The sequence below is a fragment of the Desulfofundulus thermosubterraneus DSM 16057 genome, from assembly GCF_900142025.1.
Lineage (GTDB): Bacteria > Bacillota > Desulfotomaculia > Desulfotomaculales > Desulfovirgulaceae > Desulfofundulus > Desulfofundulus thermosubterraneus.
This window is the reverse complement of sequence record NZ_FQZM01000022.1, coordinates 1-57671: the sequence shown is the minus strand read 5'-3', so window position 1 is coordinate 57671 and position 57671 is coordinate 1. Positions and strand designations below refer to the sequence as shown.

Genomic DNA, 57671 nt, shown 5'->3' with positions numbered 1-57671 from the left:
TAGTGTCCCACGTCGGCTTCCACGTAGATTTCCTCCCCGGAATCGCTGACATAAGCAGCATCAGGAATCTCAATGCCGCCGCTCCCTTTGTAATACTCCCTTTCCACCTCGATTACGTCACCAATCCTGAAAGTGTCTCTCTCTGTTGGACTCAAACGGTAATAGATTTCATTTGTCCTGACCTGGTGCAAAATTTCGTCCCACTTGCCCGGGTGAGTGAAAACCTTCTTGCTGTCGAACCCACCCTCCGGGCCTGTAGCCCATTCCTTACCCTGGTGGCCTAAACAAAAAACCCTTACCCAAATGCCCGGTTTTTCTCCAGGAACTGTTTCGCTCTGAATGTAGCCCGCCTTTTCAAGCCTCTGCAGCCTCTCCAGGCAGGTCCTCTCTTTTGCCGTGGGCCAGTAGGCGTTTTTGATTTGTTCCAGGGAAAGCACTCTACATCTGGCCAGATCCGTAAGGATGGCCTTGTCGCGCTCAGTCAACTGCTTTGCTTTAGTGATTTTCGCGATAGTTAAACACCTCCCGTAAAATAACAGCCCCGCCAAAAACCGGCGGAGCGTTTTATGGGGGTCCGGGGGGTTGTACCCCCCGGCGGGGGTTGGGGGTTTGAAAGGGGGTAGGGGGCGGAGCCCCCGGCCCCCTTTTGCGGCCCGAAGCGCAGCCGGCAGGCAGTGAAGTGTTGCCCCCGGCTGCCGGTGCAAGCGTTGCCGGCGGAGCGCAGGGCCGCCGGAGCTCGGCCGGGTGAGCGCGGAGCGCGAACCCCGGAGGGCCGAGGGTGGCAGGGGCGAAGCCCCCTTGCCCCCGCGAAGCGGGGGTGCCGCCGAAGGCCCGGAGCCCGGCTTACTGCGCTCCGGCCCGTCAGGGCCGGGAGCAATACCGAGCGGCAGCGAGGTATTTTTGACAGCGGCCTGCCGCTCAGCCACGCCCTGACCACGGTAATGGGGTGGTGCCAGTACCAGGACACCGATTCGAAAGCATGGGCTGCTGCAGCCTTCTCCGCCGGAGTGGCAAATAGGGGTTGCCCCTTTAGCCAGGTTCCGAAACCATGCAGCCAGGCCGCGGCGGTCCCCAGGATCCAGACGTCCAGGATGAACAGGGTTATTAAGCCCAGAGTCTTTTCTTTCATGCTTTGCCACCCCCAATAAAAAAAGCGGCCGGCACGATAGCCCACCGCTGATTGTTGCTCCTAATTACAGGATATGGTATACTGGACAACAAGGTACAGTTCAATGGTAGTTCGTTTAAACGGCCTGGTATCACCGGAAGAAATAAAGCTAAAGGCGCAGGCCAAAATGTCAGCAGCCGCCCGACCTTCAGGAGACCGACGTCCTGCGGACTAAAACTTACCTGCAGGAAATCATCGATTGTAGTGGTAACGGCAAAGATGACCTGACCATTTTTTACCGGTTGTGAAATCTGGAAAGCAACGGTGATCCATGTGTACATATCTCAATTAGTCTGGAATAAGGAAGAAATTCCCTTACTATGCCCTGGACCGGACTGAATCCGGGCGATACCTCTTCATCGTATTTATTCGATTCAAACACGGCCGGGCGATGGTTGTTACCGCTCGGGATATGGATCAGGCCGAAAGGAAATACTACCAAAGGAGAGTTGGAAAATGACCCCGAAAAACAAAATCCCCGACTTTAAAACAATAGAAGAAGCCCGGGAATTCTGGGAAACTCACTCTTTGGCGGATTTTACCGACGACCTTGAAGAGGCCGACGAAATCCAGTTTGTCAAACGAAACAACCTGGTAATATCAATTGACCTGGAAAAAGAAGATCTAAAGCGCCTGCGCCTACTCGCCCAAAAGAAAGGGGTCCGGTTAAACGACCTGGTAACCACCTGGATCAAAGAACGCCTGCACTCTGTAATAACCCAGCCAAGTTGTGAATATGTGGCATTAGGCTTACCGATGCTCAGGTGCAGGCTCTGTGGGTTATTTTATCGTCCTTACCCCTGCCTTTTAGTTCCCGTCCTGTCCCTGCTGTCGCACGAAAAAAAGAACCCCCTTGCCCGCGTCCCTTTTTTTTTGGGACTTGCGGCAGGGGGTTTCCGTCCCTCCATCCCCGCGATAATTGCTAACGAGTTGCAAACCGGTTGCAAACCAGTTGCAAACAGATTGTCCAGAAACCCAGTAAAATCAAGGGTTCTATTTTGGACTGTTCTGGATTGCCAGTTTATGTCAAACACTCGGAAGCCTTGAAAATCAAGGGTTTTACAGGTCCGATGGTTCCTTTAATTAATTTCCTCTACTTCAATGACAACAGCCAAATATGTCCCCCCAGTTCAAAAAGGCGTAGCCCTACGGCCACGGACAGTATGAAAGCCCCCCAGGCCAGATCCCATCCTCCTGGAGGAGGAAGGGCCTTTTTGTGGTTCTCCCCCGAATATCCCCTGGCTAGCATGGCGTGGTATATACGCTCCCCCCGCTCCCAGGAGCGCATAAACAGGACGGCTACTGTCTGCCCCAGGGTGCGAAAGGTGTGCCGGTGGAAAAGATGCCTGCCCGGCACAAACCCCCGGGCCGCGCGGGCCGTATTCATCCGCCGCAACTCATCGCCTACCACGTAGATATAGCGGATGGTAAACTCTATCAACTGGATGAACACAGCCGGTACTCGAAAGAAGGACAGCGCTTCCAGCACACGGCGCAGGCCGGTTGTGGCTATCAGGAAGTTTAAGGCTAAAACCGCAGCAAAAACCCGCAGGGAAAGCATAAGGGCGTGCTGCCACCCTTCCTGTGTAGCGGTTAAGGTTAGTATTCCCCACTCCCAACGCCAGAAGGGGTCACCCGGGATGATGAAGGGGAACAGGAGAATCATTACACCGGCAAAGGGCAGCAACCACAACAGGCGACCGATCAGATGACGCAGGTTAACCCGCGCCGCTGCCGTAAGCACCAGCAGAAAACCCACCGCCAGAACCAGACCTGTCCGGGAGGTAAGCATAGTCGACAGGGCAACAAAGCCCCCTATCGCCACCACCTTGACCCGGGGCTCCAGCCTGTGCATGAACGACCCAGAGTGCCCGCCGGGTTGAAGAAAATGGTCCATCACCCGTGACACGTCAACACTTCCTCACAGAAAAAGACCATGTGGTAACACGCCTGTCTTTCCGGGCAGGCTGTTGCCTCCATGGCCTTTCTTCATCTTTGTTCGATTTTATAAAAAAGTTCAAAAACCATGGGATCTCCATGACCCCGTTTAACTGATTATACCATCAGCAACCCCTTGAATTCAAGTATTCTTATCTCAGCCAGCCACGGTGAAATAAGGTCCTGCGGGCGTCAGGAACGCCCCTTCCCGGCATTTCCCTTCGGCCGGACAAAAACCCGGCTCAGAAGATACATGGCCGCAAATACCAGCAGTGTGCCCACCAGGCCGGCCAGGGAAGTGGCCAGGCCCTCGCTGGCAATGCCGGGAAAAACGTAGTCGGGCATCAGGGCGTGGATCAGTTCTTTCCCCTCGGCAAGGTGCAGGAATCCTTTGTCCTCGGCCACCCGCTCCAACCCGTCCGGGCTGGGAGAAGCAAAGGGAGAAAGAATGGCGGCAATGGCCAGGGCAACCAGAAGGCCCCAGATTAAATTCTTCCTGTTCATAACTGCTCACCTCCCGCATAACTCTTCTGCCCGGGCTGCTCCAGCCCCCATAACCGGGAAACAAAGGAAACCACCACCACGGTAATCAGACCCTCGCCGATACCGATCAGGGCATGCCACCCCAGCATGGCCGGCAGGACCACGGCCAGGGGTACAGTACCGGAGAAGGCAATTTCCAGGCTGCATGCCAGTGCCGCAGCCATTACCGACAGCCAGGCCGCCAGGAAGGTAGCTACAGTGCGGCCGGCATTACCCCTGAACAGGCCGCCCAGTAGCCGGTAAGTACCATAAGCCACCCACGGGGCGATTACCGCCATATTCAATACGTTCGCCCCCAGGGCGGTCAAACCGCCGTCATAAAAGAAAAGCATTTGAATAACCAGTACCGTGGTCAAAATCAAGCCGGCACTCCAGGGGCCCAGCAGAATTGCCGCCAGGGCTCCTCCCAAAAGGTGGCCCGAGGTGCCGCCGGCCACCGGGAAATTAATCATCTGGGCGGCAAAGATAAAGGCCGCCATCACCCCCAGGGCCGGCACCTGTCGGTCCTCCAGCACTTTCCTGGTGTTCGAAACCGCCGCAGCCAAAGCCCCGGCGCTAACCGCACTGGCCCCCACCCAGATCTTGGGGTCCAAAAATCCGTCGGGAATATGCATTAGACCGCCTCCTCCTGTTTCGATAATTTCAACCTTCGCAGCCTTATAATCACCAGGGGAACAAAAATGACCACGCTGGCCTTCCCCTGGAAGAGACCTCCGTGGTCACCATTGTACCGTAATGCCGTTGTCCTTTTGGGCTGGCTGTAACGGGCACCTCCTTGATGCCCATTTTTCAAAAAGCCGTTACTTTATGTAGTATTCTGCAGGCCGGGTTGAAATCCTGCCGGCCAATAAAAATTTTCCCCTCCACCTCAAGCGGCGGCACTTCATCTGTCCACTCCAGAATCTTTTTTCCCGTTGGAGCCGGGCTTAGCAGCAAAAAACTTTGCCGGTAGAAAAACATGTTCCAACATGATACAGAGCAACATGCCGGTTAAAAAACCGTTGCCCAGAAGATACCGGGCCAGGGCCGGTATACCGGCCAGCGCCTGGGGCGGCAGCATCATGGCCCCCGTACCAAAAAGCAAGGTGAGGCCAATAATGTAGAAATCGCGGTTATCCAATTGCAAACGGAGGTAATCCCGCAAACCAAACCCTACCATCCGGCAGAAAGAAACCAGCAAGACTGAATAACCCACGGGAATGGGTATGGAGGACAAAAAGGCTCCTACGAGGGGAATAAGACCCAAAATCGACATAATGATGGCAAACAAAATAAAGGGCACCCGGGATGCCACCCGGGTCATGCTCACCAAAGCGGCGCCGGCCGAAAAAGGCACAAACCCCACGGTGGCCCCCATCCCGGCCATAATGTCGGCCACCCCGGTCAGGGCCACCCCTCTGTTATACGCCTGCCGGGGCACCTCTTGCCCTATGGTTTTTTCCATGGCCAGAATGCTGGCCACCAGGTTGCTCAAAACCAGAAGGCCGGTTATGACCGAAGTGATTATAATGCCAGCGTCAAAGGTAGGAGTACCCCAGGCAAAAAGTCGGGGTAGCTCAAAGGCACCGGAAACCGACCAGGGCACGCCGGGAGCCAGGCCCAGGGGGAGGGATACCAGCCAGCCCACCCCGATACCGATGAGCACCGCTATGCTGCGGGTAAAAGGCCGCCCTCTCAGGCTGGCCCAGAGAACCACCGCTACAACAATTATTGAAAGCAGGGCCGCCCGGGGATTTGCCCCTCCCCCATTCATGCCCGCACCCAGCATGCCCCGCACAAAGGTGCCGCTGAGCTGCAGTCCCAGCAAGATCAGCACGGAACCGGTCACCGCGGGGGTGAACAGGCTCAAGGCACTGCCTACCAGACGGCTGGAACCTGCCAGCACCAGCACTGCCCCGGCCACCACCATTCCCAATTCCAGGTCGCTGCGCAATACCGCCAGCGGTTTTTCCAGCCCCGGCGCCAGAGCGGCCAGGGTGATGAACACACCCCACCACATACCCGATGGCCCTTCCATAATCGGCAATTTATGGCCGAAGAGGACTTGCAAAAGGGAGGCCAGGCCGGAGAAAAACAGGGTACGCTGGGCCAGAGCCGCAATATCCGGCTGGTCCAGCCCCAGCGCCCGGCCTACTACCAGGGGCACTACTGCCATATTGGCCAGCGTAAAGATCAACCACTGCAGGGCGTATACCACGGTGCGCGAAACTGGTGGGGTTTCGTGCAGATCGTATAAGAGTTGTTGATCTGCCGAATTTGACATTGATTCTATGAGAGCCCCCTTAAAGGACAGCTATTTAAAATTTTATTTCAAACCGTCCTGAAAATACTTACTTACCTGCCGGTTGCGTCGCTTCGTACAAAACGGTGGTCATTCTCAATCCTCTGTTGGCAGCACTAAGAACGTCATGGGTGTGTAATTGGAATTTACGCCAGTTCCAGGCGGACCCGGCTGCCCGGGCCGCCGGGACGAGCCGGTTCGACAATCAGGCGGCGGGGCAGGCGGCTTTTCAACTGGGGCAGGTGGCTGATCAATCCGATGGCCACCCGCTCCAGGGGCAGGCGCTCCAGGGTATCCATCACCGCCTCCAGGCACTGCTCGTCCAGGGAACCGAAACCCTCATCCAGGAAAAAGAACTCCAGGGGAGCCCGGCCCCGCCGCTGAATCTGGTCCGACAAGGCCAGGGCCAGGGCCAGGGAAACCAGGAAGGTTTCCCCGCCGGAAAGGGTTGAAACAGGCCGTTTAAGGCCGCCGTTACCCTCGTCCCGGAGAATGAACCCTCCCTGCCCGTCCAGCTCCAGGGCGTAACGGTAACCGGTGAGCCGGCCCAACCGCTCCGTGGCCAGGGCAACCAGGTTCTCCAGCCGCCGGCGGGCCAGAAACTCCACCAGCGCCTTACCCCGCAGCAGTCCCTCCAGCTCCCGCAGGAGCTCGGAACGCCGGGCCAACTGCCGCCGCTCCTCCTCCAGGGTGGCCCACCGCTGCTGGTTTTCCATTAGCCTTTGCAGCAGCACCCCCGCCGCCCCTTCCTGCTGCTGGGCCATACCCAGGGCTTCTTCTGCGGCCTGTAATTCTTCCTGCAGCCGCAGCCAGTCTCCCTCGTCCAGGCGCATGCCTTTCAGGCGAGCCTCCACTTCCTGCAACCCTTTCAGCAGCACCTGTTCCTCCTGGCGGTGTTTCTTCACCTGATCGGTTAATTCCTCCCGCTCCTGCGGGTCCAGCAGGGCGTCTTTAGCCTCGGCGGGACCGGCGAAATGGTTCTCCCGGGCCGACCGCTCCAGACGCCGGCACAGGTCCTCCAGCCGCCCCTGCAGGGCGGCACAGGTCTGTTCTTCGCCCTTCAGTTCCAGCCGGACCCGCTGAAAGGCCTCCGTTGCCTTCTGGCTTTCTTCCCCGGCCCGTACCACCGCTTCCTGCAGAAAGGATAGCTCTTTCTGTACCTGCTCCAGGGCTTCCTGCACCCGCAAACCGCCGGTAAGCTGGTACAACTCCGCCTGGAGCCGCCGGATCTGTTCTGCCCTGCCCGCCAGGGTGGCTTTCAGGGCGCCCTTTTGAACCACCAGGTCCCGCAGGTCATCTTTAAGCTGCTGAAGCCGCCCGGCCAGATCTTTCAACTCCGCCTCCAGCCCTGTTATCTCGTCCTGGCAACGCCGGTGCTTTTGCTGCTTTTCCTTTAAAGCATCCCAGTACTCCGGGACCTGGTCCGGGTCCGCCAGGCCCAGCACCTCCAGAAACAGCCGGAGTTTTTCCCTGACCGCCTGCTGCTCCGCCCCTTTTTCCCCCAGGTGCCGGCAGAGGACATCGATCTGCCGGGCCAGGCCTGCCTGATCGGATTGCAGGCGGGCGAGGGCAAGCCTCTGCTCATCCAGCTGGCGGCGCACTTCCTCCTTCCGGTCCAGGACTTCTTTTAAGTGCTGCTGCCAGTCGCGCCAGGCCCGCTGCTGCTCCTGATATGCCTGTTCCGCCCTTTGCAGCCGGGCGGGGAGATCCTGCACCGGCACCCCCTGCCATTCTGCCGGCAACTCGCCTCGCAAACGTTTGCCCTCCGCCCCAACCTGCTCCTTTTCTTCCGCCAGTTGTCTCTCCCGGAGCTTTAAGGCCGCGATCTCCGTTTCCAGCTGGACGATTTTCTTTTCACACTCCTGCCATTCATCCCGCCGCCGCGCCTGCTCCTCTTCTGCGGCTTCCACCGCCTTCTCATAGGGGGTGAGTTCCGTCCCCGCAGGGGAGGCGGGCGAGGGATGATGGGGCGAACCGCAGACCGGACAGGCCCGCCCCACCTCCAGTGTCCGGGCCAGGGCGGCGGCCATATTCCGGTGCCGGGCTTCCTCCAGTTCCCGCCGGGCCCGTTCCAGAGCCTTACCTGCCTCATCCAGAGCCTGCTGCAGGATTGCCGCCTTCTGCCTCCAGGCTTCCCGCTGGCGCTCGAGCGACTGCCGCTGCTCCCCGACCTGCCGGTGTTCCCCCTGGAGCCTGTTGTACCGGGCGGCCAGTTCCTGGAGCGCCTGGATCCGGTGCCTGAGGTCCTGTATTTCACCGGCCCGTTTTTCCAGGTATCCATCCGGTACGGGCGGGTTTCCCTGCAGGTGCTCCAAATCCTCTTTATACCGCTTCAGCTCCCATTCCAGTTCCTGCACTTGCCGGGCCAGTTCCGTCTCCTGCTGCTGCAGCGCGGCAAGTTCACGGCCCGCCTCATCCCGCTCCCCTTCCACCTTTTTTATTTCCTGGCCCAACCGGGACAGCTCGCGGTACAGATCCAGGGCAGACCGGGCCTGCTCCGCATCCTCCGGCGTAACCTGAAGCTGCTCCCGCAGCCTGTAAAGCTCTGCCAGACGCCGCTCCCCTCCGTCAAGCTGGGAAGAGAGTTTTGCCTGTTGTCTTTCCAGAACCTGAGCGGCCCGTTCCCATTCTTCCAGCTGTTCCCGTTCCCTATCCTGCTGGGCAAGCCAGGTATCCAGCTCCTTTTCCTGCTCCCGGGCCTGTTCCAGCCACGCCTGCTGCTTTAAAAGAACCGGCCCCTTTTCATCCCACTGCTGCCGCACACGGGCGGACTCCTCCTCCGCCACCCGGGCAGCCTCCTCCCGCCGTGCCAGTTCTTCCTGCAAAGAGCGCAGCCCCTCCCGGCGTCTTTCCAGATCTTCTTCCAGGCGCCCGCACTCTTCCAGCAATCCGCGCATGGTTTCGGCCCGGGCCGCCCGTTCCAGGCGTTCCTCGGCCCAGCGCACCTGCGCTTCCGCCGCCTGGAGTTCCTGCAGCCGGCGCTGCAGGTTGACCCGCTGCTCCTGAGCCTGACGGATCTCGCGGGCCTCCTCCAGGCGCCTGCGGATCACCTGCAGGTTCTGTTCCGCTTCCCGGCGGGCCGCCCGGTTCTTTTCCAGAGCCTGACGGGCCCTCTCCAAAGCCTGGGGTGAACAGTCGCCCAGACCCTTTTGCTCCGCCTCTACCCTGTCCAGGCCTGCCTGCACTTTAGCCCCGGCATCGCTAACCCGTTTCTTTAACTGCTCGCCGAACCGGTCGAGTTCAAAAATGCGCTCCAGCATTTGATTCCGGTCGGCCGGCCGCAGGGCCAGAAACTCGGCAAAGCGGCCCTGGGGGAGGACCACCGCCCGGGTGAAATCGTCCGCTGTGAGCCCCAGCAGCCTTTGAACTTCTGTTTTTACCTGGTCGGCTCCATCCGCCAGTACCCTTTCCCCATCCGGGTCGATGCGCACCAGCCGGCACTCCCGGGTATGGGCGCCAAAATCGCTGCTTTTGCGCAGCACCCGCTCCACCCGGTAGCGGAACCGCTCCTCCCCCCGGCCCACTTCAAAGGTGAAGGCTACCCGGGCCTGTTCGCTCTGCTGATTGATGATTCCCTCCCTCCCCCGGCTGGCCCGCTTCACCTCCCCAAACAGGGCCAGGGTAACCGCATCCAGGATGGTGGACTTGCCGCTCCCGGTGGGACCGAAAATGCCGAAAATTCCTCGCTCGCACAGGGCTTTGAAGTCCACCACCTCTTCCTGGCGGTAACTGTGCAACCCGGCCAGGCGCAGCTCAACCGGCCTCAACTTCGTCTCCCCTTTCCTCTGCCGCAGGTTCCAACAGTTCCAGGAAAATACGCACCAGATCGGTTGGCGGCTCGCCGCCCCCGGTCTGCTGGCGGTAAAAAAGCTTAAAAAGCTCGTCCAGGGGCAGAGCGCCCACATCCGGGGTTCCGGCAGCCTCCCCTTCCTGCTCCGGCAGGACCGTCCTGATGTCGATGATCCCCGGCCGCATCTCCCGCAGCTGCTCCACCTGCTCCCGGGTAAGGGGAGCTGCCGCGTGAACTTCCAGATCAATCCAGGCCCGCTCATCCCGCCCGGCCCGGCACCAGGCCAGTACTTCTTCGTACCCCCCGGTGGCCCGCCAGCGCACCAGGGGCCGGCCGGAGTTCAGGGTTATTTCCCGGAAATGCACCGGCCGGCCAGGGAAGGCCTCCACCAGGACGACGCCCTTGGCCTGGCCGGCCTCGGAAAAGCTGTAGGCCAGGGGCGAACCGCTGTACCGGCAGGGGACGGGTGCACCAACCACTTCCTGGGGCCGGTGCAGGTGCCCCAGGGCCACGTACTGTACCTCGCGCGGAAAGGCACCCGGGTCCACGCTGTAGGCCCCACCCAGGGACAGGGTGCGCTCGGAGTCACTGATCTGTCCGCCGTACATATAAAGGTGACTGACGGCCAGGTTTACCGCCCCCGGGCGACAAAAACCGGCCAGTTGCTTTAAGAAGGCCGCCACCCGCCGGGAATAGGCCGCCTGGCGCTCCGCCGCTTCTTCCAGGGATGGGGTGAGCAACTCACCCAGCCGGGCCTCGGACGGGTAGGGCAAGGCCAGAATCACCGCCGGGCAGGGCCAGCCGGGCCCCTGGAGCACCAGGTAGGAGGGACCTGACTTGAGCACCCCCGGCCCCGGCGGCAACACGTCCCCCGGGCGTCCCAGGATGTGCACCCCCTGGCGCACCGCCAGGGGAGCCGGAGCGGCCAGGCGCTCGGGCTGGTCGTGATTGCCCGCGATCACCACCACCTGTCGCCCGTCCACTGCCAGGCGGGAAAGGGCGTCAAAGTACAGTTCCTCGGCCCTGGCCGGGGGGTTTTCGGTGTCGAAGACGTCCCCGGCCAGCAAAACCAGGTGCACCCCCTCGTCCCTGGCCAGAAGGGCAATCTCCTCGATAAACTGCTCCTGCTCATCCCAGCGCCGGTGGCCGCCAATGGTTTTCCCCAGGTGCCAGTCCGAGGTATGTAATATGCGCAGGGCCTTGTCCAAGTTAAATCCCCCTTCAAACCGCCACCGCCCGGTTGAGGACGAAGAAGTAGATGTACTTTTCCAGAACCGGCCTGGCCAGGATTTTTACCGCCGCCCGGCTGTAGAGGTCGAGTTGAATGCGGTAGCGGCGCACCGCGTCCCCCAGGCCTTCTTCCGTCAACCGGTCAGTCTTGTAGTCGATGATCACCAGGCCGTTTTCTTCCACCAGCAGGCAGTCGATGACCCCCTGGAGGAGGATGAACTCTCCCGGCGGCACTTTATCGCTTAACTCCGGGTAAAGCTCCGGCACCTCCAGGCCCAGGGTAAAGGGCACCTCCCGCCAGAGGCGGTTATCTTTAGCGGCAGCCAGCACCCGCCTCCCCAGGTCAGTCCGCCAGAAGCGGGCGATCTCCGCCGGGCGGACCAGCTGCAGTTCTTCCGGGCGCAGGATTTCCCGCTCCACCAGCCGGTCCAGGTGCCGGCGCACCCCCGCCTCATCCGGGAGATCTTCCAGCTCCAGGCTCTGCATTACCAGGTGCACCACCCGGCCCCGTTCGGCTCCACTCATGTGCTCTCCCGTGTAAAAAGCAGGCAGGTCAAACCCGGGGGGGAATTCCTGCAAAGTCACCGCCTGCTCCGGGGGTGGTGCCAGCCTTTCAGCCGGTACCTTCCCCGTCCAAATTTCCCCGGGCACCTCCTCACCGGTCCACTCCTCCAGCTCCTCGTGCCGGTGCCGCCATTCGGTAACCGTGACTTTGGAAGGCAGGCGGGCCAGCTCCCGGTGGGGGCTGATCCAGAACAGGCGCCGGCGCAGTTCGCCGGGGCTCACCAGTTCAGCCCCGCCGCCCGGCCAGCTTTCCTCCTGCTGCCGGAGCCAGTCCTCGGGCAGCGGTTCCAGCCGCTCAAGCCACCGGGTCCAGGAGGGACCCCCTTCTTTCGCGCCCGAACCGGCTTCCGCCCACAGCCCCTGGAGAGCCGCCGCCGGCCACAGGTGCACCTGCCAGCACCCTGTCCCGGCCGCCACCGGCTCCCCGCCCGGGGAAAACCCGGCCAGGGCCGGATGGCTCCACAGGGCCGGGCCCAGCCAGTCCAGGGCACACCTGGCCCCCGCCTGCAGGGAGACGCCCAGGGACCCTTCCGGCGGCACCGCCGCCACCCGGCTCCGCCAGCCCTCCACCTGCCGGTCCAGATTGCGCACGGCGGCGGCCAGGATCAGGCGCTCCCGGGCCCTGGTCAGGGCTACATATAAAAGGCGCATTTCTTCGGCCAGGGTTTCCAGGCGCAGGCGCTGCCGGATCACCCGGTGGAGAACGGTAGGGTAACGCACCCCCTTCTCCAGATCCACCACCACAGGCCCGCAGCCCAACCGGCGGTGAAAAAGAAAGTTGCCGCTAAGATCCCGCAGGTTGAACCGACGGCCCAGGCCGGTTACCACCACTACCGGAAATTCCAGGCCCTTGGCCTTGTGGACGCTCATGATCCGCACCACGTTTTCGTTTTCGCCCAGGGAGCGGGCGGCATCCATGTCCCCGCCTTCATCCCGGATCTGTTCTATAAAACGCAGGAAGCGGAAGAGCCCCCGGTAGATGGTCCCCTCAAAACGCCGGGCCCGGTCCACCAGCGCCCGCAGGTTGGCCTGGCGAACCACCCCGCCGGGCATGGCCCCCACCAGGTCGTAGTAGCCGGTCTGGCGGTAAAGTTCCTCCAGCAGTTCGGCGGGCGGCAGCCGCCGGGCCAGGTCCCGCCACTGGTCCAGCCTTTTCAGGAAACGGCGCAGCCGTTCCGCCAGCTCCGGGTCCACCCCCGGCGGCTGGTGCGCGGCCTTTTCCACCGCAGTGTAAAAGTCGCCTTCCGGGCAGGCCAGGCGAATCTCCGCCAGCCGTGGGGCATCCAGCCCCACCAGGGGTGAACGGAGCACCGCCGCAAGGGGGATGTCCCGGCGGGGGTTGTCGATCACCTGGAGGGCGGAGAGTATCGTTTCCACCTCCGGGGCGTCGAAGTAACCCCCCGTGCCGTCCGCGTAGGCCGGAATATCCAGGCGGCGGAACTCCTCCAGAAACACTCCCACCCGGCCCCTTAAGGAGCGCATCAACACCACCACATCCCGCCAGGTGACGGGCCGGTATTCCCTTTTCTCCCGGTCGTAGATGTGCAAATTCTCCTGGAGCACCAGCCGGTGCACCCGCTCCGCCACCCACCGGGCCTCCAGGCGGACCAGGTCCAGTTCCTCCATGTCCGGCTGCCCGTTTTCTTCCCGGCCTTTTGTGCCGGTGTCCTGATCCGCTTCCGGAGCGCGGAAATCCAGCAGGTGGATCTCCACCGGGCCGCCCGCCGTCCCTGCCGTACTTTCCGGAAAACTGGCCCCGGGGCAAAGGCGGGCTTCTTCGTCGTAATCCAGCTCCCCCACCCGCCGGGTCATCAGCCGCCCGAAGAGGTAGTTGACAGTCTCCAGGATCTCAGGCCGGCTGCGGAAGTTGGCGCGCAGCGTCAGGCGCCAGCCCGGCCCGGGCTCCTGCCCCGGGGCAAGAGGCCTGAACCGGTGGTAGCGGTTTAAAAAGACCGTGGGATCCGCCAGCCGGAAGCGGTAAATGCTTTGCTTGACGTCACCCACTAAAAAGCGGTTATCTCCCCGGGAGACCAGCTCCAGGATGGCCTCCTGCACGCCGTTTATATCCTGGTACTCGTCCACCAGCACCTCTACAAAGTGCTCCCGGTATTCCGCGGCCACGGGGGAAGGAAGGAGGGGTGCCCGGGGATCCGCCGGCGCTTCCTCCCCCCAGGGGGAACCCTCCCCGTTTTGGGCCAGAATGGCCAGGGCGTAGTGCTCCAGGTCGGCAAAATCGGCCACGGCCCGCTCCAGCTTGGTCTGCCGGTAGGCCTCCCCAAACCGCAGTACCACCGCCACCAGCTCCTGCACCAGGGGGGCAACCCGGGCCAAATCGCCAATCATATCCCCCGGCGAACGGGAGAAATATTCATTAAACAGCCCCTGCGCCCGCTTTTTGATATGGTCCCGCAGTTTTTTCACCCGCTCTTTAATTTCATCCAGCGCCTCTCCCCTGGCCGTCCTGGGCAGGGCCGGCCACTTTTGACCCTCTTTCAGGGCCAGCTGCAAGTCCTGAAAGGGTTTATCTACCAGTTTCAACCAGCTCCGTACCCTTTCCAGGTCTTTTTCCAGTACCGGTGCGTACTGCTGCGGCCCGCCGGGACCGGCGGCCAGGCGCTGTGCCTCTTCCAGGACGCCCAGCCAGTCCTCCAGTTCCAGGCGCATCATTTCCTGCCACTGTTCGTGCCAGGGCTGCTCTTCCCAGGAACGGGCCGCCGCCCCGGCCAGGGATTCTGCCACCCAGTTCAGCCAGGCCCGGGGCCGGGGCAGGCTCAGGGCATAATCGTACAGGCGCAAAACCAGCTCCACCAGCTCCCGGTCGTAGCCGTGGCGGCCCGCCAGGACCCGGGCCAGGTAGAGGAAAGGTGCATCGGGCGGCGATTCCCGGTGCTCCTCGTAATATTCCTCCAGAACCTCTTCCAGTACCTCTAAGCGTAAAAGGGACGCTTCGTTTTCATCCATCACCCGGAAGCCCGGATCCAGTCCCAGCAGGTAGAAGTGGCGCCGCACCACCTCGCCGCAAAAAGAGTGCAGGGTACCGATGGAAGCCCGGGGTACCAGGAAAAGCTGGCGCAGAACCAGAGGGTGTGCCGGGTGTTCCTGCAGGGACCGGTTCAGGGCCGCACCCACCCGCTGGCGCATCTCCCCCGCCGCTGCGTCGGTAAAGGTAACCACCAGCAGGCGGTCGAGATCCACCGGATTTTTTTCGTCCAGCAGGCGCCGGATAATCCGCTCCACCAGCACCGCAGTCTTGCCCGAACCGGCAGCAGCCGAGACCAGCAGGTTCCCTCGCCGGGTGGTAATGGCTTTTTGCTGCTCTTCAGTCCAGCGAGTAGAGGTCAAGGCCCTCTCCCTCCTCTTGAGCGGCCCCCTTCCGGAGGCGCTCGCGCAGCTCTCTGGCATCTGCAACCAGGCTCCGGTAGCGGTTTTCGGGCAGCCACAGGTCGAAACGGCACACGGGACGGTACAGGCAGGCATTACAAGCGCTGCTGCTGCCCGCTTTCAAAGGGGCGATGTCCACCCGTCCCTCGATAATGCCGCCGGCGATTTTCCTGAGCAGCCCGCCCAGGACATCCAGGAGAATCCGGAACTCCCCGGGTGTAAATACGGACGCCTCATGGCGCCTGGAAAGGCCGCCGCCGGCATTCAATCCAGCAGGCACCAGCAGGGATGTGACCCCGGCTGCAAGGGCCCGGTCCAGCAGGGAGTACAAACCAGCGCCCTGATCCACCAGCCAGCCGGATAACCTGAACGCCTTCAGCCACTCCCGCTCCAGTTCCTCCGGCGGCAGGTCCGGCTGGACCAGATTCAGGATGGGCCGCTGCACCTGGAAGTAAAAGGCGCCCGCCGGCAACAGGGACTGCTGGTAGCGGCGGCAAAGAACCGCAAAGTGCTCCAGGGCCACCCACAGGTAGACCAGAAGCTGGAGCTGTACCCCCGCCAGCACCCCGGGAAGGCTGAGCCCGCTGGGACCGGATTTGTAGTCGATAACCCGCAGGTAAAGGGCATCAGCGCCCCGCCCCAGGTCCACCCGGTCGATGCGTCCCCCAAGGCTTAAAACAACCTCCTCGCCCAGGTCCAGCTCCAGGGGCGGCAGAACCAGCCGGGGCCAGAACGGCAAGGTATTTGTTCCCGTACCCGGAACCCGGGGCGGTACCTCCCTCCCTTGGGGACCAAAATATACCTCCAGGGCTGCGGGACGAAAACCGCTCCTTTGCATCTGCCTTACCAGCGCCCGGGCGGAATCCTTTACCCGCTCGAAGAGCCGCGCCTTTTGCTGGCGCAAGCGGGCGCTGGAGAGCAGAATGCGGTTTTGCAGGCGGGAAGCCAGGTTGTCCACCAGTTCCGTGCATATGCGGTGTACGTCCTCTTCCCCCAGCTCTTCCCAGGGGAGGCCGTCCCCTTGCACCCGTTCCACAAAGAGCCGCAGGGCTTCGTGGTACAGCTGGCCCGTGTCGGGCGGCGCCAGCCGGTATACCGCCCGCTCCTCCAGCCCCAGGCCATAGTCCAGGAAATGGGCGAAGGGGCACTGTACGAACCGCTCCAGGCGGGAGACGCTGCTAAAGAGCTTGTACTTTTGCCCTTCCCGCCTGCCCCAGAGTCTCAGACCCAGTTCGCGCCCCAGGGGGGGTTCCACATTGCGCCCCGTCAGCCCGGCTATTAAAATGGATAATTTTTCCCGCCAGCTTTCCTTTTCCAGCAGCAGGTTATGTACCCGCCACCACAGGGGGTGAACGGGGAGCCCCCAGGATGCTTCCCGCCAGCGCAGGGCCAGGCGGGGAAGCAGCCCCGCCGGGTGCTCCACGTAATCCACGTCCGCCGCGCCGCCCGGCGGCTCCACCGGCAGGAACCGGGGCCTTAAATCCGGCAGCAACTCCCGCACCCGGCGAATCACCGGTGAGGGAGTGACGGCCCGCCCCTCCCCATCCCCCAGGGGGTAGCTCAAGAACAGCTTGCCGCCCGTACGGGTCAGGACCTGGTAAATCAGAAATTGCTCCTGGTGCAACCGGTCAACGGTACCGGCGGGCAGCTCCCGGTCCCGGTCCCGCAGCAGCAGGGTGAGCTGCTCCCGTTCCCGTTCGGTGAACACCCCGCCGGTGCGAATGCTGGCGGGCAGCGCCCTTTCGGTGAGGCCGGGCAGGAAGAGGGCCCGCACATCCCGGGGCGGGCGAGAGCGGTCCAGGCTGCCCACGGTCACCGCATCCAAGGCCGGGGGAATCAGGGAAAGGCGCATGGCCTCAAGGCCCGCATCCAGCACACCGGACAGCTCCGCTACGGTAAGCTCTACGTTCCCCAGCACTTCCACCAGCTCATCCAGCAGGCCGCTCACCAGCCGCCAGACCTGGCGGTGTTCCCGGGCCAGGTCGGGATGCCCTGCCTCCTGGGCGGCCCGGCTCCAATCATCCAGCTTCCGGGGCACTTCCAGGTCCAGGCACAGCTCCAGCAGGATCCGGGCCCACTGCCGGCCGGAAAGGCGCACGGCGCGACCCGGTGCACTCTCCCGCGCCTTTAGGTGGGCGGACCGCAATTCCCTGATCGCCTGCCAGCGCATGCGGTTGATCTCTTCCAGTTCCGGCGGCGGGGGCTCCTGCCGCTCCCCGTCCCCGCCCCAGGTTCGGCCGGGCAGGTAGTTCCAGGGCTGCGGGTTGTACCAGCAGCTGCCCCGGATGCCGGCCGCCAGGACGTAGTTCTCCAGCCGGTCCACTTCCCCGGCATTCAACCGGGCCAGTCCCGTCTTTAAAAAGCGGAACACGGGCTCGTAGGCCCAGTTTTTCTGCCACACCTCCAGGGCCGCACGCAGCAACTCCACCAGGGGGTGGTGGATCACCGGCTGCTGGTGGTCGATAAAAAAGGGGATCTCATAATCCGCCAGCATCCTCCGGAACAGGGGGAAATAGGTATCCACGTCCCGCACGGCCACCATGATCTGCCGGGGGCGCAGGCCCTCTTCCCGCAGCAGCCGCCGGATGGCCCGGGTTACTCCCTCCACCTCGGCCCGCAGGTTCACCCCGGCCAGCAGGCATACCTTTTTTACGCTCCCGGTATAGGGAACGGTGGGATAGCGGAAAAAGTGGCGCTCCAGGTGGGCCAGTTCCGGCGCCCGGGCCAGGCGCCAGGTGCCACCGGGCACCAGATACTCCTCCCGCACCGCCACATTAGCCTCCCGGGCCAAACGCTTAAGGCGCTCCCTGGTTTGCCAAGGTTTGACAAAGGGATCGTGCTCCTGGGGGCGCCCGGTGACAGCCGGATCAAGGCATAGGGTTATGGTTATTTCCCTGGCTTTGGAAAAAAGCGCCCCCAATACCGCGTATTCCTGCGGGGTAAAGGAGGAGAAGCCGTCCACCCATACCCGGCAGTTATTTAAAAAAGGGGCGCTGGAAAGGCGCTGGGCTAAAAGGTCCAGGTAATCATCGGGATCGGTGAACCGTCCGGCCAGCTTTTCCCCCAGCCGCCGGTAAACCAGGCACAAATCCTGAAGCTTCTGCCCCAGCTGGCTATCCCTGCCGGACACCAGTTCCTTCAGGTCTTCCGGGGCAATCCGGTGCATTTTCAGCTCGCTGATTAAATCAGATAAAGAAGCAAGAAAACCCGGCCGGTTGGCCAGAGAACCCATCAGGCCAAGGTTTTCCCTTTCTTCCATCAGGATTTTTTTAAGCATCATCCGCCGCCCCAGCTCGCTAACTGGGAGGCGGGCCGCGCCGCCCGACTCCCGCAGCACCCGGTGAGCCAGGCGGCGAAAGCTGTACACCTGGGCCCGCAGGCTCCCTCCCCGGGCGGCCAGTTCCCGCTCCATATTAAAAGTGGCCTGGGCCGGAACAATCAGGAGCAGCGGGGGACCCAGGGGTTCCCTTTCCAGTTCCGCGCAAACTTCCAGCAGGCAGCGGTGGGTCTTGCCCGTCCCCGCCCGCCCGATTAAAAGACGTAAGCTCATCCCCTATCCCTTCTCCGGCGCGTAACTGATACTTATTCCTTACCCAATTCTACCCGAAAAAAGAATTCCTGGCAATTTTTCTTTCTGAGGCATCTGCCCGGGCTCAACGTCGCTCGCTTCCGTGCAAACGGTGGCCTTTTTTCATCCTCTGTTGGTGGCGCTGAAAGCGTCATGGGTGACTACTTTCCTTTCTTGTCATCACAATTCCCGAAAAAATTTTACCTGCGTTTAGAAAACTTGTGCTTGATTTCACGCAGCTCTTGTGCTATGATGGGAGTGACAAAAGTAACCTGAATTGTCAACACACACTTGTTCGAAAGGCAGTACCTGGGCCTTAAAGGTAACGAAAGGACAGGTGGCTTTTTTTAACCGCACCTTAGTGCACTCATTCACAACTATATGTGTCTTATCTCACATTCCACTCTTGAATATAAAGCAAGCCTTTCCGTTGTTCCACCTTTAACAACTCCAGACAAGACAACTGTTGGCATTTAACTGATTAAACAAAGATTGGGGGGTGCTTATCCAGCTATGCACTTTCGGTTACATGGCCTTTTTATACCCAGGATAGTACATAAGTTCACAATTTGCCGGGAATCTGATGCAAAGGGGGTGGCGGGAGCTCTATCCAGCTACATCACGGTCCAGTGACAATGAAAAAGGCAAGGAGGGGTTTTTATGGCCAAAACTTTAGAAGATATCACCGGGCGCGCCCGGTCCCAAACCGCCGCCAGACCTTCAGAGGCACCCAAACCACTTGAGTTGCAAAAGGAATTTAAGTGGGACTTGAAGCGCACCGTATTCATCTCCCTTGGCCTGGGACTGTTTTTCCTGCTCTACTTCTTACCCCCGCTGCCGGTAGCCGTGGATCCGGCGGGCAAAGAGTTCGCCCTTTCCCGGCAAGGCCAGCTGGCCATCGGGCTGTTCCTTTTAGCCGGCATCTGGTGGGTGTTCGAGGTTATTCCCATCGGGGCTACCGCCCTGGCCATCGGTATCTTCCAGGCTTTATTCGGCATCCGGCCGGCCGACGTTGCCTTCAGGGATTTCATGGATCCGTCGGTATTATTCATCCTCGGTTCTTTAATGGTCGGCCTGGCTTTTACCAAAGTGGGCCTGACCAGGCGGCTGGCCTTTAAGATGCTGCAGATCACCGGTGAAAACACGAGAATGATCCTTCTGGGAGTTTTCGTGGTTACCGTTATCCTGACCCTTTTCATGGCCCACACGGCCGTAGCCGCCACCATGTTCCCCATTTTAATGGCCATTCTGGGGCTCTACGGCACCAGAGAAGGTGAAACCAGCCGGTTCGGCAAGGCCCTGTTCATCGGCATGGCCTTCACCGCCGGAGCGGGCAGCCTGATTACCTTGCTGGGAGCCGCCCGGGGTGTAGTGGCCCTGGGGTTCTACAAGCAGATTACGGGCCAGGAAATCAGCTTTGCCCGTTATACTGAGGTCATGGTCCTTTACGGCTTCGCCATGATGCTCTTAATCTGGCTTTTGATGATCATCTGGTTCAGGCCGGAAAAAGACCGCATTGCCGGTCTAAAGGAAAAGGTGAGAGAACTCTCCGCCGGCCTCGGCCCCCTGACCAAACAGGAAATCTTTGTCGGTGTAGCAGTGGCGGTAGTGGTAGCTCTCCTGGCTTCGCAAAACTTCATCCCGGCGCTGAAAAGCCTGAACAAGAGCGCCATTATGCTCACGCTGGGGTTACTGTTCTTCCTGACCCGCTTATTTACGGTGGAGGATCTGGAAAAGCGGATTCCCTGGAATATCGTCCTTCTATTCGGCGGAGCCATGTCCATCGGCTTCTGCCTGTGGCAGACCGGGGCCGCCCAGTGGATGGCCGTACACTGGCTGGGCATGTTTAAGCAGGCTCCCTGGTTGATCTTCGTGCTGGCCATCTTCTTCCTGGTAATGGTTATGACCAACTTCATCATGAACGTGGCCGCCATTGCCATCACCCTGCCCGTGGCCCTGATCATCGCCAAATACCTTGGGGTCAACCCGGAACTGATCCTGTGGACCTCCCTGGCCGCGGCAGGATTGCCCTTCTGCCTGCTGGTGGGGGCTGCACCCAACGCCATCGCCTACGAGTCCAAACAGTTCACTGCCGGTGAGTTCTTCGTTGCCGGCATCCCTGCCAGTATTATGGCCCTTGTCCTGCTGGCCGTGTTTGCCCTGACCATCTGGCCGCTTCTGGGTGTGCCGGCACTGCTTAAATAAAGTTTTAAGAACCGGAAGCGGGGCAGCACCTGTGCTGCCCCGCTTCCGGCAAAAAGGGGGAAAATATGGTGTTGCAGCAGGCCCCTGCGGTCAGCTGGAAACCCGGGGGGTTCCCCGTGGTAAGCGCGAATGCATTTGTCCATGAAACGGCGGTTATAATTGGAGACGTGGTTATTAAAGATGGGGTTGCCGTATATCCGTTAGCGGTTCTTCGGGCCGATGAAGGATTTCCCATTGTCATTGGCGAATACAGCAACGTACAGGATGGTGTGATCGTCCATTGTCTTAAAAGGGGCAGCGTAACCATAGGCAAAAGGTGCAGCCTGGCCCACGGGGCCATCGTCCACGGACCGTGCGAAATCGGGGATGATACTTTTGTGGGGTTCAGGGCCATGGTTATGCGGAGCCGCCTGGGTAGCAGGTGTTTCGTCGGCCACGGGGCATTGATAGACGGAGTAGAAATACCCGACGGCAGGTATATCCCCAGTCTTGCCGTGGTGACGGCACCGGAGCATGTAGCATCCCTGCCGGAGGTCTCTCCCCGACAGTTGGAGTTTGCCGGGGAAGTGCTTGCGGTCAACCGGGAGCTGTGCGATGCCTACTTGAATTTTTACAGGAGGGGTGAACTTTGTCCGAACAAACCCAGGTAATCTTGGCCACGGCCGTTTTTTTGCTTACCTACGCCGTGATTGTTTCGGAAAAAATCCACCGGGCGGTGGCCGCCCTGGTGGGAGCAGCAATACTGGCTCTAACCGGGATTTTAAACCCCGAGGAGGCAACTCACGCCATTGACTTTAACACCATCGGCCTTCTGGTGGGCATGATGATCATCGTGGGCATCACCCGCCAGACGGGTGTCTTTGAATACCTGGCCGTCAAGGCGGCCCGCCAGGCCAGAGGCGAACCCCTGCGCATCATGGCCGCCCTTTCCCTAGTGACGGCAGTCCTCTCGGCTTTTCTGGACAACGTGACCACGGTGCTGCTGATTGTTCCGGTTACCTTCGCCATCGCCGGCCAGCTGCAGATCAGCCCCATACCCTTCCTCATTGCGGAAATCATCGCTTCCAACATTGGCGGGACGGCCACATTGATCGGCGACCCGCCCAACATCATGATCGGCAGCCAGACCCACCTGGGATTCATGGATTTCGTGATCAACCTGACGCCGGTAATTGCAGTAATCTATATTTTAACAATTTTCTTCCTGCGCCTGATTTACCGCCGCCAGCTGGTGGCCCGCCCGGAACTGCAAGAAAAAATTATGCTCCTGAATGAAAGGGATGAAATTAAGGATCCCGTCTTGTTGAAGAAGTGCCTGCTGGTACTGTTTCTGACCATTACCGGATTTGTCCTGCACCAGTACCTGCACCTGGAGTCCAGTGTCATCGCCCTTTCCGGAGCCAGCCTGCTGTTGCTGATCACCCGGGAAGACCCGGAACATGCCCTGCACGCGGTGGAATGGCCGGTAATCTTTTTCTTCGTCGGCCTCTTCGTAGTGGTGGGAGCGCTGGAAAAGGTGGGGGTCATCGAGGCGGTAGCCCGCTTTTCCCTGGAGGTCACCCAGGGGCAGCTGGTGCCCGCGGCCATGCTCATCCTGTGGATCTCCGCCCTGGCCTCGGCTTTTGTTGACAACATCCCCTTCGTGGCTACCATGATCCCCCTCATTCATGACATGGGGCGCCTGGGCGGGATGACAAACCTGGACCTGCTCTGGTGGGCGTTGTCGCTGGGTGCCTGCCTGGGAGGCAACGGTACTATCATCGGCGCCTCGGCCAACGTAGTGGTCATCGGTATGGCGGAAAAGAGGGGCCATCCCATTTCCTTCCTCGGCTACATGAAGGTGGCCTTCCCGCTAATGATCATGTCCATTGTAGTATCCACGGTCTACCTGCTCTTCTGGCACCACTACCACGGGCTGGTATCCCTGGTGGGAACCCTGGCGGTGGCAGCCGTACTGGGGCTGGTGACAACTCTCTTGAATAACTATCTCTTCCGCCCGCAAGACCGGTCCTCAGCCAAAGTGCTGTCCAAGTACAAGGAGGCCTAGAAAGTATAGTTAAACACAACACCCGCCTGAAATGGCGGGTTATTTTTATCCGGTCCTTTATTGTGTATCATCCGCCGGTAACGATTCTGCTCAATTCAAGAAACAGTTCCTTGTCGCGCAAAAGACCCACCACCCGGTTCTTTTCCTCCACCGGCAGGATTTCAAAACCGCTGTGAGATAAGAGATAGGCCGCCCGGCTCAAGGGGTCCTGGGGCTGCAACGTTGCCGGAAAGGGATGCATGGTTTCCCGCACTTTTCTTTTGGCCATTTCCTGGACGCGTGAGGTAAAAAGGCCGTTATAAGAAGGGGGTTCTTCTGTGGGGAAGGAAATTGACCATCCGGCATAGGACTCCCTCTGGGGGAAGGGTAAATGGGCCAGGGCCAGCAGGTGGTCAGCTTTTAAAAGCCCAATGGGAACTCTGGCTTCAAGCACTACGAGGGGTGGAATAGCCCCCGCCCGCGACTGCAGGGCAACCCTTTTCATCAAAGATAGGGCATCCTTTAGACTGCTATCCGCGGGAATAGTCCGGCAGGCTTCCAGGGAAACCATTAAATCCCCCACGGTTTTTTCCCGTTTAAATGACATGGCCAAGACATCGCCAGCGGATTGTACCAACGCAGGCATCTCAAATCCCCCCTTACCCTGCTGCTGGTGATGATCCAGATAACTACATTCTACCACTCGGGCGGCTGTCTGGCAACGTAGCTTTATTATTATTATAATCACTGTTTTGGTTGTTCTTCCTGTCAATGTTATCTTTTAACTTTTTGTTGTTGTGAAGGTCTTGATCACGATCTGTAGTGCTGGGAAGGTCTTTGTTGTCACGAAGGACTTCATTATCATTATCATACAGGCCTTTACCATCTGGTTCCTCGGTCTTAATGTTACGTTCCTTGATGCCATTATGTTCCTGATCATTGCCATGCGGGGGAACTCCCTGGACGCGCAGGCCGGGCAGTCCCCGGGCATCGTCAGGTACTACCCGTTTAACAGGGATACTTGTTTTTTGCACCGGGGTACTGGTGCCGGAGTGCGTCCGGGAGACTTTATCCTCCGTTATGGAAACCCGCTTAAGACCTTTGTTATTTACCAATCCGGGTGAACGATGATTACTTCTGGCTTCAGGACCCGGTCGGGAGACCGATTTGGGCAGATCCACCCACCCGGTGTAGCCGTTTTTGCCCAGCACTTCCCCGATCACTATGCCCTTCTTTTTCTCCAGGCTGGCCATACCTTCCCGTCTTAATTCTTCCAAATCGATATCCAGACCCTTTTTACTCCCCTCCACATGGATTAGATAACGGCCCGTGGATAAACCAAGCTTGCGGGCCTGCCGGCGGATTTCCGGTGTAGCGGTTTCCACTACCACCTCGGCCGGCACTCCCGTCGATTGCAGGGACTTAACGATAGTTTGGTATATCTCCCCCGGCTGCAGCGCCGGCTCCCGTCCATTTTTCGGGGTAATGGTAGTCAGCACGACGTTGTTTTGAGACGGGAGAAGATAGTTGGACTGGACCGCCCGGATAAGTATGGTGGCAATGGCCTCTTCCACGGGACGGCCAAGCACGGCGGCCCGGGACAGCAGGATTTCTCCTGCGGCATTCAAGCCTTTAGCCTCACACACGTACTCCCGCCGGTCCAGGGCCATTTCCACACTTGGGTTGATGTCCATGGAAACATAGGCCACCGCCTGGGTCAACCAACCATGATACAGAAGACCTGCACCCAAGAGAATCAACAGACATGCGGCAGCCATCAAAGACTGCCAGAAAATAGTGCGCCTGCGTGGAATATAGCAAATCTCTTCACCCAGACGCACTCCGCCGGTGGGCAGGGGAATTTCCCGGAACTGCGCGTCAGGGGTGAGAATGATACATGTTTTGGCCTTGATCTCCACGACAATGCCGGTAACCAATTTTCTTCAATCTCCTTCACCGCTGGCTTTAAGATAATAACAAAGGTATAAAAATTCATGGCAGTGGTACCAGAGAAGAGCCATGGCAATGATATATTTACGTCCCCGCTCCAGGGTTTTGCGGTGCACACCGGTCAGCAGGGAAAGCTCTTTTAGGGGAAGTTTTTTTGTTTTCATCAGCTGTTGGAAAAGGGAACCGTCGGCAGCCAGGCGGCGGGAAACTTCCAGCAAAACCCGCCGCGCATCGTGATGCTTGGGTGCGCAGCGTACCAGTTCGGAAAAGGAGATCTCAAATTCGGCCAGGATTTTAGCATAGTCCCGGATCTCTTCTTCCCTTTCCCGGGCCGCTTCCCGGGCAAGGTAATCCTGCCAGGCCAGCGATGACTCAAGGGGGCTGACGGACAGGTCCTCCTGTTCACTGTTCAGTGACCCGGCCATACGGGCCGACGCCCGAGCTTCCTTACGGAGGAAATCCGTAATACGGCTTTTAATCATGAGCCGGGCAAATGCTAAAAAGGGCACCTTACGGTCCTCTTCGTAACGGTCAATGGCTTCATTAAAAGTGATGAAGGCAATGCTCAACTCGTCATCAAAACCCCATTCCAGATGCCGGCGGCAAAGCCCGGCAGTAACCCGGGCAATAAAGGGGCGGCACTCAGCCAGCAATCTTTCCCGGGCCTCACCATCCCCTGACCTGGCCAGGGCAAGGAGGTAATCTAAATCCTCCACCGGCCGCACCATCCTTCAGGTCCCCATGATTCACCCCCGGTCTGCCCAACGTCTATTATTTATTTACTACGCGGCAGCCGCTCTTTTTGGGGGAGCATGGGGGCTGTGATTTAACGGTAATGATAAAGGGGTGCAGGTTTCTTCCTTCACCCCTGTTTTTTCTTCTACATTATTCGACCCTAGATAGTTTTTTCCCTGCATAAAGGTATTTTTTCAACCATTCCCATTCGCGTCCGGAGGGACTGCTTCTGAACGCCCGGCACAGGCACGACACTCCTCGCATCTGCGTTTTTGGGCGGAGCCTGCCAGGGAAATGTGCACCCGGCAGATATGGCAGTCGCTTGTGCCAGGACGGCAGGGCTCGGTATGGATAAGTACACTGGCCCCAGCCAGCTGCCGGCAGATATCGTCTTCAATGGCGTCACAGAGCTGGTGTACCTGGGCGATGGGACGGTAACCGGGAACCACCAGGTGAAAATCTATGTGGCGGTCCGGACCCGCCCGGCGGGTACGCAGGTCGTGGAACTGCACAAATTCACCGGCATAGGAGGTCAGAACCTGCCGGATTAACTGTTCTTCATCCTCGGGAAGGCGGGCATCAACAATGCTGCCCCAGGAGCCCCGCAGGAGATCATAAGCCGCTTTGAAAATAAACAGGGAAACAACCAGGGCAATCAGGGGGTCCAGGATGTACCAGCCGGTCATCTGAATGGCCAGCATGGCCATAAGTACTCCCGCCGAGGTATAGACATCGGTGCGCAAGTGCCAGGCGTCGGCTTCCAGGGCCGGGGAACCGGTGCGCCTGGCGGTACGCATCAAAAGGCTGGAGATAACCAGGTTGACAGCTGCCGACAGTCCCATCACCGCCATGCCAAGGCCCAGGTGGTGCACCTCCCGGGCACCCAGGAGTTTGGGAATGGACTGGAGCACGATCATGAACCCGGCTGCGACAATTAACAGCGCTTCAATAATGGCTGCCACATTCTCAAACTTACCGTGGCCGTAATTATGCTCGGCATCAGCTGGACGGGAGGATTGCCGCACCGAGGCATAAGCAATGAGTGCCGCCATCAGGTCAAGGCCTGAGTGCAATGCTTCAGAAATAACTGCTACCGAATTCATGGCCAGGCCCACAGCCAGTTTGCCGCCGGTGAGCAGGGTATTTGAGATGACCGAAAGCCTGGCAATCTTTACTTTCTCGTCCAAGCCCACCACTCCCATAAAAAACAGACCCGGAGACGTCATCCCGAAACCTGGAATGATGTCCCACGGGTGAAACTGCTACCTTAAAAAGGGCCAGCCTGCTGATTCGTTCCGGTTGTATACTTAATATTATAGCATAGCACTTCTTTTAAGGGCAACTGGGGACAAGAAAAGGTGTGATCCGTTTTGCCGCCAGAAGAAAGAAACCTGATCACCACGTCCATAGAGTATCATAATCTAAGGGACCTGCCGGAGCGGCCGGGGCTGTTTGCCTGCCTGATCCGGGATGCGGACAAGCTGGACATCCTGCAGGTGTTCACCGGGTCCCTGGAGCAAAAGGAAGCCGGAACAAATCCCCTTTTAAACTCCGGCCTACCAGATACGCCGAGCTACTCGCCGGTGCTGATCCGCAACCTGCTGCAGGGCCAGCTCTGCAATTATAGCGACATGCAGAATTTCAACGACCGGAAGCTTTTGATGCTGTCCTGGATTTACGATATCAACTTTCCGTGGACACTGGCGGAGATCCGGCGCAACGATCCTGGACAGCCTGCCCGGCACAGAGGAAATCCGGCGGGTCGGTGAACGGTTGCATACATACATGGCCCACCGGTTGGCTCAGTAAAAACTTTACCGGACACCACCTGGTATGCCGGAGCCAAATCCATGCACAAAAAACAGCAGCGCGCCGTCCTGCCCGATACGTCGCCACGCCGGCCGGTTCCAGGGTGATTAACAGGGAGATTTAAAGGTGATTAATCCCCAGCCCGATAACCTCATGCTCAAATCCCCGGCGGGGGGCGCCGATATATCCGTACAGGGCCACGGCCAGCCAGTGCCCTTCCGCCGGTCGGTCGTCCTCCCGGGGCCCCACCACCACGGCAAATTTCAACCCCGCCGTGCGCAGGATGGAACCCAGTTCCAGCTGCCCCCGGCAGACGCCGTGCAGGGCCTCCAGGACGGCGTGATAGAGGGCGTGCTCGCCGCGGTAGTGATCGGCAGCAATGAGCCCCTCCCTTTTGGCAGCCGTTTCCACGGCTGCCACCACCTTTTCTACACCCATAGATCCCACCTGTCCCGTGACCAGGCGAAAGGGGCCCTCCGGCAAGGGCTGGCCCAGGACGGCGAGAATGGCCATTTTTCCGATGCTGTGCAAGAATATTCACCTGCCCGTTTGTCTTACAGGTTACAGGCCCTTTTGAGCGAGCAGCTTCCTGCCGGCGTGATAGACATTTGCCGCCCGCCCTTCAATTTCCTGCAACTCGTGCAAAAGAGCGTCTTTGTTTTCCGAAGGGCCCAGCCCCTTTAAATTGATGCGCACGTTATAACACGCCCCCCGGCAGGCGGCATACAGGCACTCCAGGGCCACGGCCGCATCGCTTAAGGCGTTCTGATTGCCCCTGTCCGCCAGCACCCGGATATGTTCCAGCAGTTCCACACAAAGGGAGGCCGTACGCAGGGGCACCCGGGCGGCGTAAAATGTGGCCTCCAGCAGGGCCTGCCGCCGCTTTTCCTTTTCTGCGGGTGTTCCTTTGGGCAGCCGCAGGGCATCCATCACCCAGTGGAAGGCGGCGGTATCCTCCTCCACCAGATACGCCAATTCCCGGCGCTTTTCCTCTGCCAGGGCCAGCAGCCGGCCCATGGCAGTACCCTCTTCCTCCCGGCCGCGCAGGGTGAGACGGCACACCATGGCCATCAGCGCCGCCCCGCAGGCGCCGGTGCAGGCGGCCACGCTTCCCCCGCCCGGAGCGGGACTGTCCGCGGCCACGGCATCCATGAAGTCATGAACAGTTAAGTCCATCAGCATACACATTCTTCTCCCCGTCCGATTATTTGCCCGGCCTTGATCACCTGCCGCACCAGGTTGACCCCGAAGTGGTAGGCCGGATAATCCAGGTTGGGCGCGTCCCAGATCACCAGGTCCGCCTGCTTGCCCGGCTCGATGCTGCCCAGCCACCCGGCCAGGCCCAGGGCCGCCGCCCCGTTGACGGTCATGGCGTTGAGCACTTCCGCCGGCCGCAGGCGCAGGTACAGGCAGGCCGTGTTGAAGAGGGACTGGAGCGCTTCGGTGGGGCAGGAACCCGGGTTGGCGTCGGAAGCAACGGCCACCGGCACGCCGGCTTCGATGAGTGCCCGGGCGGGGGCATAATGCCCGGAAGCCAGGTAATAGGCGGTGCCCGGCAGCAGCACGGCCACGGTGCCGGCGGCGGCCAGGGCCCGGATCCCCCGGGGGGAAACGTGCAGCAGGTGGTCAGCGCTCACCGCCCCCACCTCCGCCGCCAGTTCCGCCCCGCCGCTGCCAGCCATTTCGTCGGCGTGTATTTTCGGCCGCAGCCCGTGGGCCAGGCCGGCCTGTAAAATGCGGCGGGACTGGTCCACGGTAAAAACTCCCTCTTCGCAAAAAACATCGTTGAAAAGGGCCAGTTTTTCCCGGGCCACCCGGGGGATCATTTCATCGCAAACCAGATCCACATAGCGGTCCGGTTCGTTTTTATACTCCTCCGGCACGGCGTGGGCGCCCAGAAAGGTGGGCACCAGCTCCACCGGCTGCTCCCTTTGCAGGCGGCGGACCAGCCGCAGCGCCCGCAGTTCTTCCTCCACGCTCAACCCGTAGCCGCTTTTTATTTCCACGGTGGTGGTACCGTGGGCCAGCGCCCGGGCCAGGCGTTTCTTCGTTTGCTCCAGCAGCATTTCATCACCGGCCCGGCGGGTTTCCCGTACCGTGCTCAATATCCCCCCGCCGGCGGCCAGGATCTCCAGATAGCTTTTTCCTTCCAGTTTCCAGGTTAGCTCCTTTTCCCGGGAACCGGCGTGGAGCAGATGGGTATGACAGTCCACCAGGCCGGGGGTGACCAGACAGCCCTCGGCATCGATAAATTTTGTGCGGCCGTCCGTCCGCACGGCCCCCTTTACTTCTTCCTCCGGTCCGGCGGCCAGGATGCGTCCGCCGGACACGGCCACCGCCGCGCCCTCCACCAATCCGGCGTCCAGCATGTCCCGGCCCCTTTTCACTCCCCCGGCACAGGTGGCCAGAACACCAATATTGTGCACCACCAGTTCCGCATATGATCGCAAAATATAGACACCCCTTTTCTGACCCGATCAATCAGGCGCTCAGGTAATCCATAAACCGCCACCGGGGAAAGGCGCCTTTCCCACCCATTTTACCGCTCCGGGTATTGATACCGGCTTTTAGGGTTAAGGCCGCCGGGCTGTCTCTCCAACCGGCTCACCATGGTGGGAACAATCCCCACCTATGCATTCAGCTTCACTTCCAGCACCTGGTCCCGGCTGAAGGACTCGCTTTGCAAATAATACTCCAGGGAACCCAGCAGGGCGTCCAGGGGTACTAGGCCGACGATTTCCGTCCCCACCACGGGCACGCCGTAGCGGGCGGCCTCCAGGCGCACCAGTTCCAGCGCCCGGTAAATGGGCGTGCGCTCATAGTCCACCAAGTTCATGGACACCTGCACCTGATGGCGATCCTTCAATTCCACTCCCAGGGCCTTGACGAAAGTAAGACCGCCATCTTTGGCCCGCAGCGCCCGGGCAATGGCCCTGGCCACAGCCATGTTGTCAGTGCCCAGGTTGACGTTGAAAGCGATCAAGGGCTTGCGCGCGCCGATGACCACCGCCCCGGCCGTGGGGTGCATGCGGGCCGGGCCGAAATCGGGCCGGCGCTCGGGGCGGCTGATTTCCTCTTTCAACCCCTCGTATTCTCCCCGCCGCACGTCGGCCAGGTTGCGCCTTTCCGGCCGGGTGGCCGCCTCCTCGTAAAGATAAACGGGTATCTCCAGCTCCCGGGCCACCCTTTCCCCCAGGCGGCGGGCCAGGGCCACGCATTCGGCCATTGTCACCCCGCCGATGGGGATAAAGGGCACCACGTCCGCCGCCCCGATGCGGGGGTGGGCACCCCGGTGTTCCTCCATATTGATCCGGGCCGCGGCCTCCCGGATCATGGCCAGGGCCGCTTCCAGCACCGCCTCCGGTTCACCGGCAAAGGTGACCACACTGCGGTTGTGATCCCCATCCATGGTCCAGTCCAGGATTTTTACACCGCATTTTTCCCCGGCGGCCACAATGGCCCGCACCACCTCCGGACGTCGGCCTTCACTGAAATTGGGTACGCATTCTACCAGTTTGGACAATTATGTGAACCCCCCTGAAATGGGACACCCCCACCTGATGGCAAGGGTATCCCCGCTATAACCTTAAGGTGTTTACATAAGCAAGCAAACCATATTACTTACCTCAAAACTTGCTCCGTAGATACCACGCCCCAAGTGATGCCCCGTTTGCCCCATTAATGGTGCCAGGCAAATCACCTTTCGCCTGCCGGCTGCATCGTTTCCATCCTTTTTGCGGGAACACCTCCGGGAAAAACTCTTTACTTACGCCGGGGCTGTGTTTCTGGCCCGATTAAAGGGGTTTTCACCGGGTTCTTTTGCAATGTCTGCGCGGCAAGCTCATAACCGGCGTCGGCATGGCGCACCACACCCAGGCCGCTGTCATTATGCAGCACCCTTTCCAGCCGGCCGGCGCTGTCCGCGGAACCGTCGGCCACCACCACCATCCCGGCGTGCAGCGAATAACCGATGCCCGTGCCGCCACCGTGGTGGAAGGACACCCAGTGGGCGCCGGAAGCCACATTCAACAGGGCGTTTAAAATGGGCCAGTCGCCAATGGCGTCGGAGCCGTCCCGCATGGCTTCCGTTTCCCGGAAGGGGGAGGCCACGGAGCCGGTATCGTGGTGGTCCCGGCCGAAAACCACCGGTGCGGAGAGCTCGCCTCTGGCCACCATTTCATTCACCCGCACGCCGAAGGCTTCCCTCTCCCCATAGCCCATATAGGCAATGCGGGCGGGCAGGCCCTGGAAGTGAATGTGTTTTTGGGCCAGCCGGATCCAGCGGCAGAGGGGCTCGTTTGTAGAGAACATATCCAGGACCAGTTGATCCAGCTTATATATCTCCTCGGGTTTGCCGGAAAGGACCGCCCAGCGGAAGGGTCCCTTGCCCTGGGCAAACAGGTCCCGGATGTAGGCAGGAACATAGCCGTCGATCTCAAAGGCGTCCTGCACCCCGGCTTCATAGGCCACCCGCCGGATGTTGTTGCCGTAATCGAAGGACTTCGCCCCCCGGCGGGTCAATGTGAGCATCAGTTCCACATGGCGGGCTATGGAAGCCCTGGCCTTTTTCAGATATTCGTCCGGATCGGCAGCGCGCAGGGCGGCGGCCTCCTTGACATCATACCCGTCCGGGACGTACCCCACCAGCGGGTCGTGGGCAGCCGTCTGGTCCGACAGCACGTCCGGAGTGATATTATGATCCACCAGGTACTGCAGCAACTCCGTGGCGTGCACCGGCACGGCGATACTCACCACTTCCCCTGCTTCCTTCGCCCGCAGGGCTTCCCGCACCCCCTGCTCAACGGTGGGCACCACTTTATCCAGGTACCCGGTGGCCAGGCGTTTTTCAATGCGGGCCGGGTCCACCTCCGCCAGCAGGGCCACGGCCTCCAGCATTTTGGCCGCCAGGGGCTGGGCACCGCCCATACCCCCCAGACCGGCGGAAACATAGAGGCGGCCCCGCAGGGTGTGACTTTGAAAATGCTTGCGCCCCAGGGCGGCCAGAGTTTCAAAGGTGCCCTGGATCACCCCCTGGCTGCCGATGTAAATCCAGGAACCGGCGGTCATCTGCCCGAACATGGTCAGCCCCAGTTCCTCCAGGTGGTTGAAATGCTCCCAGGTGGCCCATTGGGGCACCAGGTTGGCGTTGGCGATGAGCACCCGGGGGGCTGCTTCGGTGGTGCGGAAAACGGCCACCGGCTTACCCGACTGCACCAGCAGGGTTTCGTCGTTTTCCAGCTCCAAAAGGGTCCGCACAATGGCATCGTAGGCCTCCCAGGAGCGGGCGGCCCGGCCCCGTCCGCCGTAGACAATCAAATCGTCCGGGCGTTCCCCCACCTCCGGGTCCAGGTTGTTCATAAGCATACGCAGGGCGCCCTCCTGCCCCCAGCCCTTGCAGTGCAGTCGGTTGCCCCTGGGCGCGCGGATGTTGGTATGTTTGGTGAAGTCGAACATAAAAACCCTCCTACAGATGAAATTTCATTATGTTAAATATTCGTTAAAATAATTGCATAGGCCTCTGATTTATCTTGTCATGTCAGCATAATCTTGCCGCGTTTCCGCCCGGCTATTTAACCTGCACGTTGCGGCCGAAATACGCACCCACAAAATCGGGATGCCCGCTCAAATCCGACGCCTTTCCGCTCAGGATGATTTCCCCGTTTTCCAACAGATAACCCCACTCCGCCACCTGCAGGGCCTTCCGGGCGTTCTGCTCCACCAGGAGTACGGTCAGACCTTCGTGGTGCAAACGGTCAATCAATTGAAAGGCCTGGTTGACGACGGCCGGAGCAAGCCCCATGGATACCTCATCGATGATCAAGAGTTGCGGGTCGGCCATTAAAGCCCGGCCGATGGCCAGCATCTGTTGTTCCCCGCCGCTTAAGGTGCAGGCCAACTGACGCTGCCGCTCCTGCAGCCTGGGAAAAATTTCATAAACCCTGGCCAGAGAACGGCGCACCTTTTTTTGATCGGCCACCCGGTAAGCCCCGGCCAGGAGATTTTTTTCCACACTCAGGGCCGGAAAAATCCGCCGGCCTTCCGGGACATAACCGACCCCACCGGCTACCCTTTCCCAGGCCGGGCGCCTGGTTAAATCCACGCCGTTGAGTATTATTCGCCCCCCGGCCGGTGGAACAAGACCCATCATGGCCCGCAGAATGGATGTCTTGTCGGCTCCGTTGGCCCCAACGATAGCTACGCAATCTCCCCGGGAAACCTGCAGCGAAACACCCTTCACCACCTGGGCCTTGCCATAACAAACCTCCAAATTTTGAATCTCAAGCAGAGGGGCCAAGAGAATCATCCTTTCCCAAATACGCCTCTACAACCGCCGGATCGGCCAGCACCCGGGCCGGATCCCCGGCGGCGATCATTTTCCCGTGATCAAGCACCACCATATGGTCGCACAGGGCTTCGGCCACACCCGTGTTATGCTCCACCAGCAATACGGTAAGTCCATCCCGTCGTAACTCTTTAACCAGAGCCAAGAAGTCCTCCACCGCGTCGTAGCCCAACCCCGCCACCGGTTCATCCAGCAGCAGCAAGCTGGGGTTCATGACCAGCGCCCGGGCCAATTCCAAACGGCGCAGATAACCCAGGTTCAACTGCCCGGCCGGAAGGTGTGCTTCCTCCACCAGGCCGACCCGGGCCAGGGCGTCCATGGCCTTTTGTCTGACTTCCCGCTGCCCCCTGGTGGTAAACGGTACCCAGCTTCCGGCCAGCAGGGGAGAGGCCGCTGCAATCATTACATTTTCCAACACGGTCAGGCGGGGGATCGGTTTAACCACCTGAAAGGTCCTGGCAATACCTCGACGGGCTATCTGGTGTACCGGCAGGCCGGAAACGGGCTCTCCCTTAAACCACACGGTACCGCCTGCCGGCCGGTAGACGCCGCATACCACATTGAAAAGAGTCGTCTTTCCCGCCCCGTTGGGCCCGATAAGACCGCAGATCTCCCCCGCACGGACTTCAAAACTCACATTCTCCAGGGCGGTCAGCCCGCCGAATTTCATGGTGATACTATCCAGACGCAGGATGGCCTCATCTGACACGAACGCCAGCCCCCTCCCGCCGGAAGGCTCCGGCCAGCAACTCCTGTAACCGGCTCCCCTGACCCAGTAAGCCGGACGGGAAAAAGCGCATCACCAGCACCAGGATGCTGCCGAAAACCAGTAAACGGTAATCTGAAATAAACCGGAAGACCTCAGGGGCCATACCGAGAATAACGCCTCCCAGCAATACTCCCGGAATTGAGCCGCGTCCGCCGAGTACCACCATGGCCAGAATGGTCACCGAAATGTTGAACCCGAAATCACCGGCCGAAATGAAGGTCATGAAGTGGGCATAAATGCTGCCGGCCAGGCCGGCAATTCCGGTACCGATCACGAAGGCCAGGACCTTATAGCGGCGCACGTCTATTCCCATGGCGGCGGCCGCAGCCTCATCATCGCGGATGGCCCGCAGGGCGTATCCGAACCAGGCCCTTTGCAAATGGCGGTTTAAAATGACCACCAGCGCCACTACCAGCCAGCTCAGCACGGCAAGCTCCACGGGGCCGAAAGTCAGGCCGCCGATGCGGGGAGGCTGGATGCCCCCAATACCCATGGCCCCACCGAAATAAGGCACCGTTTGAAATATGGCCACGGTAACAAAATTCAACCCTATGGTGGTAATGGCTAAAAAATCGTTTCGCAGGCGCATACTGATCAGCCCCAGCACTGCACCCATCAGGGCGCCGGCGGCCAGTGCCATAACCAGTGCGCCCCAAAAGTCAACCCCGTATTTGGTATTCAGAACGGCCGAAGTATAAGCTCCGATGCCGAAAAAGGCGGCGTGGCCGATGTTGGGCTGGCCGGCCTCCCCGGTGATAATATTCAAACTCAAAGCCAGCAGGACCCAGATACCCACGGTGGTGGCAAGTACCGCCCAGTAGTTCACCTGACTTCACCTCCGGAAGCAAGCAGGCCCTGCGGACGAACGAGCAAAAGAATAATCAGGGCCAGAAAGGCAATGGCGTCGGTAGGCAGGAAGGAACCGATGTAACCGGCTACAAAAGCCTCCGCGAGGCCCACGACTATCGAGGCCACGACGGCACCCAACGGGTTGCCCAAACCGCCCAGGACCACTATGGCCAGCATTTTATAGGAAGGAATATCCCCCATAGTGGGAAAAACGGCATTATAATGGATGGCCACTAGTATTCCGGCCAGGGCGGCAAAGATATACCCCAGTATGAAGGCGAAGGCTACCACCGAACGTGTATTGATTCCCATGGCCATGGCCGTTTCCGTATCCTGGGCCGTGGCCTGCCAGGCCAAACCGATTTTCGTTTTATTCAATAAAATCCAGAGCAACAGGAAAAGAAAGGCGGAAATTAAAAGAATGACCGCCTGGGTACCGGTGATTACAACCGGCCCCAGTGTCAGACGATTGAGTGGTAAATGAACCGGAAAGGTGATTGTATATGGACCGGCAATCAATCTGAACAGATCCTCCATGACGATAAACAGGCCGATGCTGGCCACTAGGGGTACAATGGGGTCGGCCATCTTTTTAATGGGTGTGTATATCGCCCTTTGAAACAGGTATCCTGTTATGGCCGCCCCGCCTGCCCCTGCCAGCAGGGCGATAATTATACTGTGGGTGCGGGCATACGCCAAGACCCCCAGGTAAGCCCCAAGCGTGTAGGCGCCGGCGTTGGCTATATCCAGTACGCGCATGATCCCGTAAACCATAGTTAGGCCCAGGGCCACCAACGAATACAGGCTGCCGATGGTAATTCCGTTGACCATTTGCTGTAAAAACACTGTGCTCTCTGCCCCCAAGCTGTAAGATAATGCCAGACCAGTAGTACACGAGCGATATCGCCCTTCCACATATAAATCGAACTCCCGTTTTCGCACGCTCAATTGATCGCCTAAGCGGTATGGAAGCCCGGCATAGGTGCCGGATCGCCTCCTCCGCGGAGGGCGATCCGGCTGCCGGTCCACTCGCTACAGTACAACTGGCAGTGGATTTTAGCACGACAGAAGTTAATTCACCGGCGGGGTAATAATGGTCGGGTCGGTGATTTCGCCAAAGTACCTGAATGTTCCATCCTTGACCTGCTGTACCGCCACCGGCTTATTTGCCTGACGAATTCCGTCAAAACCATTAATCTTGCTCACTGCCTGGAAATCTTTAATGGATGCGATTCCTTCCCTGATTTTATCCGGCGTGGTGCCGCTCTTGCGCACGGCCTCCGCCAGCACATAGAACGCATCATAGGTGGAGGCAGCCACCATATCGGGTTCATGACCGTACCTTTCTTTATATGCCTTGATAAAGTCCTTGACCACCTGTTCCTTGCTGTCGCGGTTGAAATCGGTCACAATCACCAGCCCGTTGGCGTCCTTGCCCGCCACTTCCAGGAACTGGGTGGTGGAATCAAGCCCCTCTGTTCCCAGTGGCTGTATTTTCAGGCCCATATCATGAATGCGCCTGATAATCTGGGAACCTTCCGCCGCATAGGCGGGCATGAACAGGACGTCTGCTCCGGAATTCTTTATTTTGGTCAGTACGGGGGTAAATTCCGTATCCCCGAAATGGAACCAGTTGGGCTCCTGGACTTTCAAACCGATTTGCCCGGCCCTTTGCGTAAATCCCTGGACCAGTGTATGGCCGAAATCGTTGTCTATGGCCAGAATGGCCACGTTTTTGGCGTGCAACTCATTTTTGGCCACTTCGGCCGCCGCCGCTCCTTCCACGATACCGGAAAGGCCCAGTTGGAAAATGTAATCCCCGGTGCGCGGAATGGCCGGGTGTACGGCGTAAGCCGAGATCATGGGCATTTTAGCCTGCTGGAAAATGGGCGCGGCGGCCCGGGTGGGTCCGGAATAGGAACCGCTGACTACCGCGACGACACCATCTTTGGTGGTAAGCTTTTGCGCAATGGATACGGCCTGTTTGGTATCAAGCTGATCGTCGTAATTGACCAGTTCCAGTTTGGCGCCGTTGATGCCGCCGCCGGCATTGATCTGTTCAACGGCCAGCTTTGCCGCATTATAGGCGCTGGTGCCGTCGGCCGCCTCGGGACCGGTCTCCGGTGCAAAAAAGCCGATTTTAATTGTCTTGGCCGCCGATGACTGACCATTGCCTGAACCACTGCCACAGGCGGTCATCAGCAGAGCGATAGTAAACAAGGAAACCAGTAACAGCCACTTTTTAATTTTTTCATCCATTTAAACTCCTCCTTCTTCATTATTTACTTGGATAAAGTCGTCTCAACCGACCGTCCCCGCCCCCTTTCTTTGCCGTGTTAATTGTCTTCCAGGACATGCAATCCCCGGAAATTCAATTCTTCCTGCCGGGTATTCAAGGAATGAATCATGGGATATTTCGCAAAACTCCATCTAATTCCCTCTGAATTATCTTGCCACCGTTCAGCATAATATTGCTAAAAAAAGGCTTCTCCCTGGCAAGGAGAAGCTGTCCCGACACCGGTGCAGCGGTATGGAAGCTACGTATGAAATTTTCTGCGGTACTCAGTGGGAGACATACCAATGTATCTTTTAAATACGCGGCTGAAATAATTCGGATCGACATAGCCCACGGCACCGGCCACCTGGCTTACGGACTGGTGGGTTTTTCCCAGCAATTCTTTTGCCTTTTCCATCCGCAGGGAGGTAAGAAACTCCATCACCGTCATGCCCGTTGATTGTTTAAAAAGCCGGCTGAAATAATAGGGGCTTATAAACTGGCGCCGGGCGATTTCAGACAGCGAGAGATCCTCTTGAAAGTGCTCTTCCATAAATCTCCTGGCCCGGGCAACCACCTGTATTTCCAAACTATGGTCGTTATTTGTATTTAACAAAACTCTTTTGCACGCTTCCGACCAGATTTCAGCCATTTTTCCCGCATCTTCGGCCAGGTGAAGTTGTTTTATCCATTCCAGGGCGTGAATAAATACTTGATCCGCGCTGCGCCCGTTTTCCATGCAGGCCGTCATGACCAGGGAGAGCATTTCAAAAACCATCATCTTGAGAATATTCAAGTCACCCTCACCGAAGGCGGCGAGCACCATTTTTATTTCTTGGACTATCCGCAGGGCTTTTTGCCTGTCATCGTTCAGTATGGCATATTTCAAGGCCGCTCTTTCCCGTTCCAAAAACGGCTCCCTGTCCCGGGCAGAGCCGTCGCCAAAATAATATATGCCTGGGACACCGCAAAATACACGCCGGATGGCCCGCCAGGCCTCATTAAAAGATAGCCCCAAATGCCTGGCATCGGAATATACCCGCCCCACCCCCACAAAAAATTTTACCGCCAGAGATTTTTCCACTCCTTGTTTCAGTGCGTTCAACTGATCGTTTTCCTCACCCGGCTTTCCCCACTCACGGTTGTTGAACAGCACGGCCAGCGCCCGGTCGGAAACGAAACAATGCAGGGCGTTGTGATTAAAATATCCGGCAAAAGACTTTTCCACCTGCCTGCGCCAGCCCACCTTCCAGAGTTCGCTCCGGCCGTGGAAAAGCTCTTCGGCATTGTGTATTTCCCATACCGTGGCAAAATTGGGCGGATACTTCAAGCCGGCCTGGGATACCATTTCCCAAACTTCCCTTACGTTTTCCACCATGCCGAAAACCAGGTTGTAGGCCAGTTCCCGTCTCAAGCGAGCAGAAAATTCATCCATCATTGACGCCTCCGCAAAGCCGCCATCAGTCAATGTTCAAACCATATTGGCGGGAGATCTCCTGGGCCAGAGGGTAACCGGCATCGGCATGCCTGATGATACCTACACCGACATCACTGTAAGTCACCTGCGTAGCTTTTTTCCGGGATAGTTCAGAACCATCTACAATCACGGTCATTCCGGCGTGAATGGAATAACCGATACCAACGCCCCCCCCCTGTTGCACGCTGACCAGGCTGGCACCGGATATGGCATTCAACAAGCCGTTCAGCACCGGCCAGTCGGCGATGGCATCGCTGCCGTCGGGCATTTTTTCCGTCTCCCGCCAGGGGCTGGCGATGGCGCCCATATGATCCCTGGTCAAAGCCACCGGAGCGGCCAGCTTTCCTTCTCGCAACAATTTTGTGATTATATCCACCAAACACAACCGCTGGTCGAGATTCAGCCAGCATATGCGCGCCGGCAGGCCCTGGAAGGGAATACGCGCCTGGGCGAAATGGATCCAGTTGGTTATTTCTTCATCATCTTTTAATTCAGTCAAGATAAATTCATCTAGCGTATAAATATCTTCCGCCCGGCCGGAAAGGGCGATCCAGCGGAACGGGCCGCGCCCGGCGCAGAAATAATCCCGCAGGTAGGCGGAAACGAAACCGGGAATGGTCATGGCTTCGGCGTACCCGGCAGCGGCGGCCTGATGCCGGATATTGTTACCGTAATCAAAAACTACCGCTCCCCGGCGCATGAATTCCATCATTGTTTTCACGTGCTCTACGATGCACCGGCGGCTAAGTTCCAGGTATTTTTCCGGTGCGGCGACACGTAACCTGACGGCTTCGGCTAAAGAAACCCCGGCAGGCACATAACCATTGAGCAGGTCGTGGGCGGCAGTCTGATCGGTGACCACGTCGGGTACCAACCCACGCTGCAACACCTCCCGATAAACATCTGCCGCGTTACCTACCAGGGCCACGGAACGCGGTTCTTTGCGCGATACCGCTTCCTGCACCAAAAACAGGGCCTCATCCAGGTCGGCAGCCTTCATCTGGCACAGGCTGTTGCGCAACCGCCGGTCGACTTTGGATTCGTCCACTTCCACCACCAGCACTACGCCACCGTTATACTCCACTCCTAATGGTTGGGCCGAACCCATGCCACCTAAGCCCGAAGTAAGCACCCATCGTCCACGCAAGGTACCGCCGAAATGGCGTTTGGCCACCTCGCCATAGGTGTTGGCCGTCCCCTCCAGCACTCCTTGTGTGCCGATGTAGGCCCAGCAACTGGCCGTAGATTGACCGTAGGCGGTCAATCCACGGCGTTCCAGTTGCCAGAAGGTTTCGTAATCGGAATAGGCAGGCACAAGCAAAGAACCGGCCATGATTACCCGCGGGGCAAAGGGATGGGAAGGGAAGACGCCCACCGGCTTGCCGGACTGGATAAGCAGGGTTTGATCGTTTTCAAGCCGAATTAGTCTTTCTTTTATCTGAGCCACACTTTTCTTGTCCCGGGCCGCTTTGCCCGTACCCCCATAAACAATCAACTCTTCCGGACACTCGGCCACTTCCGGATCAAGGCTGTTCATTAACAGGCGCAACAGGCCTTCCTGTTCCCACCCTTTACAGCGCAACCAGACCACTCTCCCGACTTTTATCATTAATAATTTTGAAATCAGGCTTATAATACCCTTGTTAAATATTTTGCCGGCCGCCGCCTTTTTCCTCTGTATCATTTTGTCCCGGTAGCAAAATCTTGCTTTCTCTGAAGCAAAATCGCCACTACCATGTCGCCGGGCCTTTTCACCGGCTACAATCCGGCCGGTTCCTTTCTGCTCCAGTTATGGAACCAATGGTTTGGAGACACCGGTAACCACCGCCCCGGCAGCGGGAAGAAACAGGCGAAAATTGGACCGGTGTTTCGGTTTAGCTCCAATACTTCACTCCAGCACCCCCACCTCATCCTCCACCGCCTGCAATAATCGGCCGCTTTGCACCAGCTCCAACGCTTTGAACAGATCCGGATAAAGCACCCGGTCCCGGTCCAAAAAGGGGATTTCCGACCGGATTACTTCATAGGCCCGGGCGGTGCCCCGGCCCATTTTGTGCCTCTTGCCCAGATCAATGGCCTGGGCGGCACAGAGGAGCTGGATGGCCAGGATCTGCTGCACATTGCGGATGATGCGGCGGGCCTTGCGGGCCGCAATGGGGCCCATGCTCACGTGATCCTCCTGGTTGGCCGAGGTGGGAATGGAATCCACGCAGGCCGGTGAGGCCAGCACTTTGTTTTCCGATACCAGAGCGGCCGCTGTGTACTGGGTGAGCATCAGACCGGAATTGAGCCCACCGTGGGTGGTGAGAAAAGCCGGCAATCCGCTGGTGGCCGGGTCCAGCAGGCGGGCAACCCGCCGCTCGGCCATGCTGCCCAGTTCGGCCACGGCCATGCCCAGGAAGTCCAGGGCCAGGGCCAGGGGCTGGCCGTGAAAGTTACCCCCGGAGATTACCTCCCCCTCCGCCGGGAAGAGCAGGGGGTTGTCTGTGGCGGAGTTAATTTCGATTTCCAGCACATCCCGTACATAGTCAATGGCATCCAGGGTGGCGCCGTGGACTTGGGGGGTGCAGCGCAGGGTGTAGGCATCCTGCACCCGGGGACCGGCGGAGCGGGTGGCAATTTCCCCTCCGGCCAGCAACTGCCTCAGGTGGGCGGCGCAGCGCACCTGGCCGGCATGGGGGCGCACCCGCTGCACCCGGGGGTCAAAGGCGATGGCTAGCCCGTCCAGGGCTTCCACGGCCAGGGCGGCGGCAATGCTGGCCGTTTTGGCCGTCAGCTCGGCATCGTATACCGCCAGGCAGCCGATGGCACCCATGACCTGGGTGCCGTTGGTTAGGGCCAGGCCCTCCTTGGCTTGCAGGGTGAGGGGCGGCAGCCCGGCCACTTCCAGTGCCTTAGCGCCGCTGATCCTTTTACCCCGGTATTCGGCCTCCCCCAGGCCCAGAAGCACCAGGGTCACGTGGGCCAGGGGCGCCAGGTCCCCGCTGGCCCCCACGGAACCCTGCTCGGGTACCACCGGGTGCACCCCCCGGTTGAGCAACTGCAAAAGGTATTCCACCACCAGGGGCCGCACGCCGGAATACCCCTTGGCCAGGGTATTAGCCCGCAAAAGCATCACCGCCCGCACAATCTCCCGGTCGAAGGGTTCTCCGGTACCCACCGCGTGGCTCATGACCAGGTTTTTCTGCAGTAGTTCCGCCTGGGCCGGGGAGATGACCACATTGCTGAACTTGCCGAACCCGGTGGTAATACCGTAAACCACCTGTTTTTCCGCCACAATCCGCTGCACCATCCGGTGGGACTTTTCCATGGACAGGCGGGCCGCCGGCTCCAGAAAAACCGGGGCGTGCTGCCGGGCCACCCGGACCACCTGCTCTATACTCAAACTCTCCCCGTCCAGCCCGATGCTGTTGATTAAATCCTTCTGGATGCCGTCCCGGGACGTAGACCTGAGCAGCGCCGCCAAATGAAAGCCCTCCTTTCAAAACAAAAAGGAGCCAACAGAAACGCGCCTTAAACAGCACGCCCTCCGTCGGCTCCCTCATGGCTAATGGCTGTGAGCCTTTTCTGCTGTTGTTTAGTTAAATATTACATGGGGCGGGGCTAATTGTCAAGGGCCCCGTTAGTCCGGGTCCGTGTCAAGATCCAGTAGGTATCTCCACAAAAATTTTTTCCGTTATGAGACCTCACCGCTCAAAACATCAGCATCAAGGCAGCGGCCTTGACATCCACCCCGTAGGTGGTCAGACAAACCCACCGACGGGGCGGCTCCGGGGAACAGGTAAAGATAATACCAGCGCCCCGTCGCAAAAAACATTGTACCACCTGCGGGGACCCCGGCTGTCAAGGCTCCCCTAACGGCGCTGCCTTTTAAGCCCTCTGAGGCTCACCAGGGAACAGGCGCCTTTTGTAGAGAAACTCCCCAAAGGTGCTGATGGCTGTTTTATCCCGAAACCCGACCACCCTCTCCAGGTGCTCCGGTCACGTTCATTCATCAGGCGGGCATCGAGCTGTTCCAGTGCCCAGGTGAATATTTGGTTGCTGACCTTCTGACAAAGCTCGTGGATACCTTTTTCAAGTTCATAGAAGTGCTTGCAACTACCAAGTAATTCAATCAGACCCTTAACGAAAAGAAGGACTGCCCCCACTATGTGGCGAATGTTTAACATGAGACTTCACATTCCTTTAGTTTGCCTTTTGGTGTTTTTGGGACGAGGTCTCATTTCTTTTTCATGGGCTGATCCCCTTCTGGTACCTATTGAAATTTTACATGGCCCAAGAAAATTTTCCGGTCTTTTACTGAACAGTTAAGCCTTAGCCGTAAGGGGAACTGTCCTCCTTTTTTTTGCTATGCTCGATGCCCACATCGATGCGTTCGGAGGGTGCGCTTTCGTCGTCATAGCCGCGCCGGTTCTCGTAAATTACACCGTCATCGCCTATCTCGTACGGGATGTTTTCTACCTCTTCCACGTACCCCCGGTCCTCCTCGGCTAGTTCATTGGAACCGTAGTAAGCCCCAGCTTCAGCCTGCCCGGCATGTTCAAAATAACGCGCCACCTCCTGCCAGGAGTCTTCCAGGTCATACATTACACTTTCCATGTCTTCTTCAAAGCTGGTGTTATAAAGGTCCTTAATGATTTCCTCCTCTACAGGACGGTAGGAGCTAACCGGGCGCTTTTCATCCTGCAGGCGGCAGCGATAACAAACGGTAGTGTAGGGAATGGCCTCCAGCCTTTCCGGATCAATGGTTCCCCCGCAGATGTCGCAGGTGCCGTAAGTGCCCCGGTCAAGCCTGGCCAGCGCCTCATCAATGGCGCGAATCTTGATTTTGGCATCTTCCCGCAAGGCGAAATCCTTACTGCGCTCAAACATTTCCGTGCCGATATCGCCCGGGTTATTATCGTAGAGGGATAGTTCACCAATGGAATCGGCCATGGAAGTGGCCAGGCCACCCTCGTTGATGCCTTTGATCAGCTCCAGCTGTCTTTGTTTTTCTTCTTCCAGGCGGCGGCGTATCCCCGCCAGTTGTTGTGCATCCACCATGAATCCTCCTTTTGCTCCAGCACTTGTGCGCATGGGGTGGCTGGTGTCAGCCGGTGCCCTTCCTTTAGGGGCCGCCCAGGCGGCTCTGGACAATGGCCACAATCTCGGCGATGAAACCGCCGATTACCGGCAGGTTGAGCATCACCAGCCGTTGCAAAATCATAATCAGGATGGCCCCCAGCAGGGCAAAACCCACGGCTATACCCACACCCCTGGCCAGGCCGGAAAGGAAATTGACGTAAAGCAGCCTCCCGGGCTGTTCCAGCAACTCCACGTACTCGGCCAGTTTCATCTTTTCCATGTTAATGGATAGCTCGGTGATCTTGTCCCGCAGGGCCTCCAGAATGCACCTTTCCCTTTCATCCACCGGGACCAGCCTCCCGTGAGCATGGTTTAATTTTAATTTTCCCCGTGCGGTTAACACTAAACAAAAAATTTATAGCCCGGGTCAGAGCGGGTAGCTCCGGTAAGCAATAAAAAGCGGCGGCATTTTGCCACCGCTTTGTACAACTGCAAGATTCCTTTTATTTTAGAGTAAATGTTCAGTGACCCGGCCATGGTGCCGATGGTAGCGGGTTTACTGAACAATTACATTTTAGTGAACCCGCCTAAGCCCTGGCTTCTTTTGCTTTGGCCCGCTTTTCCCAAAGCTTGAAGTCCACCCACAGGGGGCTGGCGTTGCAGATGGAGGAATAAGCACCGCTGACCACACCGATGAGCATGGCCAGGACAAAGTTACGGATGGTGCTGCCGCCCAGGAAATAAAGGGCCACCAGCACAAAAACCACCGTCAGCACCGTGTTAATGGACCGGGTCAGGGTTTGCCACAGGCTGGCGTTGACCACATCTTCCAGGCTTTCCCCTTTTTTGCGGTTCAGCATGTTCTCCCGGATGCGGTCGAAAATGACAATGGTGTCGTTTATGGAGTAACCGATAATGGTTAAAAGGGCTGCCACAAAGGCACTATCGACCTCAATCCGGAAAAGGGAAAAGATACCGGTAACGACCAGAGTATCGTGCAGAAGCGCAATAATGGCCGCAATCCCCTGCTTGAACTCAAAACGAATGGTGATGTAAATAACCATCAGCACCGAAGCAATCAACAGGGCCAGGATGGCCTTGGTGGTCAACTCCCGGCCGATGGTGGGACCCACCGACTCGTTGCGCAACACGGTATTTTTGCCCAGCTCAGAAAGAGCGGCGATCAGCTTGTCCGACTCATCCTGTGTTAAATGCCGGGTGCGGATAATGTAATCGGTGGTACCGCTTTTTTGAATGCCCCGGCTGATCTCCAGCCCCTGGGCGGCCACCACCTGCCGCACCTTTTCCACTGGCACCGGCTCGGCAAAGCGGACCTCCAGCAGGTTGCCTCCGGTAAAATCAATGCCGAGATTCAACCCCTGAAGCATAAGGGAGATTAATCCAGGCAAAATAACCGCGATGGATATGGCATACCAGATTTTCCGCAGTTTAATAAAGTGCATTTTCCTTCAACCCCCTATGCTCCATAAGCTTTCGCGTTTCTCACCAGGCCGCTGGCCGCCACCAGGTGCAACAGCCAGCGGGTGACGGTGATGGCCGTAAACATGCTGGCTACAATACCGATCCCCAGGGTAATGGCAAAGCCCCGGATGGGACCTGTCCCGAAGAAGTATAGCACCACGGCAGCAATGAGGGTGGTAGCGTTGGCATCAAAGATGGCTGTAAAAGCCCGCTTGAAACCGGCATCAATAGCCGAGCGCAAACTCTTACCCGTCCGTAATTCCTCCTTCAGACGCTCGAAGATGATCACGTTGGCATCAACGGCAATACCCATGGACAACAGGAAGGCGGCGATACCCGGCAGGGTCATGGTCACATGCAGGCCCACGTAAATGGCCAGGACAATCAGGGCGTATATCAGCAGAGCAAAATCGGCCACCAAGCCCGGCAGGCGGTAGTACATGACCATGAAGATCAAAATGGCCAGCACCCCCACTAATCCGGCATGTTTTGATTTTTCCAGGGAGTCGGCCCCCAAGGCCGGCCCAATTCCCCGTTTTTCGGCCACCTCCACCTTTACCGGCAGGGCGCCGGAACGCAGCAGGATGGCAATATTGTGGGCTTCCTCCAGGGACTGGTATCCAGTAATCTGGGCTTTGCCGTTGGGAATGGGTTCCTGGACAACGGGAGTCTGCAACACCTGTCCATCCAAAATGATGGCTATGGGTTTGCCCACATTGGCTGCCGTTGCCTCGGCAAACTTTTTGGCCCCAGCGGCATTAAAAGTGAGATCTACTTTGATCTGCCCCGAAGTTGGATCCTTGGATTCAATGGCATCCTTCAAGTCGGCCCCGGTAACTACCGTTTTCCCGTCCATGGTTTTAAACTCCAGGTAGGCTGTTTTTACCATGGTACGCACGGCTTCCTCGGGGTCTATCCTGCCCGCGATTTCCACAATCAACCGGTCCCGCCCCTGCTGCTGGATAACCGGTTCCGCCACCCCGAACTGGTCTACGCGGCGTTGAATTACGGCCATCAGTTGCTTCATTGTATCGGGGGTAACCTTCACTTCAGGAGTGTCTTTAGCCTCCAGGACAACATGAACCCCGCCCTGCAAGTCCAGGCCCAGGGTAATGTCCTTTACTAGAGGCAGGTATTTTCCCAGATAGGGGTTGTTCTCAAAAACCGGCGCTACCGCGGCCACTGTAACCAGGGCCACAATCACCACGATGCCTGCAAGAATAAAAATTTTGTTCCACTTCATGGCCAAATCCCCTCTCAGACTACACTAGAGCAACTTGGAACCGTTTATGATCAGCTCAAAATTGCACTGCAAAAAGTTGGCCGCCCGGCGGCAAAGGGTCATCCGGGTAAGGAAGATCTCAAAATACTCCATGACCGGGCAAATATTAATGTCAATGGTGAGATCCATGGTAATGGTGCGTTTTTCCTTGTCCACCCAGATAAAAGCATGCTCCACGGCATAGTTTACCCGGTCGTGTATATCAAAGGTGGCGAAGTCCTGGTTGCGCACCCGGGAACGGTGTACGTCGGATTTGTCGGCCACAATCAGGGCTGCTGCCACATTGTTTACCGGCTGGCCGTACTGCTCCTCGTGATTAGCTATGGCCGAAATTACCGTGGCTATTTCATCGGGGTGCATGCCCATGCTGTTCAAAATAGAAAAGGCCAGGACCGCCCCGGAAATACCATGATCGTTCCTGCTGACTACATTGCCTATGTCGTGCAGGTAACCTGCGATAGCCGCCAGCTCGGCTTCCCTTTCGGGGTACCCCAGCCGTTCCAGGATACTGCGGGCAATACTGCTCACCAGGTTTAAATGCCGGTAGCTGTGCTCGGTGAAACCCATTACTCCCAGGTACTCATTGCCCTTGCGGATGAAGCTGTCCACGATCGGGTTGTTTTTGATATCTTCCAGGGTAATCAAAGAGTCCCCATCTCCTTAGCCATAAGAACCCACTTAAAACTTACGCCAGGCATTTTTAGCCAATACCATGTTTACGGAGAAAAAGAGTAGGAATGGCCTACTCTTCCGGGAAACCAGGGTTATTTTTCCTTTTCCTCTTCTTCCTCCCGTGGTCTGACCTGGGCAACGGCATTTTTCAAGATTTCAATCCGCACATTGTCCGCCACCCGCACCACCAGGGTATCATCCTTTATCTTGACTATGGTACCATAGATACCGCCTATCGTCACAATGGGATCATTTACCTTCAGGTTACGGATCATTTCCATGTGCTTTTTTTGCCGTTGCTGCTGGGGGCGAATGAGCAGGAAATAGAGCAGGGCAAACAGGGCTACAATGTAGAGCAACGAAACGACCTGCTGGTTCATATGAAACCTCCTTTCTCCTGACAAGTTATTATTCGTGCCGGAAAGGCAATTCCCTTTTAAGATGGGGAGAAAAATTTAATTTTTGTTCCAGTGGGCCAGAAATGCCACTTTATACTCGAGGAAATTGCCTTCCAAGATAGCCCGGCGAATGTTTCTCATCAACTCGAAAACAAAATGCAAATTATGGACGGTGGTCAGGCGAATGCCCAACACTTCGTTGGCCTTGATGAGGTGGCGAATGTAGGCCCGGGTGAAGTGCCGGCAGGTATAACAGTTGCACTCCGGGTCCAGGGGGCGAAAATCCCGGGCGTACTCGGCATTGCGCACCACCAGTTTCCCTTCACGGGTAAAAACAGTCCCATTGCGGGCAATGCGGGTAGGTAAAACGCAATCAAACATATCCACCCCCCGGGCCACACCTTCCAGCAGGCAGTCAGGCGACCCCACGCCCATCAAATAACGGGGCTTCTCCCGGGGCAGCAGGGGAACGGTATAGTCCAGAACCTGATACATGATATCCTTAGGTTCCCCCACACTGAGCCCCCCGATGCCGTATCCGGGAAAATCCAGCTCCACCAAATCCTTTGCACTTTTTTCCCGCAGGTCCCGGTGCACCCCTCCCTGAACAATGCCAAACAGGGCCTGGTCCTCCCGCCGCCTGGCTTCTTTACAACGCAACGCCCAGCGGCTGGTCCGTTCCATGGCTTCCCGCGCTTCTTCATAGGTGCAGGGATAGGGGGCACATTGGTCAAAGGCCATGGCGATATCCGAACCCAGAGCTTCCTGAACGGCCATCGCCTTTTCCGGGCTGAAAAAGTGCTCGCTGCCGTCTATATGGGAACGAAACCAGACGCCCTCTTCTTCAATACGGCGCAGAGACGCAAGGCTGAAAACCTGAAAACCACCGCTGTCGGTGAGGATAGGGCCGGTCCAGCCCATGAAGCGGTGCAGCCCCCCGGCCTCCCGGATCAGGTTGGCGCCGGGACGGAGGTACAGGTGATAGGTATTGCTCAAGATCAGCCTGCCGCCCAGGTCCCATACTTCCCGGGGAGTCATGGTTTTCACCGTGGCCTGGGTACCCACGGGCATAAACACCGGGGTTTCTACGTCCCCCCGGAGAGTGTGGAGCACCCCCGCCCGAGCCCCGGTGCGGGCATCTTCCTTAATGATGGAAAAGCTAACGGTCACGGGTCTTCTACCTCTCTAAAATCGACCTTTGCCTGCTGTTTGCACTCGCTCTGCAGTGAGCCTCGCAGGCCAAACTTCCCAGCACTCACCGGACAGGTACCTGCGCAGGTATTTAAACTGCATGCAGTAAGCACTCATCCCTTCAGAGAACTCCGGTTACAGTGAGTGTTGGGTCGCTGCTGCTATGCAAAACGGCAGTGACGCTGAAGCGTCATCAATGTCCCGGGCAGCACACATTAAATAATCAGCATGGCATCGCCAAAGCTGAAGAAGCGGTAGCGCATTTCCACCGCCGTTCGGTAGGCGTGTAAGATCTTTTCCCGGCCCGCAAAAGCGCTGACCATCATTAAAAGGGTTGAGCGAGGCAGGTGGAAATTGGTCACCAGGGCGTCCACCGCCTTAAACCGGTAGCCGGGATAGATGAAGATATCCGTCCACCCCGTCCCGGGCCGGACTTGTCCATCCTCACCGGCCACCGTCTCCAGACAGCGGGTGGTGGTCGTGCCCACGGCCACCACCCGGCCGCCCCGGGCGCGGGCCGCATTTATAGCCCGGGTGGCTTCTTCAGTAACCTCGTAATATTCGGCATGCATGTGGTGCCGGGTAATATCCTGAACCCTCACCGGCCGGAAGGTGCCCAATCCCACGTGCAGCAGCACCCGGACCAGCTGCACGCCCCTGGCTTCAATCCTGCCAAGCAGTTCCGTGGTAAAATGCAACCCGGCGGTGGGAGCCGCGGCGGACCCCTCCTGCCGGGCGTAAACTGTCTGGTAACGCTCGGGATCTTCCGGGTACTTCTTAATGTAAGGAGGCAGGGGCATCTTGCCCAGCCGGGACAGCACCTCCTCAAAGGGGAGAGCCGAGGTAAAGGATATTACCCGGCCGCCTGCAGCGGTGACATCCTCGATCAAACCCTCAGCCAGACCATCGCCAAAGATCAGGCGGGTACCGGGCCTTAACCGCCGCCCCGGCCGTACCAGCGCCTCCCAACGCCGCTCGTCCAGCAGCCTGAGGAGTAGAACCTCCACTTCTGCCGCGCCTTCCGCTTTGCGGCCCGTCAACCGGGCCGGAATGACCCGGGTATCATTAATCACCAGCACATCTGGAGGTGAAAGATACTCCACGATATCCCGGAACAACCGGTGTTCCATGCGGCCATCCTGCCGGAACAACACCATCAACCGGGACTCATCCCTGCGGGGGGCCGGGTCCTGGGCTATTAGTTCCGGCGGCAGCTCGTAATCAAAGTCACTCAATTGAAAGCCCAAAAAACCATCACCCAAACTTCAGGCGCCATAATTGGAAACTATCTGGACACCTGAATAATAGTATTTCAAGATTTCCTGGTAACTATAACCCTGGGAAGCCATGCCAAGGGCGCCGTACTGGGACATACCCACGCCGTGGCCCCAGCCGCTCCCCCGGAAGGTAACCTTCACTAAACGGGGGTGGTCATCCTGCTGACCCTGAACGGGTATGACCTGTGTTTCCGTGGGCTGCTGCGTCATTACCTTTTCCATGGTAAAACAGGCGCTCTTTAAGCCCAGGGCACGGCGCACCTCATCGGCTTTTCCTTTAAGGGGATCTCTGCCGATTTCGATGGTTAAAGGTTGCCCGTCCAGACCCAAACCGATAACCGCAAGGATTTTCACCCGCTGGCCGGTGGAAGTACGCTCCATTTCTACTAAATCATAAATTTCACTGAAGTGGTAGCCCATCGCGGCCAGTTGCTCCTTGAGCTGCCCGGCAGTGTAAGTCTTGGTCCAGTCGTAATGGTTGTTCTGGGGGTTACGATCGAAGGGGTCCGGCCGGCCACGCAGATATTCCACCTGGTTTCTCCAAACGTCCTCACTGTTCTCGGTGTACCCGCCGCTTGAGCTATGAAAAACGGCACTGATGGGCCGGCCGCGGTAGGTTACTACAATTCCCCTGGTTTCATCCACCGCTTTGCTGGCGGCGGGATGCTCCCCATCGTATCCCCGGTATACCTGGCTTGCCTGGGTAGCCAGCACATCAAAGCCCTGGCTCGCGTAGGTCCCCATTTGGGCCAGAACATAACTGCGGGCGGCCACCGCCTGGGCCTTCAATGCTTCCCCGGGCCAGTAGGCGGGCATCTCCGCCGGCACCACCCCATAAAGGTATTCTTCGATGGGCAACTGGTTAACCACCGTGAGCCCCTTGTCATCCAGGCGGAACTCCATATTGCCCCTGTAGCGGCGGGCCTGATCCCCCTGGTAGAGGGTAACCAGGTTCAGCCCCCCGGCAGGGGCAATTTTTTTCATTTGCCCGCCGGCACCCATTACGCTGACGCCCGCAAGATTATTGAGCACGACCTTCTTGCTGTTTGCCCCCAGGGCGTGCAGGCCGCTCTCCCGCTTTACTTGTTTTCCTGTCCCCGAAAGAACGTCCACCTGTAATGCTTTGCCCGACAACCCTAAAGGTTCTTTAAAGCTGCCAATACGGGTGCCATCCCTGTACAATTCCAAGCCGTCTGGAGAATAGCGTACCTCCCAGCGCTGACCGGGAGCAACCTCAGATATAATCTTATTGGTATCATAATCAACCAGTTGATAATTTCCCGTTACTGAAAAGGCAACCTGACTGGTCTTCTGTACCAGGCCAACCCTTACATCATGGGGTTCCACCATTACCTCCCCCGGTGCCGGCCAGGCGGGATAGCCCAACAGGGCCAGCAGTCCTAAAAGAAGAATAACTGAACTCAAACTCTTTTTAAACACTAGACATTAACCCCCTGGATGTAAATTATCCCCACCCAGGTAAGTTCGACGCATTTCTCCCGGTTTCCTCCCATTTAGGTACTAACGTCGAAAAATCAGGTTTAGAATCAGCGTGAGGACAAGGCTCAAGATAATGGAAGTAACAATGGGGAAGTAAAAGGTAAAATTACCCTTCTGGATAAAGATGTCTCCTGGGAGACGGCCCAGGTGGAAGAGCCTCTCCGATGCCATGAGCAGGCCACCGACGACCAGCAGGAAGACACCCATCAAGGCCAGCATTTTGCCCAAACTGTCCATCATTTTCCTTCACCTGCGCCTTCTCTTTTGGAAGAACGGTAGTAACGCTCCTTTTCACTGTATATGCACCCGCAGTACTGCTGGCGGTACATGCCCAACTCCTTTGAGCGGGCGACTGCTTCCTTGAAACCGGGACGAAAATCTACGTAGTAAAAGGGCACTCCTGACTCCTCACCTACAGCCTCGCCAATTTCCCGGAGCAAGTCGTGTTTTTGAAAGGGGCTCACCAGCAGGGTGGTGGTAAAGGCATCAAAATCCCCCCGCCTGGCCACCCTGGCAGCCTGCCGCAAACGCAGGGCATAACAGAACTGGCAGCGCCGGGCTTCCCGGTGAACCACCATTTGCAAAAATTGTTCCAGGGGGTAGTCCACGTCGAAAATTACGGGGAGTTCCTGTTCCCGGGCGTATTTTTCCAGCGTTTCCCTACGCCTTTGCCACTCGGTGTAGGGGTGGATGTTGGGGTTAAAGAAATAGCCGTGTACTATATGTCCCTCATTACGCAAGTAGTCCAAGGGATAGATGGTACAGGGACCACAACAGGTATGCAGCAGTATTTTCATTTGGACATCACCCTGTTAGATATTGCACATACTAGCTGGCAGCAGTCGTCCCCAGTCGCTTAAATACTCACTTTAGTGACGAAGGCCGCTCAATAGATACTGTCGTATAACTACCCGGGACAGCCCAGCACTCACTGGTAAGGTGCTTCTCTTGAGTAACATTAGTACATAGAGTAACATATGCTCAATAGCTATTATTCTAACGCAGCAGTTGTTCTAGTGAGTGCTGGGTCGCTCCTTAAGGGACGACCCCCGCCTGTTTCTTTTCTGGTTTTGCGACAGTACCTCATGTTCATTTTAGGATCTCGACACTTACTACAATATTACCACAGGCTGACTTGAACGGGATCCTGTTTTAAAGGTAAGCCGAGGTGTTTGTAGGCCGCAGGAGTGGCCACCCGTCCCCGGGGCGTGCGGGCCAGGAGCCCTGTCTGCAAAAGGTAGGGTTCAAAAACATCCTCCAGGGTGCCTGCTTCTTCACCTGCTGCTGCCGCCAGAGTATCCAGGCCCACAGGCCCGCCGTTAAACTTCTCTATAATTATGTGCAGCAGGCGCCGGTCGGTATGATCCAGGCCCAAAGGGTCCACCTCCAGAAACTGCAGCGCCTTCACGGCCACTGCCCGGGTGATCATGCCTCCGGCCCGGACCTGGGCATAATCCCGCACCCGCTTTAGTAGACGATTGGCCACCCGGGGTGTCCCTCTGGACCGCCGGGCAATCTCTAAAGCCCCCTCCGCTTCTATCGGGATCCCGAGGATATGGGCCGAACGGGAGATGATCTGCACCAGCTCGTTGACCTCGTAATATTCCAGCCGGCAGATTACCCCAAAGCGATCCCGCAGGGGAGATGTAAGCAGGCCGGCCCGGGTGGTAGCACCAATCAAGGTAAACCGGGGCAACTCCAGGCGCAGGGAACGGGCCCCTGGCCCTTTCCCGATTACAATGTCCAGGGCAAAGTCCTCCATGGCCGGGTACAGTATTTCCTCCACCGGCCGGCTCAGGCGGTGGACCTCGTCAATAAACAAAACATCTCCCAGGGAGAGATTGGTCAGAATGGCTGCCAGATCACCGGGGCGTTCTACGGCCGGGCCGGATGTGACCCGGATGCCCACCCCCAGCTCGCTGGCGATGATCCCTGCCAGGGTGGTTTTTCCCAGGCCGGGGGGGCCAAATAAAAGCACGTGATCCAGCACTTCCCCCCGTTCCTTGGCCGCGCGTATAAAAATAGACAGGCTTTCCTTAATTTTTTCCTGACCGATAAAATCCTGCAACCGCCGTGGCCGCAGGGTGTATTCGCCTTCCCCGTCCTCCGACCGAAAGGCAGCGGAAAGCAGCCTATCCTCCAAGGGCAAACACCCCCATTACCGTTTAAGCGTTTTTTTGCCGGCCCAGCCACTGGAGGGCAAACCGTAGCAACTCTTCGGTAGAACCGGAAGCAGCCTGCTGGCGGACCTGCCGTACGGCCCGGCGGGCCTCCATCTGGGCGTAACCCAAAGCCACCAGGGCAGCTACGGCTTCCCCCTCGTACCCCGGAGTACCTGTTTCACCTGTATCATCTGTACCGTCAGCCTCGAAAACCATGTTCGCCAGCTTGTCCTTCAACTCCAGGATAATGCGCCGGGCCGTTTTTTTGCCTATCCCAGGAACGGCTGTAAGGATGTTTTCATTTTCCTCCACCACCGCCCGGCGCAAAGTGCCGGGGGTTACCGTAGAGAGAATAGCCAGGGCTGCCCGGGGGCCTACTCCGGCCACATTTAATAGACTGCGAAAGGTTTCCAGCTCCACCCGGCTGGAAAAACCAAAGAGGGCCGGCCCGTCTTCCCGCCAGATTAAATGGGTATGCAGGTGCACCGGTTGCCCTTTTGGCGGTAGAAGGCTCACCATGGATAGGGGTACCCGCACCAGGTACCCTACCCCATGGACATCCACAATGATGCCATCCTCCTGTATTTCCAGCAGATTACCACTGAGAAAGGCAATCATGCAATGGGTTTCCTCCCTTTGCCCTTTGACTACCAAGGCGGTGGGCATGACAGATGGCCACCGCCAGGGCATCAGCCACATCATCGGGGCGGGGGATTTCGGGCAGGCATAAGAGGGCCCGCACCATGTACTGGACCTGTTCCTTGGCCGCCCGGCCGTAGCCAACCACGGCCTGTTTAACCTCCAGGGGGGTATATTCGGCTACTGTTAGACCGGCATTTACGGCTGCCAGGAGGGCCACTCCCCTGGCCTGTCCCACGGCCAGGGCTGTGCGGGCATTTTTGTTAAAAAAAAGTTCTTCCACGGCAAATTGTTGGGGTTGATATAGTTTAAGCACCAGTTCCAGCTGCCGGTAAAGATGCTGCAACCGGGAAGGCATAGGCATACCAGCTTGTGTTGTAATGCAATCGTAGGCTACCACCGTCAGCCGGTTTCCCTGTAGTTCAATTATGCCATAGCCGGTGATGGCCGTGCCCGGATCGACACCAATAACCCGCATAGAACTCTCTCCCCCTCTAAAAAATTCCACACCACCCGCCCGGGCTCCTGCCACCAAATCAAAAATCAAGTCCGGGATTAGTCCCGGACTCCGTTGCCTCATCCAGGTTTTCCAGCATGGCGTTTACTGCCTGCTCAGAAGGAAACTCCAGTTCCGCCCGCAAAATGGCCTGGGTTTCCGGATCCTGGCGGTTAAAATCGCCCGCCTTGTGCAATTTCAACTGTAAATCGGGATGAAGGGTGGCTACGGGCATGTTTTTTTCTACCCGGAGCAGTTTTTCATCATAACCCAGGGGTCCCTCAAATACGGCCAGGCAGCCCTCGTGAACACCCAGGTGCCGGTAGTTCTTGTGTTCCGGGCAGAAATCCTCAACCCGCTGCTTTAATATTAACATCCTGCCCTGCTCTTCCATGCTCCAGCCCTCGGCCGCAGGATAACGCCTGGCCAGGCCCTCCCGGTCCAACCCGAGCAGTTCCCGGGGAGCACGACCCAAAAAGACAATGTGGATGTCACCGCAAAGATATTCTCTTTCTTCCTGGACAAAGGTGTCGCTTTTCACCGGCAGAATAGATTGGTCGCCGGAGTTAAAGACAGCCAGGCCAGGCTTGATGGAGGGTTCCCCCAGGAGGTTCAAGCCCAGGTAGACAGTTATGGCTACCCCAAGCATCATCAACAAGCCCGCGAAGGCATAGAGTAACCTTTTAAGCATGGTTCCGGACACTCCTTAAAACAGCAATTCGTTACCTACCATATTATTGCCACTTTTTGCCGGAACCATACTTCTCCAGGTTTATTCCCTAGTAATCCTCCAGTTCAAAGTTGGCGTACACTTCCTGAACATCGTCGTGATCTTCAAGGGCTTCCATCAAACGCACCATTTGTTCCGCCTCTTGGCCGGTAAGCTTAACCGTGCTCTGGGGCACCATGGTTACCTGCGCCTCGGCAATGGGGATACCTTTTTCCACCAGGGCCTGGCGCACCTTTTCGAAATCCTCGGGAGCGGTGATGATTTCAAACTCGTCCTCTTCAGTTTTCATGTCTTCGGCCCCTGCCTCCAGAGCGGTGAGCATTAACTCATCCTCATCCAGGCCATCTTTTTCTACTACGATAACGCCCTTTTTGGAAAACATCCAGGAGACGCAGCCCGCTTCACCCAGATTACCGCCGTGACGGGAGAAAAGGTGCCGGATCTCCCCGGCGGTGCGGTTCCGGTTATCGGTCATGATCTCCATCATAACCGCCACCCCACCGGGACCGTAGCCCTCGTAAATCAGTTCCTCGTAGTTGGCCGCGCCCAGTTCACCGGTGCCTTTCTGGATGGCCCGTTGAATATTCTCATTGGGAATATTGGCTTCTTTAGCCCGCTGTATTGCCGCTTTCAGCCTGGGGTTGGCGTCTGGATCTCCGCCTCCCAGACGAGCCGCCACGATAATTTCCCTGGACAAGCGGGTAAATAGTTTACCCCTCTGGGCATCCACCTTGGCCTTTTTCCGTTTGATGGTTGACCATTTGGAATGACCGGACATCTCTCACAACCTCCTTCCCCACCCAAAAGCGCCGGGGTAATTTCGCATAACCACTTGGGCGGCGGTATCTATGAGGAAGGCTAAAAAGGCGGCAGGGCTGGCATCTGCTTTTTGTGGGCGTTTTTAGCCGCCAGGCACTTGACTACTTCCCTTACCCGGTCGTCAGCCTTCCCGGTGAGGATAAATTCATCCAGTTCCTGGTATGTTATGCCCATTTCCGCCTCGTCGTTTTGCCCGACCCACAGACCGGCAGAAGGGGGTTTTTCTATAATACGCCGCGGTATGCCGAGGTATTCAGCCAGCTCATAAACCTGGCGCTTGACGAGGTTGCCAATGGGCAAGAGGTCCACGCCGCCGTCACCATACTTGGTGAAATAACCGACGGTTAGTTCACTGCGGTTGCCCGTTCCGGCAACCAGATACTGCAGCCGGGAAGCATAAAAATAAAGCGTGATCATGCGCAGCCTTGGCTTGATGTTGATAATGGAAAGATCCTTTTTCTCCACGTTGCAATCTTCACCGGTCAAAAGGCGAACCAGAAGGGCATAGGGACCGTCCAGCACGATTTCTTTAAAAGGAATATCAAAGGTCCTGGCCACCAGCCTGGCGTCCTCCGCATCCTGGGGATTGCTATAGCAGGGCATAATTACCCCCAGAACGCTGTCCGGACAGGCCCTTTTGCATAATACAGCCGTAACAGCGGAATCAATACCGCCGCTTAAGCCTACCACATAACCCCGGGCTCCCCTTTCAGCGGCCTGTTCTCTAAGCCATTCGGTTAACCGCTCCGCGAGCAGATGCAAACTCAATCACCCCGTTGCAAAAAAATCTTAGCTTTTATCATACCACGCGGGTTTAGATAAAGCAATTATCCTCCTGTGACAGACAGGACCTAATACATGGAAATACCCCCGGTTTAAGAACCGGGGGCACATTAAAATAATTTTCCGGCAGCGACCTACTCTCCCGGGGGTCGACCCCCAAGTACCATCGGCCCTGGAGGGCTTAACTTCCGTGTTCGGGATGGGAACGGGTGTTTCCCCTCCGGTATAGCCACCGGAAATTTTTTTTATTCCCTCAAAACTTCACAGCGGAGTTT

Annotated in this window: 49 protein-coding genes, 1 rRNA gene and 1 pseudogene (1 of these 51 running past the window's edge); 5 read left to right on the top strand and 46 right to left on the bottom strand. The window is 58.1% G+C overall.

Translation table 11 applies throughout. The features are described from left to right. Positions 1-485, bottom strand: the 5' portion of a protein-coding gene (locus BUA65_RS09650; protein WP_242656296.1) for a replication-relaxation family protein. It extends 160 nt beyond the left edge of the window; 485 of the gene's 645 nt are visible here — the first part of the coding sequence; it begins with the start codon at positions 483-485; the stop codon falls past the left edge of the window. A 29-nt stretch (positions 486-514) separates the two neighbouring features. Next, positions 515-1129, bottom strand: coding sequence for a hypothetical protein (locus tag BUA65_RS18840; RefSeq protein ID WP_242656295.1), 615 nt, complete (start codon positions 1127-1129; stop codon positions 515-517). A 495-nt stretch (positions 1130-1624) separates the two neighbouring features. Here BUA65_RS18840 and BUA65_RS19210 point away from each other — a divergent pair, with 495 nt between their 5' ends. Next, on the top strand, positions 1625-2215 hold the full coding sequence (locus tag BUA65_RS19210) for a CopG family antitoxin (protein WP_072869250.1): 591 nt from the start codon (positions 1625-1627) through the stop codon (positions 2213-2215). A 46-nt stretch (positions 2216-2261) separates the two neighbouring features. Here BUA65_RS19210 and cbiQ read toward each other — a convergent pair whose 3' ends face one another. The 8 genes from cbiQ to addB form a co-directional block, all read right to left on the bottom strand. After that, positions 2262-3077, bottom strand: coding sequence for a cobalt ECF transporter T component CbiQ (cbiQ, locus tag BUA65_RS09635; protein WP_084062252.1), 816 nt, complete (start codon positions 3075-3077; stop codon positions 2262-2264). Between the two features lie 221 nt (positions 3078-3298). Then, the gene (locus BUA65_RS09630; RefSeq protein ID WP_072869248.1) at positions 3299-3610 is read right to left on the bottom strand and encodes a PDGLE domain-containing protein; all 312 of its coding nucleotides are present in this window, start codon (positions 3608-3610) and stop codon (positions 3299-3301) included. Next, positions 3607-4263: an energy-coupling factor ABC transporter permease gene (locus tag BUA65_RS09625; RefSeq protein WP_072869247.1), complete on the bottom strand. Its 657-nt coding sequence runs from the start codon at positions 4261-4263 to the stop codon at positions 3607-3609. The genes BUA65_RS09630 and BUA65_RS09625 overlap by 4 nt, the downstream gene beginning before the upstream one ends. A 269-nt stretch (positions 4264-4532) precedes the next feature. Further along, positions 4533-5912 (bottom strand): uracil-xanthine permease family protein, encoded by a 1380-nt coding sequence (locus BUA65_RS09620; RefSeq protein WP_072869245.1) that lies wholly within the window; start codon positions 5910-5912, stop codon positions 4533-4535. A 164-nt stretch (positions 5913-6076) separates the two neighbouring features. Next, on the bottom strand, positions 6077-9697 hold the full coding sequence (locus BUA65_RS09615) for an AAA family ATPase (RefSeq protein ID WP_072869244.1): 3621 nt from the start codon (positions 9695-9697) through the stop codon (positions 6077-6079). Further along, positions 9684-10928: an exonuclease SbcCD subunit D gene (locus tag BUA65_RS09610; RefSeq protein WP_207543879.1), complete on the bottom strand. Its 1245-nt coding sequence runs from the start codon at positions 10926-10928 to the stop codon at positions 9684-9686. Before BUA65_RS09610 ends, BUA65_RS09615 begins: the two co-directional genes overlap by 14 nt. Before the next feature lie 13 nt (positions 10929-10941). Then, complete coding sequence (gene addA / locus BUA65_RS09605) at positions 10942-14856, bottom strand: helicase-exonuclease AddAB subunit AddA (RefSeq protein ID WP_072869242.1); 3915 nt, start codon at positions 14854-14856, stop codon at positions 10942-10944. After that, on the bottom strand, positions 14834-18445 hold the full coding sequence (gene addB / locus BUA65_RS09600) for a helicase-exonuclease AddAB subunit AddB (RefSeq protein ID WP_072869240.1): 3612 nt from the start codon (positions 18443-18445) through the stop codon (positions 14834-14836). Before addB ends, addA begins: the two co-directional genes overlap by 23 nt. A gap of 678 nt (positions 18446-19123) precedes the next feature. Between addB and BUA65_RS09595 the strand changes: the two genes are divergently transcribed. The 3 genes from BUA65_RS09595 to BUA65_RS09585 all read left to right on the top strand — a co-directional run bounded on the left by BUA65_RS09595 (position 19124) and on the right by BUA65_RS09585 (position 22715). Beyond that, positions 19124-20668 carry an SLC13 family permease gene (locus tag BUA65_RS09595; RefSeq protein ID WP_084062247.1) on the top strand — a complete coding sequence of 515 codons (1545 nt, stop codon included), beginning with the start codon at positions 19124-19126 and terminating at the stop codon, positions 20666-20668. Between the two features lie 65 nt (positions 20669-20733). Then, positions 20734-21318 (top strand): LbetaH domain-containing protein, encoded by a 585-nt coding sequence (locus BUA65_RS09590; RefSeq protein WP_072869239.1) that lies wholly within the window; start codon positions 20734-20736, stop codon positions 21316-21318. Then, on the top strand, positions 21297-22715 hold the full coding sequence (locus BUA65_RS09585) for an ArsB/NhaD family transporter (protein WP_072869237.1): 1419 nt from the start codon (positions 21297-21299) through the stop codon (positions 22713-22715). The genes BUA65_RS09590 and BUA65_RS09585 overlap by 22 nt, the downstream gene beginning before the upstream one ends. A 67-nt stretch (positions 22716-22782) precedes the next feature. Here the strand turns inward: BUA65_RS09585 and BUA65_RS09580 are convergent, their stop codons facing one another. The 4 genes from BUA65_RS09580 to BUA65_RS09565 form a co-directional block, all read right to left on the bottom strand. Continuing rightward, positions 22783-23340, bottom strand: a complete 558-nt coding sequence (locus BUA65_RS09580) for a CBS domain-containing protein (RefSeq protein WP_072869235.1) — start codon at positions 23338-23340, stop codon at positions 22783-22785. 43 nt (positions 23341-23383) lie between these two features. Further along, on the bottom strand, positions 23384-24631 hold the full coding sequence (locus BUA65_RS09575) for an anti-sigma factor domain-containing protein (RefSeq protein ID WP_072869234.1): 1248 nt from the start codon (positions 24629-24631) through the stop codon (positions 23384-23386). A gap of 6 nt (positions 24632-24637) precedes the next feature. After that, a complete protein-coding gene (gene sigI / locus BUA65_RS09570) occupies positions 24638-25360 on the bottom strand; it encodes an RNA polymerase sigma-I factor (protein WP_084062261.1) in 723 nt (240 codons plus the stop codon). A gap of 213 nt (positions 25361-25573) precedes the next feature. Then, positions 25574-26572 carry a cation diffusion facilitator family transporter gene (locus BUA65_RS09565; RefSeq protein WP_242656297.1) on the bottom strand — a complete coding sequence of 333 codons (999 nt, stop codon included), beginning with the start codon at positions 26570-26572 and terminating at the stop codon, positions 25574-25576. A 177-nt stretch (positions 26573-26749) separates the two neighbouring features. Between BUA65_RS09565 and BUA65_RS09560 the strand changes: the two genes are divergently transcribed. After that, entirely contained in the window at positions 26750-27148 is a 399-nt protein-coding gene (locus BUA65_RS09560) for a hypothetical protein (RefSeq protein ID WP_072869229.1), read from the top strand. Between the two features lie 160 nt (positions 27149-27308). Here BUA65_RS09560 and hutP read toward each other — a convergent pair whose 3' ends face one another. The 32 genes and pseudogenes from hutP to rrf form a co-directional block, all read right to left on the bottom strand. Continuing rightward, on the bottom strand, positions 27309-27719 hold the full coding sequence (hutP, locus tag BUA65_RS09555) for a histidine utilization transcription antiterminator HutP (RefSeq protein WP_242656294.1): 411 nt from the start codon (positions 27717-27719) through the stop codon (positions 27309-27311). A gap of 30 nt (positions 27720-27749) precedes the next feature. Further along, a complete protein-coding gene (locus BUA65_RS09550; protein ID WP_072869227.1) occupies positions 27750-28370 on the bottom strand; it encodes a cyclodeaminase/cyclohydrolase family protein in 621 nt (206 codons plus the stop codon). Further along, positions 28364-29638 carry an imidazolonepropionase gene (gene hutI / locus BUA65_RS09545; RefSeq protein WP_072869225.1) on the bottom strand — a complete coding sequence of 425 codons (1275 nt, stop codon included), beginning with the start codon at positions 29636-29638 and terminating at the stop codon, positions 28364-28366. Before hutI ends, BUA65_RS09550 begins: the two co-directional genes overlap by 7 nt. A 179-nt stretch (positions 29639-29817) precedes the next feature. Further along, a complete protein-coding gene (gene ftcD, locus BUA65_RS09540) occupies positions 29818-30711 on the bottom strand; it encodes a glutamate formimidoyltransferase (protein ID WP_072869223.1) in 894 nt (297 codons plus the stop codon). 239 nt (positions 30712-30950) lie between these two features. Continuing rightward, a complete protein-coding gene (hutU, locus tag BUA65_RS09535; RefSeq protein WP_072869222.1) occupies positions 30951-32642 on the bottom strand; it encodes a urocanate hydratase in 1692 nt (563 codons plus the stop codon). Positions 32643-32754: 112 nt separating this feature from the next. Continuing rightward, a complete protein-coding gene (locus BUA65_RS09530; protein WP_242656293.1) occupies positions 32755-33483 on the bottom strand; it encodes an ABC transporter ATP-binding protein in 729 nt (242 codons plus the stop codon). Then, the gene (locus BUA65_RS09525; protein ID WP_207543878.1) at positions 33467-34240 is read right to left on the bottom strand and encodes an ABC transporter ATP-binding protein; all 774 of its coding nucleotides are present in this window, start codon (positions 34238-34240) and stop codon (positions 33467-33469) included. Before BUA65_RS09525 ends, BUA65_RS09530 begins: the two co-directional genes overlap by 17 nt. After that, positions 34230-35126 carry a branched-chain amino acid ABC transporter permease gene (locus BUA65_RS09520; RefSeq protein ID WP_072869218.1) on the bottom strand — a complete coding sequence of 299 codons (897 nt, stop codon included), beginning with the start codon at positions 35124-35126 and terminating at the stop codon, positions 34230-34232. Before BUA65_RS09520 ends, BUA65_RS09525 begins: the two co-directional genes overlap by 11 nt. Continuing rightward, positions 35123-35995 (bottom strand): branched-chain amino acid ABC transporter permease, encoded by an 873-nt coding sequence (locus tag BUA65_RS09515; protein WP_072869216.1) that lies wholly within the window; start codon positions 35993-35995, stop codon positions 35123-35125. The genes BUA65_RS09520 and BUA65_RS09515 overlap by 4 nt, the downstream gene beginning before the upstream one ends. Positions 35996-36220: 225 nt before the next feature. Further along, a complete protein-coding gene (locus BUA65_RS09510) occupies positions 36221-37408 on the bottom strand; it encodes an ABC transporter substrate-binding protein (protein WP_072869215.1) in 1188 nt (395 codons plus the stop codon). A 278-nt stretch (positions 37409-37686) separates the two neighbouring features. Next, positions 37687-38862: a helix-turn-helix domain-containing protein gene (locus BUA65_RS09505; protein WP_084062239.1), complete on the bottom strand. Its 1176-nt coding sequence runs from the start codon at positions 38860-38862 to the stop codon at positions 37687-37689. A gap of 22 nt (positions 38863-38884) precedes the next feature. Further along, positions 38885-40492 carry a urocanate hydratase gene (gene hutU / locus BUA65_RS09500; protein WP_439328939.1) on the bottom strand — a complete coding sequence of 536 codons (1608 nt, stop codon included), beginning with the start codon at positions 40490-40492 and terminating at the stop codon, positions 38885-38887. Between the two features lie 297 nt (positions 40493-40789). Continuing rightward, positions 40790-42316 carry a histidine ammonia-lyase gene (gene hutH / locus BUA65_RS09495; protein ID WP_072869257.1) on the bottom strand — a complete coding sequence of 509 codons (1527 nt, stop codon included), beginning with the start codon at positions 42314-42316 and terminating at the stop codon, positions 40790-40792. Between the two features lie 479 nt (positions 42317-42795). Further along, positions 42796-43070, bottom strand: a pseudogene (locus BUA65_RS09490) (UPF0236 family transposase-like protein); the annotation flags it as partial. A 145-nt stretch (positions 43071-43215) separates the two neighbouring features. Beyond that, positions 43216-43944, bottom strand: coding sequence for a TraR/DksA C4-type zinc finger protein (locus tag BUA65_RS09485; protein ID WP_072869211.1), 729 nt, complete (start codon positions 43942-43944; stop codon positions 43216-43218). 64 nt (positions 43945-44008) lie between these two features. Continuing rightward, positions 44009-44311: a DUF5665 domain-containing protein gene (locus BUA65_RS09480; protein WP_072869209.1), complete on the bottom strand. Its 303-nt coding sequence runs from the start codon at positions 44309-44311 to the stop codon at positions 44009-44011. Between the two features lie 241 nt (positions 44312-44552). After that, the gene (gene secF, locus BUA65_RS09475) at positions 44553-45428 is read right to left on the bottom strand and encodes a protein translocase subunit SecF (RefSeq protein WP_072869207.1); all 876 of its coding nucleotides are present in this window, start codon (positions 45426-45428) and stop codon (positions 44553-44555) included. Positions 45429-45442: 14 nt separating this feature from the next. Beyond that, positions 45443-46690 carry a protein translocase subunit SecD gene (secD, locus tag BUA65_RS09470; protein WP_072869205.1) on the bottom strand — a complete coding sequence of 416 codons (1248 nt, stop codon included), beginning with the start codon at positions 46688-46690 and terminating at the stop codon, positions 45443-45445. A gap of 24 nt (positions 46691-46714) precedes the next feature. Continuing rightward, positions 46715-47374: an HD domain-containing protein gene (locus BUA65_RS09465; protein ID WP_072869203.1), complete on the bottom strand. Its 660-nt coding sequence runs from the start codon at positions 47372-47374 to the stop codon at positions 46715-46717. 119 nt (positions 47375-47493) lie between these two features. Beyond that, complete coding sequence (gene yajC, locus BUA65_RS09460) at positions 47494-47781, bottom strand: preprotein translocase subunit YajC (protein ID WP_072869201.1); 288 nt, start codon at positions 47779-47781, stop codon at positions 47494-47496. A gap of 75 nt (positions 47782-47856) precedes the next feature. Beyond that, positions 47857-48969 (bottom strand): tRNA guanosine(34) transglycosylase Tgt, encoded by a 1113-nt coding sequence (gene tgt, locus BUA65_RS09455; RefSeq protein WP_072869199.1) that lies wholly within the window; start codon positions 48967-48969, stop codon positions 47857-47859. Between the two features lie 236 nt (positions 48970-49205). Beyond that, the gene (gene queA, locus BUA65_RS09450; protein WP_072869255.1) at positions 49206-50237 is read right to left on the bottom strand and encodes a tRNA preQ1(34) S-adenosylmethionine ribosyltransferase-isomerase QueA; all 1032 of its coding nucleotides are present in this window, start codon (positions 50235-50237) and stop codon (positions 49206-49208) included. 18 nt (positions 50238-50255) lie between these two features. After that, entirely contained in the window at positions 50256-51707 is a 1452-nt protein-coding gene (locus BUA65_RS09445; RefSeq protein ID WP_072869197.1) for a SpoIID/LytB domain-containing protein, read from the bottom strand. An 81-nt stretch (positions 51708-51788) separates the two neighbouring features. Next, a complete protein-coding gene (locus tag BUA65_RS09440) occupies positions 51789-52007 on the bottom strand; it encodes a DUF2905 domain-containing protein (protein WP_072869196.1) in 219 nt (72 codons plus the stop codon). Further along, positions 52004-52564 carry an epoxyqueuosine reductase QueH gene (locus tag BUA65_RS09435; protein ID WP_072869194.1) on the bottom strand — a complete coding sequence of 187 codons (561 nt, stop codon included), beginning with the start codon at positions 52562-52564 and terminating at the stop codon, positions 52004-52006. Before BUA65_RS09435 ends, BUA65_RS09440 begins: the two co-directional genes overlap by 4 nt. 323 nt (positions 52565-52887) lie before the next feature. Beyond that, the gene (gene ruvB, locus BUA65_RS09430; protein ID WP_072869192.1) at positions 52888-53910 is read right to left on the bottom strand and encodes a Holliday junction branch migration DNA helicase RuvB; all 1023 of its coding nucleotides are present in this window, start codon (positions 53908-53910) and stop codon (positions 52888-52890) included. 22 nt (positions 53911-53932) lie between these two features. Next, on the bottom strand, positions 53933-54595 hold the full coding sequence (ruvA, locus tag BUA65_RS09425) for a Holliday junction branch migration protein RuvA (protein WP_165613230.1): 663 nt from the start codon (positions 54593-54595) through the stop codon (positions 53933-53935). After that, positions 54525-55046, bottom strand: coding sequence for a crossover junction endodeoxyribonuclease RuvC (gene ruvC / locus BUA65_RS09420; protein WP_072869188.1), 522 nt, complete (start codon positions 55044-55046; stop codon positions 54525-54527). The genes ruvA and ruvC overlap by 71 nt, the downstream gene beginning before the upstream one ends. Before the next feature lie 58 nt (positions 55047-55104). Then, complete coding sequence (locus BUA65_RS09415; RefSeq protein WP_072869186.1) at positions 55105-55755, bottom strand: hypothetical protein; 651 nt, start codon at positions 55753-55755, stop codon at positions 55105-55107. A gap of 88 nt (positions 55756-55843) precedes the next feature. Further along, positions 55844-56572, bottom strand: coding sequence for a YebC/PmpR family DNA-binding transcriptional regulator (locus tag BUA65_RS09410; protein WP_072869184.1), 729 nt, complete (start codon positions 56570-56572; stop codon positions 55844-55846). A gap of 80 nt (positions 56573-56652) precedes the next feature. Then, positions 56653-57375, bottom strand: a complete 723-nt coding sequence (gene nadE / locus BUA65_RS09405; protein WP_072869182.1) for an NAD(+) synthase — start codon at positions 57373-57375, stop codon at positions 56653-56655. A 142-nt stretch (positions 57376-57517) separates the two neighbouring features. Continuing rightward, a 5S ribosomal RNA gene (gene rrf / locus BUA65_RS09400) occupies positions 57518-57633 on the bottom strand. Positions 57634-57671 lie beyond the last annotated feature (38 nt).

What these genes read in the sequence shown, in the direction of transcription:
- BUA65_RS09510 (WP_072869215.1), bottom strand. Translation starts at nt 37,408, where the DNA reads ATGGATGAAAAAATTAAAAAGTGGCTGTTACTGGTTTCCTTGTTTACT.
- BUA65_RS09620 (WP_072869245.1), bottom strand. Translation starts at nt 5,912, where the DNA reads ATGTCAAATTCGGCAGATCAACAACTCTTATACGATCTGCACGAAACC.
- BUA65_RS19210 (WP_072869250.1), top strand. Translation starts at nt 1,625, where the DNA reads ATGACCCCGAAAAACAAAATCCCCGACTTTAAAACAATAGAAGAAGCC.
- addB (WP_072869240.1), bottom strand. Translation starts at nt 18,445, where the DNA reads ATGAGCTTACGTCTTTTAATCGGGCGGGCGGGGACGGGCAAGACCCAC.
- BUA65_RS09595 (WP_084062247.1), top strand. Translation starts at nt 19,124, where the DNA reads ATGGCCAAAACTTTAGAAGATATCACCGGGCGCGCCCGGTCCCAAACC.
- BUA65_RS09440 (WP_072869196.1), bottom strand. Translation starts at nt 52,007, where the DNA reads ATGATGGACAGTTTGGGCAAAATGCTGGCCTTGATGGGTGTCTTCCTG.
- secF (WP_072869207.1), bottom strand. Translation starts at nt 45,428, where the DNA reads ATGCACTTTATTAAACTGCGGAAAATCTGGTATGCCATATCCATCGCG.
- BUA65_RS09590 (WP_072869239.1), top strand. Translation starts at nt 20,734, where the DNA reads ATGGTGTTGCAGCAGGCCCCTGCGGTCAGCTGGAAACCCGGGGGGTTC.
- BUA65_RS09410 (WP_072869184.1), bottom strand. Translation starts at nt 56,572, where the DNA reads ATGTCCGGTCATTCCAAATGGTCAACCATCAAACGGAAAAAGGCCAAG.
- BUA65_RS09550 (WP_072869227.1), bottom strand. Translation starts at nt 28,370, where the DNA reads ATGCTGATGGACTTAACTGTTCATGACTTCATGGATGCCGTGGCCGCG.
- ruvA (WP_165613230.1), bottom strand. Translation starts at nt 54,595, where the DNA reads ATGCCCACCGCCTTGGTAGTCAAAGGGCAAAGGGAGGAAACCCATTGC.
- BUA65_RS09415 (WP_072869186.1), bottom strand. Translation starts at nt 55,755, where the DNA reads ATGCTTAAAAGGTTACTCTATGCCTTCGCGGGCTTGTTGATGATGCTT.
- BUA65_RS18840 (WP_242656295.1), bottom strand. Translation starts at nt 1,129, where the DNA reads ATGAAAGAAAAGACTCTGGGCTTAATAACCCTGTTCATCCTGGACGTC.
- BUA65_RS09505 (WP_084062239.1), bottom strand. Translation starts at nt 38,862, where the DNA reads ATGATGGATGAATTTTCTGCTCGCTTGAGACGGGAACTGGCCTACAAC.
- yajC (WP_072869201.1), bottom strand. Translation starts at nt 47,781, where the DNA reads ATGAACCAGCAGGTCGTTTCGTTGCTCTACATTGTAGCCCTGTTTGCC.
- ruvC (WP_072869188.1), bottom strand. Translation starts at nt 55,046, where the DNA reads ATGCGGGTTATTGGTGTCGATCCGGGCACGGCCATCACCGGCTATGGC.
- BUA65_RS09630 (WP_072869248.1), bottom strand. Translation starts at nt 3,610, where the DNA reads ATGAACAGGAAGAATTTAATCTGGGGCCTTCTGGTTGCCCTGGCCATT.
- hutU (WP_072869222.1), bottom strand. Translation starts at nt 32,642, where the DNA reads ATGTTCGACTTCACCAAACATACCAACATCCGCGCGCCCAGGGGCAAC.
- BUA65_RS09485 (WP_072869211.1), bottom strand. Translation starts at nt 43,944, where the DNA reads ATGGTGGATGCACAACAACTGGCGGGGATACGCCGCCGCCTGGAAGAA.
- BUA65_RS09580 (WP_072869235.1), bottom strand. Translation starts at nt 23,340, where the DNA reads ATGCCTGCGTTGGTACAATCCGCTGGCGATGTCTTGGCCATGTCATTT.
- secD (WP_072869205.1), bottom strand. Translation starts at nt 46,690, where the DNA reads ATGAAGTGGAACAAAATTTTTATTCTTGCAGGCATCGTGGTGATTGTG.
- BUA65_RS09435 (WP_072869194.1), bottom strand. Translation starts at nt 52,564, where the DNA reads ATGAAAATACTGCTGCATACCTGTTGTGGTCCCTGTACCATCTATCCC.
- BUA65_RS09625 (WP_072869247.1), bottom strand. Translation starts at nt 4,263, where the DNA reads ATGCATATTCCCGACGGATTTTTGGACCCCAAGATCTGGGTGGGGGCC.